Source organism: Martinezella lusitana (assembly GCF_900094565.1).
Lineage (GTDB): Bacteria > Pseudomonadota > Alphaproteobacteria > Rhizobiales > Rhizobiaceae > Rhizobium > Rhizobium lusitanum.
Window position 1 is genome coordinate 57,078 of record NZ_FMAF01000022.1, and the last position, 43,785, is coordinate 100,862.

The 43,785-nt window shown below is 61.6% G+C and carries 42 protein-coding genes (1 of these 42 cut by a window edge); 24 read left to right on the forward strand and 18 right to left on the reverse strand.

All coding sequences use genetic code 11. The annotated features are described in order from the left end of the window. Nucleotides 1-242: the final stretch of an endonuclease/exonuclease/phosphatase family protein gene (locus GA0061101_RS28750; protein WP_092576299.1), read on the forward strand. The gene continues 700 nt to the left of window position 1, outside the view; 242 of the gene's 942 nt are visible here — the last part of the coding sequence; the start codon falls outside the window, past its left edge; the stop codon is at nt 240-242. Between the two features lie 47 nt (nt 243-289). Here GA0061101_RS28750 and GA0061101_RS28755 read toward each other — a convergent pair whose 3' ends face one another. Together GA0061101_RS28755 and GA0061101_RS28760 are read right to left on the reverse strand one after the other, a co-directional pair. Continuing rightward, complete coding sequence (locus tag GA0061101_RS28755; RefSeq protein WP_047562682.1) at nt 290-2,152, reverse strand: ABC transporter ATP-binding protein; 1,863 nt, start codon at nt 2,150-2,152, stop codon at nt 290-292. 145 nt (nt 2,153-2,297) lie between these two features. Next, entirely contained in the window at nt 2,298-4,151 is a 1,854-nt protein-coding gene (locus GA0061101_RS28760) for an ABC transporter ATP-binding protein (RefSeq protein WP_092576302.1), read from the reverse strand. Between the two features lie 390 nt (nt 4,152-4,541). Here GA0061101_RS28760 and GA0061101_RS28765 point away from each other — a divergent pair, with 390 nt between their 5' ends. From GA0061101_RS28765 to GA0061101_RS28775, 3 genes are all read left to right on the forward strand, one after another. Further along, nucleotides 4,542-5,015, forward strand: coding sequence for a tRNA (cytidine(34)-2'-O)-methyltransferase (locus GA0061101_RS28765; protein WP_092576339.1), 474 nt, complete (start codon nt 4,542-4,544; stop codon nt 5,013-5,015). Nucleotides 5,016-5,115: 100 nt separating this feature from the next. Further along, nucleotides 5,116-6,255, forward strand: coding sequence for a hypothetical protein (locus GA0061101_RS28770; protein ID WP_047562677.1), 1,140 nt, complete (start codon nt 5,116-5,118; stop codon nt 6,253-6,255). A gap of 205 nt (nt 6,256-6,460) precedes the next feature. After that, nucleotides 6,461-8,104, forward strand: a complete 1,644-nt coding sequence (locus GA0061101_RS28775; protein ID WP_037194734.1) for a Na/Pi cotransporter family protein — start codon at nt 6,461-6,463, stop codon at nt 8,102-8,104. A gap of 49 nt (nt 8,105-8,153) precedes the next feature. Here GA0061101_RS28775 and GA0061101_RS28780 read toward each other — a convergent pair whose 3' ends face one another. After that, on the reverse strand, nt 8,154-8,414 hold the full coding sequence (locus GA0061101_RS28780; RefSeq protein ID WP_047562966.1) for a hypothetical protein: 261 nt from the start codon (nt 8,412-8,414) through the stop codon (nt 8,154-8,156). Nucleotides 8,415-8,583: 169 nt separating this feature from the next. Between GA0061101_RS28780 and hemF the strand changes: the two genes are divergently transcribed. The 3 genes from hemF (at nt 8,584) to GA0061101_RS28795 (ending at nt 10,186) form a co-directional block, all read left to right on the forward strand. Beyond that, the gene (hemF, locus tag GA0061101_RS28785) at nt 8,584-9,495 is read left to right on the forward strand and encodes an oxygen-dependent coproporphyrinogen oxidase (RefSeq protein ID WP_037194736.1); all 912 of its coding nucleotides are present in this window, start codon (nt 8,584-8,586) and stop codon (nt 9,493-9,495) included. Nucleotides 9,496-9,588: 93 nt separating this feature from the next. Beyond that, nucleotides 9,589-9,867, forward strand: a complete 279-nt coding sequence (locus GA0061101_RS28790; protein WP_047562675.1) for a hypothetical protein — start codon at nt 9,589-9,591, stop codon at nt 9,865-9,867. A 133-nt stretch (nt 9,868-10,000) separates the two neighbouring features. Next, nucleotides 10,001-10,186 (forward strand): DUF1059 domain-containing protein, encoded by a 186-nt coding sequence (locus GA0061101_RS28795; RefSeq protein ID WP_034504051.1) that lies wholly within the window; start codon nt 10,001-10,003, stop codon nt 10,184-10,186. 17 nt (nt 10,187-10,203) lie between these two features. On the opposite strand, the gene GA0061101_RS28800 is transcribed toward GA0061101_RS28795, so the two are convergent. The 3 genes from GA0061101_RS28800 to GA0061101_RS28810 are packed head-to-tail and all read right to left on the reverse strand — an operon-like array spanning nt 10,204 to nt 12,712. Continuing rightward, complete coding sequence (locus GA0061101_RS28800) at nt 10,204-11,460, reverse strand: CCA tRNA nucleotidyltransferase (protein WP_092576306.1); 1,257 nt, start codon at nt 11,458-11,460, stop codon at nt 10,204-10,206. Beyond that, nucleotides 11,457-12,092, reverse strand: coding sequence for a CoA pyrophosphatase (locus GA0061101_RS28805; RefSeq protein ID WP_037194745.1), 636 nt, complete (start codon nt 12,090-12,092; stop codon nt 11,457-11,459). The genes GA0061101_RS28800 and GA0061101_RS28805 overlap by 4 nt, the downstream gene beginning before the upstream one ends. Further along, a complete protein-coding gene (locus tag GA0061101_RS28810) occupies nt 12,089-12,712 on the reverse strand; it encodes a DUF1285 domain-containing protein (RefSeq protein ID WP_047638656.1) in 624 nt (207 codons plus the stop codon). The genes GA0061101_RS28805 and GA0061101_RS28810 overlap by 4 nt, the downstream gene beginning before the upstream one ends. Nucleotides 12,713-12,880: 168 nt before the next feature. On the opposite strand from GA0061101_RS28810, the gene GA0061101_RS28815 reads away from it, so the two are divergent. The 5 genes from GA0061101_RS28815 to GA0061101_RS28835 are packed head-to-tail and all read left to right on the forward strand — an operon-like array spanning nt 12,881 to nt 20,162. Continuing rightward, complete coding sequence (locus GA0061101_RS28815; protein ID WP_037194750.1) at nt 12,881-13,894, forward strand: AAA family ATPase; 1,014 nt, start codon at nt 12,881-12,883, stop codon at nt 13,892-13,894. A gap of 26 nt (nt 13,895-13,920) precedes the next feature. Next, nucleotides 13,921-14,841 carry a DUF58 domain-containing protein gene (locus tag GA0061101_RS28820; RefSeq protein ID WP_037194752.1) on the forward strand — a complete coding sequence of 307 codons (921 nt, stop codon included), beginning with the start codon at nt 13,921-13,923 and terminating at the stop codon, nt 14,839-14,841. Beyond that, the gene (locus GA0061101_RS28825) at nt 14,838-17,657 is read left to right on the forward strand and encodes a DUF4159 domain-containing protein (RefSeq protein WP_092576310.1); all 2,820 of its coding nucleotides are present in this window, start codon (nt 14,838-14,840) and stop codon (nt 17,655-17,657) included. The genes GA0061101_RS28820 and GA0061101_RS28825 overlap by 4 nt, the downstream gene beginning before the upstream one ends. Nucleotide 17,658: 1 nt before the next feature. After that, nucleotides 17,659-19,731: a membrane protein gene (locus GA0061101_RS28830; protein ID WP_037194756.1), complete on the forward strand. Its 2,073-nt coding sequence runs from the start codon at nt 17,659-17,661 to the stop codon at nt 19,729-19,731. Between the two features lie 5 nt (nt 19,732-19,736). Continuing rightward, the gene (locus GA0061101_RS28835; RefSeq protein WP_092576341.1) at nt 19,737-20,162 is read left to right on the forward strand and encodes a GNAT family N-acetyltransferase; all 426 of its coding nucleotides are present in this window, start codon (nt 19,737-19,739) and stop codon (nt 20,160-20,162) included. A 39-nt stretch (nt 20,163-20,201) separates the two neighbouring features. Here the strand turns inward: GA0061101_RS28835 and GA0061101_RS28840 are convergent, their stop codons facing one another. Both GA0061101_RS28840 and GA0061101_RS28845 read right to left on the reverse strand, forming a co-directional pair. Further along, the gene (locus GA0061101_RS28840; RefSeq protein WP_092576312.1) at nt 20,202-22,193 is read right to left on the reverse strand and encodes a PhoX family protein; all 1,992 of its coding nucleotides are present in this window, start codon (nt 22,191-22,193) and stop codon (nt 20,202-20,204) included. A gap of 143 nt (nt 22,194-22,336) precedes the next feature. Further along, nucleotides 22,337-22,909: a GNAT family N-acetyltransferase gene (locus GA0061101_RS28845; RefSeq protein WP_092576315.1), complete on the reverse strand. Its 573-nt coding sequence runs from the start codon at nt 22,907-22,909 to the stop codon at nt 22,337-22,339. A 347-nt stretch (nt 22,910-23,256) separates the two neighbouring features. Between GA0061101_RS28845 and GA0061101_RS28850 the strand changes: the two genes are divergently transcribed. Next, nucleotides 23,257-24,246 carry a glutathione S-transferase family protein gene (locus GA0061101_RS28850; RefSeq protein WP_047562661.1) on the forward strand — a complete coding sequence of 330 codons (990 nt, stop codon included), beginning with the start codon at nt 23,257-23,259 and terminating at the stop codon, nt 24,244-24,246. A gap of 48 nt (nt 24,247-24,294) precedes the next feature. Here GA0061101_RS28850 and GA0061101_RS28855 read toward each other — a convergent pair whose 3' ends face one another. Continuing rightward, the gene (locus GA0061101_RS28855) at nt 24,295-24,786 is read right to left on the reverse strand and encodes an NUDIX domain-containing protein (RefSeq protein WP_092576318.1); all 492 of its coding nucleotides are present in this window, start codon (nt 24,784-24,786) and stop codon (nt 24,295-24,297) included. Between the two features lie 71 nt (nt 24,787-24,857). Here GA0061101_RS28855 and GA0061101_RS28860 point away from each other — a divergent pair, with 71 nt between their 5' ends. The 6 genes from GA0061101_RS28860 to GA0061101_RS28885 all read left to right on the forward strand — a co-directional run bounded on the left by GA0061101_RS28860 (nt 24,858) and on the right by GA0061101_RS28885 (nt 30,431). Next, entirely contained in the window at nt 24,858-25,778 is a 921-nt protein-coding gene (locus GA0061101_RS28860) for a metallophosphoesterase family protein (RefSeq protein ID WP_245297596.1), read from the forward strand. A 92-nt stretch (nt 25,779-25,870) separates the two neighbouring features. Then, nucleotides 25,871-26,437 carry a tetratricopeptide repeat protein gene (locus GA0061101_RS28865; RefSeq protein WP_047562658.1) on the forward strand — a complete coding sequence of 189 codons (567 nt, stop codon included), beginning with the start codon at nt 25,871-25,873 and terminating at the stop codon, nt 26,435-26,437. Between the two features lie 214 nt (nt 26,438-26,651). Further along, the gene (locus GA0061101_RS28870) at nt 26,652-27,167 is read left to right on the forward strand and encodes an RNA polymerase sigma factor (RefSeq protein WP_047562657.1); all 516 of its coding nucleotides are present in this window, start codon (nt 26,652-26,654) and stop codon (nt 27,165-27,167) included. Nucleotides 27,168-27,188: 21 nt separating this feature from the next. Next, a complete protein-coding gene (locus tag GA0061101_RS28875) occupies nt 27,189-28,013 on the forward strand; it encodes an anti-sigma factor family protein (protein WP_051963390.1) in 825 nt (274 codons plus the stop codon). 99 nt (nt 28,014-28,112) lie between these two features. Next, nucleotides 28,113-28,316, forward strand: a complete 204-nt coding sequence (locus GA0061101_RS28880) for a hypothetical protein (RefSeq protein WP_037194776.1) — start codon at nt 28,113-28,115, stop codon at nt 28,314-28,316. 270 nt (nt 28,317-28,586) lie between these two features. Continuing rightward, a complete protein-coding gene (locus GA0061101_RS28885; protein ID WP_092576323.1) occupies nt 28,587-30,431 on the forward strand; it encodes an ABC transporter ATP-binding protein in 1,845 nt (614 codons plus the stop codon). A gap of 62 nt (nt 30,432-30,493) precedes the next feature. Here the strand turns inward: GA0061101_RS28885 and leuA are convergent, their stop codons facing one another. Beyond that, the gene (gene leuA, locus GA0061101_RS28890) at nt 30,494-32,206 is read right to left on the reverse strand and encodes a 2-isopropylmalate synthase (protein ID WP_037194779.1); all 1,713 of its coding nucleotides are present in this window, start codon (nt 32,204-32,206) and stop codon (nt 30,494-30,496) included. 327 nt (nt 32,207-32,533) lie between these two features. Further along, entirely contained in the window at nt 32,534-33,718 is a 1,185-nt protein-coding gene (locus tag GA0061101_RS28895) for a benzoate/H(+) symporter BenE family transporter (RefSeq protein ID WP_037194780.1), read from the reverse strand. Between the two features lie 239 nt (nt 33,719-33,957). Here GA0061101_RS28895 and GA0061101_RS28900 point away from each other — a divergent pair, with 239 nt between their 5' ends. Genes GA0061101_RS28900 through GA0061101_RS28910 form a run of 3 tightly spaced genes read left to right on the forward strand, consistent with a single transcriptional unit; the run spans nt 33,958 to nt 36,299 of the window. Next, entirely contained in the window at nt 33,958-34,743 is a 786-nt protein-coding gene (locus GA0061101_RS28900; protein ID WP_092576326.1) for a DeoR/GlpR family DNA-binding transcription regulator, read from the forward strand. A gap of 22 nt (nt 34,744-34,765) precedes the next feature. Next, nucleotides 34,766-35,950 (forward strand): MFS transporter, encoded by a 1,185-nt coding sequence (locus GA0061101_RS28905; RefSeq protein WP_047638667.1) that lies wholly within the window; start codon nt 34,766-34,768, stop codon nt 35,948-35,950. Then, nucleotides 35,916-36,299: a glyoxalase/bleomycin resistance/extradiol dioxygenase family protein gene (locus GA0061101_RS28910; protein ID WP_047638668.1), complete on the forward strand. Its 384-nt coding sequence runs from the start codon at nt 35,916-35,918 to the stop codon at nt 36,297-36,299. The genes GA0061101_RS28905 and GA0061101_RS28910 overlap by 35 nt, the downstream gene beginning before the upstream one ends. 297 nt (nt 36,300-36,596) lie before the next feature. Here the strand turns inward: GA0061101_RS28910 and greA are convergent, their stop codons facing one another. From greA to GA0061101_RS28925, 3 genes are all read right to left on the reverse strand, one after another. Continuing rightward, nucleotides 36,597-37,079 (reverse strand): transcription elongation factor GreA, encoded by a 483-nt coding sequence (gene greA / locus GA0061101_RS28915; protein WP_037194784.1) that lies wholly within the window; start codon nt 37,077-37,079, stop codon nt 36,597-36,599. Nucleotides 37,080-37,254: 175 nt separating this feature from the next. Next, complete coding sequence (locus GA0061101_RS28920; protein WP_092576328.1) at nt 37,255-38,217, reverse strand: MYG1 family protein; 963 nt, start codon at nt 38,215-38,217, stop codon at nt 37,255-37,257. 263 nt (nt 38,218-38,480) lie between these two features. Further along, the gene (locus GA0061101_RS28925) at nt 38,481-39,068 is read right to left on the reverse strand and encodes an ATP-dependent Clp protease proteolytic subunit (RefSeq protein ID WP_037194786.1); all 588 of its coding nucleotides are present in this window, start codon (nt 39,066-39,068) and stop codon (nt 38,481-38,483) included. A 230-nt stretch (nt 39,069-39,298) separates the two neighbouring features. On the opposite strand from GA0061101_RS28925, the gene GA0061101_RS28930 reads away from it, so the two are divergent. Beyond that, nucleotides 39,299-40,111 (forward strand): DUF2076 domain-containing protein, encoded by an 813-nt coding sequence (locus GA0061101_RS28930; RefSeq protein WP_037195391.1) that lies wholly within the window; start codon nt 39,299-39,301, stop codon nt 40,109-40,111. Between the two features lie 55 nt (nt 40,112-40,166). On the opposite strand, the gene queF is transcribed toward GA0061101_RS28930, so the two are convergent. Together queF and GA0061101_RS28940 are read right to left on the reverse strand one after the other, a co-directional pair. After that, the gene (gene queF, locus GA0061101_RS28935; protein WP_037194787.1) at nt 40,167-40,631 is read right to left on the reverse strand and encodes a preQ(1) synthase; all 465 of its coding nucleotides are present in this window, start codon (nt 40,629-40,631) and stop codon (nt 40,167-40,169) included. Nucleotide 40,632: 1 nt separating this feature from the next. Further along, entirely contained in the window at nt 40,633-41,547 is a 915-nt protein-coding gene (locus tag GA0061101_RS28940; protein WP_092576331.1) for a cation diffusion facilitator family transporter, read from the reverse strand. A gap of 388 nt (nt 41,548-41,935) precedes the next feature. Between GA0061101_RS28940 and bluB the strand changes: the two genes are divergently transcribed. Next, nucleotides 41,936-42,682 carry a 5,6-dimethylbenzimidazole synthase gene (gene bluB, locus GA0061101_RS28945; protein ID WP_245297597.1) on the forward strand — a complete coding sequence of 249 codons (747 nt, stop codon included), beginning with the start codon at nt 41,936-41,938 and terminating at the stop codon, nt 42,680-42,682. Between the two features lie 30 nt (nt 42,683-42,712). On the opposite strand, the gene GA0061101_RS28950 is transcribed toward bluB, so the two are convergent. Both GA0061101_RS28950 and GA0061101_RS28955 read right to left on the reverse strand, forming a co-directional pair. Further along, the gene (locus tag GA0061101_RS28950; protein WP_092576333.1) at nt 42,713-43,348 is read right to left on the reverse strand and encodes a bleomycin resistance protein; all 636 of its coding nucleotides are present in this window, start codon (nt 43,346-43,348) and stop codon (nt 42,713-42,715) included. Nucleotides 43,349-43,434: 86 nt separating this feature from the next. Next, nucleotides 43,435-43,785, reverse strand: a 351-nt coding sequence (locus GA0061101_RS28955) for a transposase (RefSeq protein ID WP_208865040.1), incomplete at its 5' end; no start/stop codon positions are given.

The following is a 43,785-nucleotide window of genomic DNA, read 5'->3' on the forward strand; positions in this document are numbered from 1 at the left end:
TGGCCGGCGATTTCAACGCGTCGGTCATCGTGCCCGATATGCGGGACTTCCTGGCGGCAACCGGCCTGCGCCACGCCTTCCCGGAACCGGCCACATGGCCGATCGAGGCCGGCGCCTACGGCATCACGATCGACCATGTGTTCGCGCGCGCTCCGCTGCGGCTGGTATCGGTAAAGCAGATACCCGACGCCATGGGCTCGAACCATTTCGGCGTGATGACGGAGTTCGGCATTTCCAAATAGTGGCTTGATATCGCAGGTTCTTGGCGGAGATGCGCGCGGAGGAGAGGCTATTCGGCGTCGGTCGCTATGAAGCCACCGGATTGACGTGCCCAGAGCTCGGAATAGAGGCCGCGGCGGGCGATCAGCTCGTCATGGGTCCCCTCCTCGATGATCTTGCCCTTGTCGACCACGATCAGCCGGTCGAGCTTGGCAATGGTCGATAGCCGATGGGCGATCGCCAACACGGTCTTGCCCTTCATCAGCGTGTCGAGATTGGATTGCAGCGCGGCCTCGGCCTCAGAATCCAGCGCCGACGTCGCTTCATCGAGCACCAGGATCGGCGCGTCCTTCAGCATGACGCGCGCGATCGCGATACGCTGGCGCTGGCCGCCCGAAAGCTTGACGCCGCGCTCGCCGACATGGGCCGCATAGGCGGCGCGCCCCTTTTGATCTTCGAGATCGATGATGAACCTGTCCGCCTCCGCCTGGCGTGCCGCCTCCACCATCCGCTCGTCGCCGGCATCCGGACGACCGAAAAGAATGTTGTCGCGAATGGAGCGGTTCAGAAGGGCGGTATCCTGAGTCACCATACCGATCGCACCGCGCAGCGACTCCTGTCGCACGCGGGCTATGTCCTGGCCGTCGATCAGGATGCGGCCGCCTTCAAGGTCATAGAAGCGCAGCAGCAGATTGACGAGCGTCGTCTTGCCCGCCCCCGAGCGGCCGACAATGCCGACCTTCTCGCCCGCGCGCACGCAGAGGGAGAAATTGTCGATGATGCCGCCGCCGCGCCCGTAGTGGAAGGTCACGTTCTCGAAGCGGATTTCGGGGCCGCTGATCGTCAGGTCCTTGGCGCCTGCCTGGTCGACCAGGCCGATCGGCTCGGAGATCATCTCGGCCGAATTCTGGATCGTACCGAGATTGCGCATGATGGCGTTGAACTGCGCCATCATGCGGCCGAAGAGCATGTTCAGCCGCAGCACCATGCTGAGCGTGAAAGCAACGCCGCCGGTCGAGATCGCGCCGGACAACCAGAGATGCACGGCAAGCGCGCCGATGGTGGTGATCATCACGCCCGACAGCAGGGCGAGCGAGGAACGTACACCCGTCAACAGCCGCGTGAAAGGCATGACGGCGGCCTGGAAACGATCGAAGCCGTTGCGGATATAATCGTCGTTCTGCTCCTCACGTCCGAAGAGCTTTAGCGTCTGGATATTGGCATAGGCGTCGACCATGCGGCCGTTCAGCATCGAGGATGCCTCCGCCGCGTTGCGGGCGTGCCGCCGGATGCGCGGCACGAAGTGGCGGGCCAGCAGCGAGAAGATGCCGATCCACACCGTAATCACCAGCGCCAGCCGCCAGTCGAGCCTGCCGACCAGCGCAATGGTGGAAGCGGCATAGATGATGATGAACCAGACCACTTGCAGCAGCGACACGACAAGATCGCCTGTCGCCTGGCCCGCCGACCAGACCTTGGTGACGACACGCCCGGAAAAATCGTTCTGGAAGAATTCGACCGATTGCCTGGCCACGTGCCGATAGGCCTGCCAGCGCACGAGATTGAGAAAGCCGGGCACGACGACCTGCTCCTCCACAAGCGCACCAAGGCTGACGACCACGAAGCGGACCACCAGAACGACGAAGACCATGCCGAGGAGCACTCCCCCATGGCCGGCGAGCAGTCCGCTCCATCCTTCGCCCGGGTTCACCCTGTCGAGAATGTCGACCAGATGGCCGACGAACCAGAACAGCGCCGCCTCGAGCATCGCCACGGCACCGCCGAGCGCCGCCATCGCCAGGAACGGGCCTTTCGCCTGGCTGACATAGTACCAGATGAACGCCCCGAGCGACCGCGGCGGACGAAGATCGCCGCTGCGGTAGTAGGGATCAATCCACGTCTCGAACAGACGGTACACGGAACGGATGAGCATGCGAGCGATATAGGGAATTTCTGAGAGCTCGCAAAGTAAAGGGGGCCATAGCGAAGGTTACATTTTTGTTAGGATTGGATGCGGCGGGCTCACCACGAATGAGGCGCCAACAGAAAGGGCGGCCGAAGCCGCCCTTTCCTCATGCTTACTCCGCTGCCGCCTCGGCCTCTTCGTGGTCCGCAAGGAAACCACCGGACTGGCGGCTCCAGAGCTCGGCATAGATGCCGCCGTTCTGGACCAGCTCCTGATGTGTGCCCATCTCGATGTTCCGACCCTTGTCGAGGACGATGAGACGGTCCATCTCGGTCAGCGTCGACAGGCGATGCGCAATGGCGATCACCGTCTTGCCATGCATCAGCGCGAAGAGGTTTTCCTGGATCGCCGCTTCCACTTCGGAATCGAGCGCCGAGGTCGCCTCGTCAAGCACCAGGATCGGCGCGTCCTTCAGGAAGACGCGGGCGATCGCGATGCGCTGCCGCTGGCCGCCGGAGAGCTTGACGCCGCGCTCGCCGACCTGCGCATCCAGCCCTTTGCGGCCCTGCATGTCGACCAGACCTTCGATGAACTCCCAGGCATTGGCGCGTTTTGCCGCCTGGGTCACCTCTTCGTCGGTCGCATCCGGGCGGCTGTAGGCGATGTTGTCGCGGATCGAGCGGTGCAACAACGACGTATCCTGCGTCACTACGCCGATCATCGAACGAAGGCTGTCCTGCGTCACCCCGGCTATGTCGTGGCCGTCGATGGTGATGCGACCGCTCTCCAGATCGTAGAAGCGGAGCAGCAAGTTCATCAGCGTCGTCTTGCCGGCGCCTGAGCGACCGACGAGCCCGATCTTTTCGCCGGCCCGAATGTCCAGGGTCAGATCCTCGATGACACCCTTCGCTTTGCCATAGTGGAAGCGAATGTGGTCGAAGCGGATTGCGCCCTGCTTGGCTGAGATCGGCGAAGCCGTCGGCTGATCGACGATGTCATGCGGCTTCGTCATCATCTCCATGCCGTCATAGACCGTGCCGATATTCTCGAAGAGCGCCGAAACTTCCCACATCACCCACTGCGACATGCCGTTGACGCGCATGGCAAGGCCGATAGCAATGGCGATCGAGCCGACCGAGATCGAACCGCTGAGCCAGAACCAGATCGACAGCGCCGAAACGATGAACAGCGCCACGCAGTTGTTGATGTAGACGGCGGCATGGAACATCGTCACCTTGCGCATCTGCTGGTGCACGGTGCCCAGGAATTCCTCCATGCCAGCCCTGGCGTACTTCTCCTCCCGACCCGCGTGCGAAAACAGCTTCACCGTCGCGATGTTGGTATAGCTGTCGACGACACGACCCGTCATAGTCGAGCGCGCATCGGCCTGCTGTGCGGCGATCTTGCGCAGCACCGGTACGAAATAGGCGACAATGGCGACATAGACGCCGAGCCAAAGCAGGATCGGGAACATCAGCCGCCAATCCGCCATCGCGATCACGAGGATCATCGACAGGAAGTACGTGACCACATAGACGAAGACGTCGAGGATCTTCATCACCGTTTCGCGCACGGCAAGCGAGGTCTGCATCACCTTGGTGGCGACTCGGCCTGCGAACTCGTTGGCGAAAAAAGTCATGCTGTGGCGCAGCAGGAAGCGATGCATCTGCCAGCGCGCGATCATCGGATAGTTGCCGAGCAGGACCTGGTGCATGATGAAGCTGTCGAGCACCGCCGCAAACGGCAGGCCGATCAGCACCATCGCCCCCATCCAGAAAAGCTTGTGCCATTCCGTTTGCAGGAAGGTCGTCCTATCGGCCTTGGTCAGCCAATCGACGATATCGCCAAGAAACTGGAACAGCGCCACCTCCCCGATCGCGATCAGCATCGTGAGGATGCTCATGGCGATCAACCAGGGTGCTGCCGGCTTGGTATAGTGCCAGCAAAAGGCAAAGAGACCGCGCGGCGGAGCGTCCGGCACCTCGCTCGGAAAGGGGTTTAGTCGCTGTTCGAACCAGCCAAACATTGAAATGCTCCAAAGACTCGACCTTTTGACCATCCGCTGCGCCTAAAGGTGCAGACTGATATGGTGACCGGACGATGAAAGAACGAGGCCATATTGGCCGCGCAACGAAACGAAAAGGGGGACCTGCGAAAGTGCGCCTTGAAGCGCCCTAATCAGAACCGTGGGTTCACGGCACGGAGGCGCATCATTACAAAGGTGATATCCATCTGTGCCTCCTATCTCGCTGGTTGTAGAGCGAGTATCTTTTAGCGCGCATTTCCTGTTTTGAAAAGTGAAATATGCCTGAAAAATGGGCTGAAACCTTCAATTGTGCTGATGGAAGACATCACAAAAATCGAGGTATCGCGGAAAATCGAAGACAAATCCGCGTGATTTCGCTAGTTGCAGGCCATGACCACGCTTCGCATCGCCCTCTACCAGCCCGACATTCCCGGCAATACCGGCACGATCCTGCGTCTGGCCGCTTGCCTTGGCCTTAGCGTCGACATCATCGAACCGGCGGGCTTCGACATTTCGGACCGCAACCTGAAGCGCGCCGGCATGGATTACCTGGCAGCCGTGACCCTGACCAGGCACGTGAACTGGGACCGCTTCGAGGCGTGGCGTTTGGAAAGCGGGCGGCGGCTGGTGCTCGCCTCCACCAAAGCGGCCGAACGACATACCGACTTCGCCTTCCGCAGCGACGATATTCTCCTCTTCGGCCGTGAGAGCGCAGGCGTGCCCGAGCATGTGCACGACAAGGCCGATGGCCGCATTTTGATCCCGATGGTCGAAGGCCAGCGCTCCATCAATGTCGCCATGTCGGCGGCCATGATAGCAGGCGAAGCGCTGCGGCAGACGCAATGGACGCCGATCCCGCGCTAGGCCTGAATGTCGTGCCCGAATAGGCGTTGGCACGTCGGATAAAGTGTGAGAAGCTTTGCCCTGGAATGCTCTAACTCAGGCAACCTTGGCGAGGTGACCCATGTTCCAGACGGCATTCACTCTCTCCCTCATCCAGTTCGCGCGCATCTTGAGCCTCCCCGAGCGGCTTCAGCGCTCCCCCCTTCGCAATCTCGCTCTCGAGGGCCTTCGCCAACGGAATGTCGCACTCGACGCCCTGTTTTACGACATCAAGGTGATCACGCCGGAAGAAGCCTTCTACATCAGCGACTCGCTCGCCGCCCAGGGTGCGATCATGATCGTCCCGCCAAGCGATGGTGCGCCGATTATCCTTTGCGAGACGGTGGACGAATTCGTCCTGCGCGGCGGCGATAAGGTGCGGGCACTCGCCGTCGCCGGCATCGGCGGCTCCGCGTTGGGTGCGGCCGCCTTCGCCCGAAACGTGGCGGACGCAATCCAGGGGCCGGTCGCCGTTGTCGTCTCCGGCTACGGCATCGCCGATGTCATCACCGAGGCTTTCGGCGGACTTTTTTTCTTCGGACATCTGAGGGGCCTGCGACCGATGCTGGAAACGTTGGACGACCTTGCCGGACGTCCCAAAGTCGGAGCATATGGCGACGGAGCGGCCGCCCGCACCAGCCTCGATACCAGAACCGTGCGGGCGCTTCTTGCTGATCCCCGCCTCTCCTTCCGCCTGCTGGTCGGCCACTCCAAGGGCAATCTCGTGCTTTCCGCCGCCCTGCATGATCTTTGCAAAGAGGACGAGATACGGGTCGCCGACCTGGCCGAAACTATGAAGATCGTGACGATAGGCGCACGCATCGCCATGCCGCCGGCCTTCACCGACGTCGTCGATGTCATGGGCGAATGGGACTGGTTCGGCGAAATCAATTCCCGGCCGTTCATCGACGCCGATCGACACATTCCCCATGCCTGGCATCATACGAATACGGATTTGGGCGGCCATTTGCCTGTGACATCAACGCTCAAGGAAATCCTGGCGATCTCGCCGATAGCAGCGGATGCGCGGGCCGAGGAAAGCAGCGCGGAAGCATCGCCGTTGGCGAACGAGACAATCGTTGCCTTGTCCTCTGCTCGTCCCGGACCGCGACCCGCAACAATCGAAAAGGTCAAAAAGGCCTTCTCGGTAAGCACATTGCCAAGCACGCCGCACAGTGAACCCGGCTCTTCCGAAGATTTGCAACCGCCCAAGCCACATTGAAGCGGACGCTGCGCAAATACTGACCCCATATGTCGCAAGTGATGATGGACTAAGGTCTCCGCAAGCGTATAATGCTTAGCCGGCGATTAAAATTGCCTCTTCTCATCCGATACGCCTGCATGCTGAAATACATGCCTTTTCAGTATGTTATTATGCTTTCGGATTTATCTAGCAAATGGCGGCATGAGGAAGAATAAGAAGAAAATTGGAATCTACCATTGTCATGATCAATCTGTTCGGGGCCGTTGCTCTCCTGCTCTTCGGCCTTGCACAGGTGAAGGATGGCGTGTCGCGCGCCTTCGGAGCCAAGCTCAGAACAGGCCTTGCCAAGGGCACGCGCAGCGGCGGACGCTCATTCCTATCCGGCTTCCTGGCGACAATTGCTCTGCAGAGCTCCACAGCGACGGCGCTGATGATTGCCTCCTTCGTCGAGCGCGATCTCGTCCTGCCGAGCATGGCACAGATCGTCCTGCTTGGCGCCAATGTCGGCACGGCGGTCACGGCATGGATCGTCGCGACCGGCATCGAATGGCTGTCCCCTCTTATCCTTCTCATAGGCATCGTACTCTATCGCCGCTCGTCGACCTCCAAGCAGGGCGCTGGAGCGGCGCTCATCGGTATCGGGCTGATGTTGCTTTCGTTGCAATTGCTGAGCCTTGCTACCGCGCCGATGCGGCAATCGCCGGCGCTTGGTGCCTTCATCGGCCTGCTTGACGGCGCGCTGCCAGTGGCGCTCATCTTCTCGGCTGTCCTGGCCTTTGTGTCCTCGTCCAGCCTTGCCGTCGTCGTGCTGATCCTGTCGCTTGCGTCAGCAGGCATATTGTCCCCAGCATTGACGGTGGTGCTCGTGCTCGGTGCCAATCTCGGCGGCGCGATCCCGCCGGTCATGGCGACATTGTCAGGCCCGGCGACCGCGCGGCGCGTCACCCTCGGCAACCTGATCGTGCGCGCGATCGGCTGCCTCATCGCGCTGCCGCTCGCAGGCTATATCGGCGACTGGATGCAAAACCTCCATTTCTCGCCGGCCAAACTGCCCGTGGATGTGCATCTGCTTTTCAATATCGCCCTTGCCGTCTGCGCCTGGCCCTTCTCGCGCCTGCTGTCAAAGGTGATGCTCCGGCTTGTGCCGGATGATCCGCGGGCCGACGACGGGCCGAATTTTCTCGATCAGCAGGCCCTCACCACGCCTGTCGTCGCACTCGCAAGCGCCACGCGCGAGGTGCTCGGCGTCGGGGATCTCGTCGAACGCATGCTGATCCGCACGGAAAATGCCTTCAACGACAACGACCTGTCGCCGTTGAAGGAAGTCCCGATTCTGGAGAAGCGCGTCGATCGGATCCAGCAGGAGGTGAAGATCTACCTGTCGAAGCTCGGCCGCGACGGGCTGGATGCCGAGAACGGCAGGCGCTCCATCGTCATCATCGACTATGCCATCAATCTCGAGCATATAGGCGACATCATCGAGAAGGGCCTTGCCGAGCAGGTGGCGAAGAAGATCGGCAAGGGGCTGACCTTCTCGGAGGACGGGTACCGCGAGCTGCGAAGCCTCTTCAGCCTGACAATCGACAACCTGCGCATCGCCCAGACCATCCTCGTGACCCGCGACTCCAATCTCGCCAGGCAACTGATGGAGGTGAAGGTCGACGTCCGCCGGCTGGAGAAACAGTCCTCCGAGCGCCACCTCGAAAGACTGCGCGACGGCCGCGTCGACAGCCTGCAGACCAGCTCGCTGCATCTCGACATGCTGCGCGATCTGAAGCGCATCAATGCTCACATCGTTTCGGTGGCACATCCGATCCTGGACGAGAGCGGGTTGCTGATCGAAAGCCGGTTGCGGAGTACACAATAAGACCGCGCAGGCTCATTGCCTGCCATCGCAAGCCGCAATTTCGTCCGACTCAATCCGCCGACGGCAAACGCCGCATGGTGAATTCGATGCGGTCGCCCTCGATTTGACGCCAGCTTTCAACTTCGGTCCAATAGGCGGCTTTGGGGAATTCATCGAACCATTCGCGCGCCTTGGCGCGTGCGTCAGGGCGACTGAGACAAAAGGTCTCGCGAACGAAATCGCTCTTTCTGCCGGTTGGATGCTCCTGCCGGTGGCGGAATATTCGGTTTCTCAGCCCATCAAGGGGCGGCGGTCCGGGTATCTTCATGATAAAACCTCGCCAATGGGAGGGAACATAGTACCGCATCGGGAAATTTGCGAGTCGATTTTCCTGCGACGCTGCTGCACTGGCTGCGCCGCAGTGTTGCTGTTATTCAAAATCACGATACATACGGTGCGAATCGCGGGCCGCCAGCTGCCTGCGCCGTCGGAGAGCATGCATGGAACGACCCAATCTTCCCAAAGGACTACCCGAAGATATTGAAGCAAAGAAAGAGGCGGCGCGAACCTGGTTCGAGAGCCTGCGCGACGCGATCTGCGCCGAGTTCGAGCAGTTGGAGAACGAGCTTGCCGGCCCCCTTTCCGACCAGGAGCCGGGACGCTTCGTCGCCAAGGACTGGCAGCGGGAAAAGGGCCAGGGCGGTGGCGGCCGCATGTCGATGATGGAAGGCCGCGTCTTCGAAAAGGTCGGCGTCCACACCTCGACCGTCCATGGCGAATTTTCTCCCGATTTCCGCAGCCAGATACCGGGCGCCGAGGAAGACCCGCGCTTCTGGGCGTCTGGCCTGTCGCTGATCGCCCACCCGGTCAATCCGAACGTGCCGGCCGTGCATATGAATACCCGTATGGTGGTCACGACCAGTCACTGGTTCGGCGGCGGCGCCGATCTGACGCCGGTGCTCGACCGTCGTCGCACGCAGGAAGACCCCGACAGCGTCCTCTTTCATCGCGCCATGCAGATCGTCTGCGACCGGCATGCCATCGCTGACTATCAGCGTTACAAGAGCTGGTGCGACGAATATTTCTTCCTGAAACACCGCAACGAGGCACGCGGAATCGGCGGCATCTTCTTCGACTGGCTGCATTCCGAGGAAGAAGCGGGCGGCTGGAATGCCGATTTCGCCTTTACCCGCGACGTCGGACGGGCCTTCTCCATGGTCTACCCGCGGATCGTCCGCTCGAATTTCAACGAGACATGGTCCGAGGAGGATCGCGACGAGCAATTAATTCGTCGCGGACGCTATGTGGAGTTCAATTTGCTGTACGATCGGGGTACAATATTCGGGCTGAAAACAGGCGGCAACGTCGAGTCGATTTTATCATCTCTGCCGCCGGTGGTGCGTTGGCCTTAGGGCGTTCAACACAAAATGATCAGACAGAACCCTGAAATTGCCCGAGGGAGTGCCTAGGTGACGTAATGCTCGTTTCAATCGGAGGAGGTTGTAATGGCAGTACTGAATCAAGTCACGGAAGTTTCAAAAGAACAGAAGCTTTCGCGCGCGGTCGATAGTCCGGAATTCGTCATCCGGCTGGCTGAGGATATGCGGATCCGCAGCGGATCCGATTTGCCGCTGTCCTGCTTCATCGAGCAGGTGAGGATGCAGCTCGCACGCAAGTCGCCGAGCGAAATCGCTCGCATGACCGCCGATCGTTCGACCAGACAAGCGCCCATACCGAAATATCAGTCTTCGGACTGCTTCAGATCCTGGGCGATGCCGGATTGAAGTCCACAAGCACGCGTCCGGCAAGCAAAGAGCCTTGCCGGACGCGAGAAACCTTTTCCAGCCCGTTGCGTTTTAACCCTAATGCCCTTCGGCATTGAGGAATGTCCAAGCGTTGAAATATGAGGAGGAAGATATGCGCCTGTTCGAATGTGGTACGCTGGTGCCCGGCTGCACCTGGCACACTCGCGCCAAGGACGATGCCGAGGTGGTTCGCCGCGCCGTCGAGCACATGCGTGACGCGCATGGCGAAACAATCGTCCGGGAAAACATGGTCGATAACATCAAGGCACGCATTCGCGACGAGGCGAACGCGGCCTGATCCGCCGGCTTGGGCTGTCAGGCGCTCGCCAAATCCTTGAGCCGGGCGAGAAGTTTGGCCCGGCTCATCGCGAAGTTCCCATCGAGCCATTCCTGCTCGAGCTTGCCGAGAACCTCCCCGACCCGGGGGCCGGCGGCAATGCCTGCGGCAAGCGCATCCGCGCCGCCGAGCGGGAAAGCCGGCCGCTTCCATTTCGTCGTTCGCTCCAGCAATTTGCTAAGCCGCGCAGCGCGCGCCATCTCCTCGAAATCGCCCTCCGCCTTGCCCCGCGCGATAGCAAGCGCAAGCTTCAGTCGCGCGACAACGCCCGATGCATCATGGCGATAGAGCAAGCGATCGAAGGCCGCTTCCGACATGTCGTCCTTGATCGCGGGCATGTTTGCCCAGGCCTGCAGACAGGCCGCCTCGGCCTTAGACATGCGCAGCCGCTCGGCGAGCTTGGCAAGTCTCGCCGCATCCGGCGGCACGATGGCGGCAAGCCGCAACAAGGGATCGGACGGCCAGCGGAGCGCCTGTTCGGTGGTTACGAGCGCCGGAATGGCATCGATCCCCCATTTCTCCGTTTCCGGCAGAACCTCGGTCAATATCCCCACCTGGCGCATCCAGAGCAGCGCCCGGCCCGGATCCTTGGCTGCGAGCAGCTTCTTCATCTCCGACCAGACACGCTCGGCCGACAGCGCGGCGATCTTGGACCGGGCCGCCGCGCAGGCGCGCAGTCCGTCCGCATCCGGCCGGCCGCTGCCGTAGTGCGCGAAGAAACGGAAGAAGCGCAATATGCGCAGATGATCTTCGGCAATCCGCGCCGCGGCATCGCCGATGAAGCGGATATTGCGACGCTCGAGATCGGCAAGCCCGCCCACCAGATCGAGCACCTCGCCATCGACCGAGGCATAGAGAGCGTTGATCGTCAGGTCCCGCCGCTCGGCATCGGCCTGCCAGTCCTCGCTGAAGGCGACGCGGGCGCGGCGTCCATCCGTCTCAACATCTCGCCGCAAGGTCGTGATCTCAAACGGTTTTCCGTCGATGACCAGGGTGACCGTGCCATGAGCGATGCCGGTTGGCACCGCCTTGATGCCCGCCGCAGCCGCTCTTTCGACAACGGCCTCCGGCAGCAATGTCGTGGCGATATCGATATCGGCGACCGGAAGCCCCATGAGGCTGTTGCGCACGGCGCCGCCGACGACGCGGCCCTCGCCGCCATCGGCATTCAGCAGCGATAGCGCCCGCTGCAGCGCCTCATCCCGGAACCAGGCTTCACCGGCAACGGACGTCATGAATAGAGCCTTTCGTAAAGCGTGCGGACGATGCCCGCGGTAATGCCCCAGATCATGCGCTGCCCATAGGGCATGCGATAGAAATGACGCTCGATCCCCTGCCACAGCATGGTATCCGTCGCGTGGTGGCTGGGATCCATCAGGAAAGACAGCGGCACCTCGAAGGCATCCTCGACCTCGGTCGGATTGAGAGCCAGATCGAAGCCGGGCTTCACTACGGCAAGGATAGGCGTGATGCGGAAGCCGGTCGCTGCAAGATAATGCGGAAGCCGCGCGACGGGCTCTATGAAGATATCGGCAAGCCCGATCTCCTCTCCCGCCTCGCGCACGGCGGCCATTTCCGGTGAAGCGTCTTCGGGATCGACCGCACCGCCCGGAAAGGCGATCTGGCCGGAATGCTTGCGCAAGGTCGACGTCCGCAGCGTGAAGATCACCTTGGCGTCGTCGCCGGTGTCGACAACAGGCACGAGCACCGCCGCATCCCGCAGCTTCAGGCCCTCGACCTGCAATATCGTTTCGGGATTGAGGAGATGATCGCCGTGATCGCGCCAGGCAAGCTCAATGGGGCCACCGCTCTGATTGAGGGCACGCCGCCGAAATTCATCCGCGGAATAAAGGGGGAATTCGCTCATCGCGTCAGCGCATCCAATTCGGCAACCGGCATCACGGGAAAGATAGAGCTGCCGGAGCGCACGCAGAAGATCTCCCGGCCGGCGATTTCGACGGGCTCGCCGAGTTCCACGAGATCATACATGACCGCGCGCGTCACCAGGGCTTCCAACCGACCGCGAACATGCAAATAGGGTTTCAGTTCGTCGTTCTCGCCGCGGATGACGAAACGGATCGGATGCTCCCTGCCCGCCTCGACGACATCACCGACATTGGTGCGGAAAGTCAGCACGCGTCTGCCATCGCGCTCGTTCACGCTCATCTCGACGGCGACGAACGGCGCGTCGACGACGCGGATCCCGACCTTTTCCACAGGCGTGACGAGGTAGGTCTTCTCGTCCTCGTCCTTGCGCAGCACTGTGGAAAACAGGCGCACCAACGGCGCGCGGCCGATGGGCGTGCCCAGATAATACCAGGTGCCGTCGGCCCTGATTTCCATGTCGATATCGCCGCAAAACGGCGGATCCCAGCGATCGACGGGCGGTAGGCCCTTCTTGCGGCCGCCGCTGTCGCCGGCGGCGCGCGAAATCAGCGCCGCGAGACTCGCCGCATCACCGGTCGCCTTGATTTCCTCGGTTGCCATTCTTCCGTCCCGGTTCGCCGTTAGTCACGAATACGACAGTTTCTCACGAGATAGTCATTCGAAACGTGCTTGTCAGCCGTCTTCGTGGCGATAAGTTGTATTGGTTATGAAGCAAATGTGTAAGGTCTGCGAATCGCGCGCGCCGTTTTTCTGCCATTGGAGATGCAAATGGGCATGATCAAATCGACCGAAACGAGCCTCGACGAGCAGGCGATCATTGCATCGGCCGAGAAGGCGCTGAGCGATATCGCCAACATACGCGAAGAGGTATCGAAGGTCATTTTCGGCCAGGAAAGCGTCGTGGAGAATACGCTGCTTGGCGTGCTCGGGGGCGGTCACGCCCTGCTTGTCGGCGTGCCGGGCCTTGCAAAGACCAAGCTCGTGACCACGCTTGGCGCCGTCCTCGGCCTTGCCTCCAGCCGCGTGCAGTTCACGCCCGACCTGATGCCGTCGGATATTCTCGGCTCCGAAGTCATGGATCAGGACGAAAGCGGTCGCCGCTCCTTCCGTTTCGTGAAAGGCCCGGTCTTCGCGCAGCTGCTGATGGCAGACGAGATCAACCGCGCCTCGCCGCGCACGCAATCGGCGCTGCTGCAATCGATGCAGGAGTATCACATCACCATCGCTGGCCAGCGGTATGACCTGCCCGCGCCCTTCCATGTGCTGGCAACGCAGAATCCGCTGGAACAGGAAGGCACCTATCCGCTTCCGGAAGCCCAGCTCGACCGCTTCCTGCTGCAGGTCGATGTGGACTATCCGGAACTCGCAGATGAGCGCCGTATCCTGCTCGAAACCACCGGCGTCAGCGAAGCGACGCCGCAGGCCGTCATCGATGCCGCGCGCCTGCTGGAGATTCAGCAATTGATCCGCCAGATGCCCGTCAGCGACGGCGTCGTCGACGCGATCCTGTCCCTGGTGCGCTCCGCCCGACCCGGCCAGGGCAACGCCTCGACCGACAAGCACGTCGCCTGGGGCCCTGGCCCTCGCGCCGGCCAGGCGATGATGCTCTGCGCCCGCGCCCGTGCACTTTATGAAGGCCGGCTTGCGCCGTCGATCGACGATGTGCATGCGCTGGCCGAGCCCGTGCTCGAACATCGCATGGCGCTGACCTTTGCCGCCCGCGCCGAGGGCATGTCCGTGCGCGATGTCATCGCAGGGCTGGTAAAGCAGTCGAGAACCTAAGCTGGGTGTCGAGGAGAGTATAGCGCGTGGCATCCATCGGACAGATCGTCAGACCGACTTCAGGCAACGATGCCCTCTCCCGTGCCCGCAGTCGCGCCGCCCTCGTGCCGGATTGCCTCGTCGAAGCCAAGCGCATCGCCAACACGGTCATTGCCGGATGGCACGGCCGTCGCAAGCGCGGCATCGGCGAGAATTTCTGGCAGTTCCGCCCCTATAGTGAAGGCGAAAGCCTTTCGCGCATCGACTGGCGCCGCTCGGCGCGCGACGATCACACCTATATACGCGATCACGAATGGGAAGCCGCGCATACGATCTGGCTCTGGGCCGATCTGTCGCCTTCGATGATGTACAAATCGACCTATGGCCATGCTTCCAAGGAAAGCCGCGCGTTGGTGCTGATGCTGGCGCTCGCCGAAATCCTCTCCCGTTCCGGTGAACGCATCGGCTGCCCCGGCATCATGGAACCGGTCTCGACCCGCAATGCCGCCGAGCGGCTGGCAGCGGCCCTGATGCACACGCCGCTCGAAGGCGGCCTGCCGCAGACGGCGATGATCCGTGGCTGGAGTGATATCGTATTGATCGGCGATTTCCTGGATGATGCCGATAGTGTCATGAGCCGGATCGGGCCTCTGGCGCGCCGGGGGTTGCGTGGTCATGTCGTCGAAGTCGCGGATCCCGCCGAGGAAATCTTCCCCTATAGCGGCCGCACCGAATTCAGCGACCCCGAAACGGGCTCGAAGCTGATCGCCGGGCGCGCGGAAAACCTGCGTGACGATTATCAGCGCGCCTACCTCGCGCGCCGCGAAAGTCTCGGCCAGTCGCTGCGCCATCTCGGCTGGACCTTCCTGAGCCATCGCACCGACCGGTTGGCATCGGAAGCGCTTGTCGCCGTGCATATGTATCTTTCCGGCATGCCGGCCAAGGTGGCGTCGGGAGGGCAGCCATGAGCGGTCTTTCCTTCGCCTTCGCCTCGCCCGCCATCCTCGCGGCATTGATCCTGCTTCCCGCGATCTGGTGGCTCCTGCGCCTCACGCCGCCGCAACCGCGCGCGGAAGTCTTCCCGCCGCTGCGCATTCTCGCGACGATTCTCAAGCGCGAGGAAACGCCGGCGCGCAGCCCCTGGTGGCTGACGCTGCTGCGCATGCTGCTGGCCGCCCTCGTCATTCTCGCCATCGCCAACCCGATGTTCAATCCGCGTACCAACACGCTGTCAGGCAGCGGGCCGCTGGTGTTGATGATCGACAATAGCTGGGCAAGCGTCTCGGACTGGGAGCGTCGTGTTCGAACCGCGGACGCGCTGATCGACGATGCCGACGCCAAGGGCATTCCCGTCTCGATCGTCTTCACCGCCGAACAAGGCAATGACGCTACGCCCGGCGCTGCGTCAGCGGCCCGCGACAAGCTGCATGCGATGAATCCAAGGCCGCTGGTCCCCGACCGCCAACGTGCCGCTGACGCCGTGAAGGCAGCACTCAACGGCAAACCCGGCACGATCGCCTTCATCTCCGACGGCATCGAGAGCAAGGACAAGGACGATATCGTCAGCCGGCTCGCCGCCTTGCAGCCGAGCGAACTACGGCTGATCGAAGGTGACGGCAGCGATATTCTGGCGATCACCGGTGCGGCCAATGCCTCCAAAGACATGACCGTGACAGCGACGCGGCTGAACGGCGCCAACCCGCTGCGCCTGGGGCTCACGGCGCAGGACAGCCAGGGTCGGCCGATCGCCGCCGGTTCGCTGACCTTTGCCGGCGGCCAGACGGTCGCCACCGGCTCCATCGCCGCTCCCTTCGAAATGCGCAACGATTTTGCCCGTATCGGCATCGACCGGAATGCCAGCGCCGGCAGCGTCTATCTGCTCGACGATGGCTTCCGCCGCCGCCGCGTGGCGCTCCTCTCCGGGCAGGCCGCCGACGAATTCCAGCCGATCCTGTCGCCGCTCTACTACATCCAGCGCGCCCTGCAGCCTTATGCCGACCTGATCCAGCCCAATAGCGCCGATCTGGCGAAATCGATCCCCGAATTGCTGGCCGGCAATCCATCGGTGATCATCATGGCCGATGTCGGCCGCCTGCCGCAAGAAAGCTATGCGCCCCTGCAGCGCTGGATTCAGAATGGCGGAACGCTCGTGCGTTTTGCCGGTCCGCGCCTTGCTGCAGCGCCTGCCGATGATCCACTCGTGCCCGTGACGCTCCGGCAAGGCGAGCGTACTTTCGGCGGCGCACTCTCCTGGGCCGAGCCGCAGCCGCTCGCGGACTTCCCCTCATTCGGCCCCTTCGCCGGCATGTCGAAGACGATCAATGTGTTGGTCAAACGGCAGGTTCTGGCCGAGCCGACGCCGGATCTTGCCGAACGCACCTGGGCGAGCCTTGCAGACGGAACGCCACTGGTCACCGAGAAGCAGATGCAGGCCGGCCGCATCGTACTGTTCCACGTCAGCGCCGAACCGCAATGGTCCGACCTGCCCATCTCGGGCGACTTCGTCGAGATGCTGCGGCGCATCGTCCAGCTGTCGCGCTCCGGCGGCGTCACGTCGACGCAAGGCGCCGCCAAGGCAACCGAGACCATGCCGCCATATCGGCTCCTGACCGCCAAGGGCGTGCTGACCAGCGAGATCGGCAGCGCCCGGCCGCTCGAACCGAACAGCAAGGAAACGGCCATCGCCAATTTCGACAATCCGCCGGGCCTCTACGGCTCCGAGGAGGGCTTTACCGCGCTTAACGTCCTGCCTCGTGGCGCCGAGCTCAAGCCGCTGGACGCGTCGGCTGCCGGTACGGTGGCACGGGAAGGCTTGATCGGCGGCGAGGCATGGTCGGCTAAGCCGATCCTCTTCACCCTCGCCTTCCTCGTCCTTTTGGCCGACAGCCTGATCGTGCTCTTCATGAATGGCGCCTTTCCTCGCCTGGGCAGGTCGACGAAGACCATCGCCGGCGGTGCAGCGATGCTGATGCTGGCCGTCTCGGTCGCGACCTTCCTGCATCCGGCGAGTGCCTTGGCCGACGATTCCAAACCCGGCGACGACACCATCTATTCGCGGCTCGACAAGACGCATCTTGCCTATGTCGTCACGGGCGAATCCGACGTAGATCATGTTTCCGAGCGCGGCCTCGCCGGCCTTTCGGACTACCTCACATATCGCACGACATTGGAGCCAGGCCCGCCGGTGGGGCTGGACCCCGCCAAGGATGAGCTCGCCTTCTATCCGCTCATCTACTGGCCGATATCGGCGACGGCGCCGATGCCGTCCAACGACGCTATCAACCGCATCGATGCCTATATGCGCAATGGCGGCACCGTGCTCTTCGACACGCGTGACGCCCTCGACACCATGGGCGACACGTCGACGCCGAGCCCGAACGGCCAGCGGCTGCAGCAGATCCTCGCCAATCTCGACATTCCGCCCCTCGAGCCGGTGCCTGCGGGTCATGTGCTGACCAAGTCCTTCTACCTGCTGTCAAGCTTCCCCGGCCGCTATGCCGACAGCCCGCTCTGGATCGAGGCGCGTCAGGATACGCGCCGAGACGGCAATGCCGTGGCTTCCTCGGATGGCGTGACGCCGATCATGATCACGGGCAACGACTTCGCCGGCGCGTGGGCAGTGGACGACAACGGCGCGCCGCTGTTGCCGACCGTGCCCCCCGACGAGACCCAGCGCGAATATGCCTACCGTACCGGCGTCAACATCATGATGTACATGCTGACCGGAAACTATAAGTCCGATCAGGTGCACATCCCGGATATCCTGCAACGGTTGGGGCAGTAAGATGAATATCGGTTTTGCCCCGTTCCTGCCCTGGCCCGTGCTATCAGCGCTCGCGGTATTGACGCTCGCCATCGCGGCGCTTGCGATCTACCGGCGCCTGCGTGGGAGCTGGATCCGCGCGCTCGCCGCCTTCGCCCTGCTGGCAGCACTCGCCAACCCCGTGCTGATGCAGGAAGACCGCGATCAGCTCACCACCATCGTTCCCGTCGTCGTCGACCGCAGCCTGAGCCAGGACACGCCGGAGCGCGCCAAGATGACCGACGATGCCCTGGCGATGCTCAAGGATCGTCTGGCGCAGTTTCCGCGCATAGAGCCCCGCATCGTCGAGGCGCGCGATCCAGCAGAATCGGATTCGCCATCGACGCGGCTTTTCGCGGCCCTCTCCTCGGCGATCGCGGACGTGCCACCTGCCAGGATCGGCGGCGCGATCTTCCTGACCGACGGTCAGATCCACGACATTCCCGGCGTGAACCAGCAGCTCGGTTTCGATGCGCCCATCCACGGGCTGATCACCGGCAAGCCGAACGAATTCGATCGCCGCATCGAAATCGTGCGCGCGCCCCGCTTCGGCATCGTCAACGACGAACAGCAGCTTGTCCTGCGTGTCGTCGACGATGGCAAAAGCCCGGGCGGCACCGCTGCCGTGACCGCAAAGATGAATGGCGACGAGATCGCGACGCTGCAGGCAACGCCGGGCCAGGATACGCCCTTCAGCTTCAAGGTGCCGCGCGCCGGCAACAATGTCCTCGAATTCTCCGTGGCCGAAGTGCCGGGCGAGGTCACACCCATCAACAACCGCACGGTCCAGCTGATCGAGGGCATTCGCCAGAACATGCGCGTGCTGCTCGTCTCCGGCGAGCCGCATGCCGGTGAACGCGCGTGGCGCAACCTGTTGAAATCGGACGCCTCCGTCGACCTCGTGCACTTCACCATTCTTCGCCCGCCGGATAAGCAGGACGGCACGCCGATCAACGAACTGTCGCTGATCGCCTTCCCGACGCGCGAACTCTTCGTCGACAAGATCAGCTCTTTCGACCTGATCATCTTCGACCGTTACCAGGACCGTCAGAACGTCCTGCCGACGATCTATTATGACTACATGGCGCAGTACGTCGAAAACGGCGGTGCGTTGCTCGTCGCAGCCGGCCCCGAACACGCAGCCGGCAATTCGATCGCGCTCACCCCGCTTGCCTCGGTGCTGCCGGCAGAGCCGACCGGCCAGATGATCGAGAAGCCCTTCTATCCGCGCCTTTCGGAGCAGGGTCGCAAGCATCCGGTAACGCGCGGCCTCGACGGATCCGACACCGAGCCGCCGCATTGGGGCCGCTGGTTCCGCAGCGTCGATGTCGAAAAGCCGCAGGGACAGACCGTGATGGTCGGCGCCGACAACAGCCCGTTGCTGGTGCTCAACCGTGTCGGTCAGGGCCGTGTCGCCATGCTGCTCTCCGATGAGGGCTGGCTCTGGGCACGCGGCTTCGAAGGCGGCGGCCCGCATGTGTCGCTCTACCGACGCATTGCCCACTGGCTGCTGAAGGAGCCGGCGCTGGAAGAAGAAGCACTGACGGCAAACGCCGCCGGCCGTACGCTGGAGGTGACTCGCCAGACCGTCGGCGACGACCCCGGCCCGGCCACGATCAAATCGCCCTCCGGCAAGACGCAGACATTGCAACTGAAGCGGACGCAGCCGGGCCTCTATCAGGCCGAGAAGCACATGGACGAGATTGGGCTTTACCAGATCGCCAATGGCAGTCTCTCGACGCTCGTCCATATCGGCGCGATCGACGCTCCTGAGTTCAAGGCAATGATCTCGACCACCGAGACTCTGAAGCCTTTGGCGCAAAAGACCAAGGGTCTCGTCACCCGTATCGCCGGCGCCAATGGTGGCGTCACGGTTCCACAGGTCCTGCCTGTTCGCGGTGCCGTCCGTGTTGCCGACGGCCAGCGCCTGACCATCCGCATGACCGACGAAACCGTGCTGAAGGGGATCAATTCCCTGCCCCTGTTCGCAGGCTTTGCCGGTCTTGCCGCCCTGCTCTTTGCCTTCTCCGCCACCTGGTGGCGCGAAGGACGGTGAATGCGATGACGCACCTCGATGTGACCGATACCCCCTCCGAAAGCGAACTTGCTGCAATCAGCGAGGGTCTGACCGCCTTTAACGCTGTCGATGTCGGCCCCTCCAAACGCCGCCCGCTCGCCGTGCTGATCCGCGACGAAAGCGGCAAGACTATCGGCGGCATTTCGGGCTACACGGCCTGGGGCTGGTTGTTCACTGCATGGCTGTTCGTGCCGGAAACGCTGCGCGGTCAGGGCATGGCCGGAAAGCTCCTCGAAGCGGCGGAAGCGGAAGCAATGGCCCGCGGCTGCCAAGGCGCTTGGATCGACACCTTCAATCCGCAGGCGCTGCGCGCCTATCAACGGCAGGGCTATGTCATCTTCGGCGAATTGCCGGAATTTCCCACCGGCCGTAGCCGTTTCTTCCTGCAGAAAAAGCTATCGCCCCGCTGATGGCAGCGGGGCGACGGTTTTCGCTTCTATTGCAAAACCTTAGACGGCGATCTTGCCGCCGCCAGCCTTGGTGATGGCCACGACAGCCGGACGGACAGGCATGTCCGGCTTGAAGTCCGGCCAGCGCGTCGACAGGTCCTCGTAATAGGACGGACGGCCGTGACCGGACCAGTCATCGCCACCATCGCCCGGGTGCTGCACGGCAACGAGGGCCGTCTGGTCATCCGGCAGGAAAAGCGGGCCGCAAAGTTCGGCACCGACAGGCACGCGATAGAACAACTTCGAGGTCGCACGCGCAGCGCCTTCCGTATCGACGGCCCAGAGACCATCGGTACGGCCGGTCGCCTTGTTGCTGTTGCCGTCGGTCGCCACCCAGAGACGGCCGGCAGCGTCGATCGAACAGTTGTCCGGCATGCCGAACCAGCCGTTCTTCGTCGTGTCGGTGGAGAAGGATGCGCCGACAGCGGCGACGGAAGGATCGCCGCACTTCAGCAGCACTTCCCACTTGCCTGACGTCGCCGAGAATTCGCCACCGTCCTCGCTGATTTCGATGATGTGACCAAAGGCGTTGTCGGCGCGTGGGTTGGCGGTATTCACCTGTTCCGCCTTGCGCTTGGTATTGTTGGTCAGCATCACATAGACCTTGCCGTTGACGGCATTGGGTTCGATGTCCTCCGGGCGGTCCATCTTCGTCGCCCCGAGCAGATCACCGGCGCGGCGGGTTTCGATCAGCACGTCGGCCTGGCTCGTAAAGCCATTTTCCGTCGTCAGCGGACCCTGTCCGAACGTCAGCGGCAGCCATTGCAGCGCGCCGTCGTCGGCGAACTTGGCGACATAGAGCGTGCCGTTGTCGAGCAAGTCGAGGTTGGCGGCGCGGTCAGCCTCGTTATAGGCAGCAGCGGTCACGAACTTGTAGACATAGTCGAAGCGTTCGTCATCGCCGAGATAGAAGACCACGCGGCCATCCTTCGAGATGATGTTGGCAGCGCCCTCGTGCTTGAAGCGTCCGAGCGCCGTGCGCTTCTTCGGTACCGACTGCGGATCAAAGGCGTCGACTTCGACGATCCAGCCAAAGCGGTTGGGCTCGTTCGGTTCCTTGCCGAGGTCGAAGCGGTCGTGGAAGTTCGCCCACTCATATCCGCCTTCCGGCACGCCGTAGCGCTTGTAGTTGGCGGCCTCCTTGTGGCCCTCGGGCAGCTTGCCGGAGAAATAGCCGTGGAAATTTTCCTCGGCCATGATGTAGGTGCCCCAGGGCGTTACGCCGCCGGCACAGTTGTTGAGCGTACCGATCACCTTCTTGCCGCTGGCGTCTGCCACCGTCTTCAGCCGCTCGTCGCCCGCTGCCGGGCCGGTGAGCTGCATCTCGGTCATGGTCGTGATGCGACGGTTGTACTTGCCATCAGGCACGACCTGCCATTTGCCGTCGATCTTGCGGATCTCGACGATGGTGCCGCCATGGGCTGCCATTTCGATATCCACCTGCTCCTTGCTCAGCGGTGCCTGCTTGATCTTGCCGTCCGCAACGGTCACCAGGCCCGGAAACATCAGGTGTGGGTTTGTGTATTCGTGATTGACGACCAGTAGGCCGTGCTCGGACGAGCCGCCGAGCGGGATATAGCCGACATAGTCGTTGTTGTAGCCGAACTGGCGGCGCTGTGCTTCTGCCGTCTGGTTCTTCGGATCGAAGGCAGGTGAGTCAGCGAAAACCGCATCGCCCCAGCGCAGCAGGACATTCGCATCATAACCTTCAGCGACATGATGATCGGCATCGACACCGGCTTCGATCTCCTTGAAAATGAAGGCGGAACCGCCGGCTGCGCGTGCCTTTTCAGCGCTCATCAAAGCAACGGGCCCCACCGTTGCAGCGATGGCGGAAACGGCGAGCGACCCTTGCAGGAAGCCACGGCGCGAAAAACGACGACTGATGATTTCCCCCATCGTCGGATTGTCGGTGCAGTTTTGTCCCTCCCCGTCGGCTTCTTCGAGCTGACTGGTCGGGAATATGTCTTTCTGTGTGAGATTTCCTGTCATTGCTTTACCCCCAAAGTTTAGCAATCGCCCGGAATAGGGCGAGGAAAACTCTTAGGTTGGCTATATGACAGGTCGATGAAAAATGACCGGGCGTCGGAATGCGAGAGCCACGGGCTTAGGTACAACTGTGGATGATACGGCCGCTAGACCGCAATTGCGGTCAGCGGCACCATCTCATTCGCATCTTCGTCTTCGGCAACAACGGCCGGAACGGAACCGTCACGCCAGACGATCGAACCATGCAGCCGCTCATGCGTGTCGGCGGCAATCGGCACGACCAGAACGCGGTTGGCATCGACCGGACCCGGAAACGTCAGGGCGTTATAAGCGACCTTTTCGAAGCCGAGCGGGTCGTAGTAGGGCGGGTCGCCGACAAGGATGACCGCTTCCGACCCCTTGCGTTTGGCAGCCTCGACCGCAATCCGCACGAGTTCGCGGCCGATACCCTGGTTCTTGTGCGAGGGCCGGACCGCGAGCGGCCCAAGCAGATGCCCCTTGACCGAGCCGGCAAGCACCGGCGTCATGCGCACGGAGGCGATCGTTTCTCCGTCGTCGGCGCAGATGAAGGACAGCGTGCGATCATGCGGCCCCTGCTCGCGAATCCGTGCAGCGGCACGGGTGAACCGGCCGGGACCGAATGCTTCTTCGTTGATGAGTTCGATGACAGCGTCGTGCGACGCATCCTCAGTGAGGTAGACCAGATCGTGCTTGTACATTAGACCAAGGAAACCATATAAACAGACGGAATTGTTCTCGAAGGCGCTCATCGAGCGTTCGGGATCATCGGCGTCGTCGCAGGCTTCTGGTGACTTTCATGACAAGCGGTCCTCAAAGTGTGACAAGCCCGATAGCAGGAAATATCCGGCGCGTCCAATGTAAAATGCGGGCCGCTGCTTGTTGACGCTGATCGTGTCTGCACGATGATGTGACCCAAGTGGAACGCCTCCGATGCCTGCCGATCATGCCAGCAACGCAGTGTTCATCGTTTATCGTCTCGAAATTCGGTCGGCATGCCGTATCTTCGAGGTTAAGTTCGCAGCAGCATTTCCGAAAGGACAGAACAATGGGCATGTTGGTTGACGGCGTCTGGCACGACGTCTGGTACGACACCAAGGAGACAAAGGGCCATTTCAAGCGGGCCGCATCGCAGTTCCGTAACTGGATCACCCCGGACGGCACACCCGGCCCGACTGGAACCGGAGGCTTCAAGGCCGAGGCCGGACGCTACCATCTCTACGTTTCGCTTGCCTGCCCCTGGGCGCACCGCACCCTGATCTTCCGCAGGCTGAAGAAGCTCGAGGATCTGATCCCGGTCTCGATCGTCGATCCGTTGATGCTGGAAAACGGCTGGGAATTCAAAGGGAAAGACGGAGGGACGCTCGATCCCCTTTTCGGCGCCAAGGCGCTTTGGGAAATCTACGTCAAGGCCGATCCGCACTATTCCGGTCGTGTGACGGTCCCCGTTCTCTGGGACAAGCGAACTGGCACGATCGTCAACAATGAGTCAGCCGAAATCATCCGCATGTTCAACAGCGCCTTCGATGCGTTGACCGGATCAAGGGAGGATTTCTATCCCGCAGACCTGCGATCGGACATCGATGCGCTGAACGAGATCGTCTACGACACTGTCAACAACGGCGTCTACAAGGCCGGCTTCGCGACAGCGCAGGAGGCCTACGAGGAAAACGCCCGTCGCCTCTTCGAGACGCTCGATATGCTCGACAAGCGGCTATCGACGAAGCGCTACCTGTTCGGAGATCGGCTGACGGAGGCCGACTGGCGGCTGTTCACCACACTCGTTCGCTTCGACGCCGTCTATGTCGGCCATTTCAAATGCAACATCCGCCGCATTGCCGACTATGCGAACCTCTCGGCATATCTGCGCGATCTTTATCAGGTTGCCGGCGTGGCCGAAACGGTGAACCTCGCCCATATCAAGAACCACTACTATCGCAGCCACAAGACGATTAACCCGACGGGCATCGTGCCCATCGGCCCGGACCTTGATTTCGATCGCCCGCATGGCCGGGAGGGATTGGCAAAGGCTGCCTGAGTTGGAACTGGACAGGCCTCGCCGTGGCCGTCGATGGCGAGGCTGATGTCACCAATAGTTCGAGGGAGGCTCCGCCCCCTCCAGTTCCTTCAGCCGCCTATAGGTCGCCTTGGTCGCGCCCTTGGGAAGTGCGTCGAGAGGAAAGAAGCCGCTTTCGACGATTTCGCGATCCGGCTTGCGCAGCGCGGTCTGCGTTACCTCAACACGGTAGAAGACGACATGGTCGCGTCTGCTGGTGCGGTTGTTGAAATAGACGTGGAAGAGCTGCGGCCTGCCCGATATCACCAGATTGCCTTCCTCCCGCAGCTCCTTCGCAAGCGCCTGCTCCACCGTCTCATGGCGTTCGACACCACCGCCGGGCATGTGCCATCCGGCGATGTAGGAATGCCGCACCAGGAAAATTCGCCCTTCGCCGTCGAAGCAGGCCGCGCGCACGCCGAGCGTCATGCTGCGGGTCAGCGCGAAATAGGTATGCAGCGCAAAGCCGAGCAGCCGCACGCCCAGCCCGCGCTTTTCGTCGCGAGAGATGTCGTCGCTCATGCCTGAACTCCGACGCTTCGTCGATCCGTAATCAGACAGGGGATGTATTTGTTTTGACAATAGAGTGGGCTATGTCTCATCCCATGTTCAAGCTCGCGCATATTTCCGATATTCACCTAGGTCCCCTGCCACGCCTTTCGATCAGAGAACTCGCCTCCAAACGCATTACCGGATTTGTGAACTGGCATCGGAACCGGCGCAAGCACCTTTTTGGCGGTACGCTCGATCTCCTTCTTGACGACATCAAGGCGAAGCAAGTCGATCATCTTGCCGTGACGGGCGATCTCGTCAACCTTGCGAGCGGCATCGAGATCCAAACGGCGGCGGCATGGCTGAAGACGGTCGGCGACCCGCTCGACACCTCGGTCGTTCCCGGCAATCACGATGCCTATGTGCCAGGGTCATATGAGAAAGCCATGCGCGCCTGGTATCCCTATGTCAGGGGTGATCGCGCGCCGGCAGAATGGCCGCAAGACCAGCATATCTTCCCGTATCTGCGCGTTCGCGATCAGGTTGCGCTGATCGGCTGCTCCACAGCCTTCGCCACGCCTCCCTTCGCCGCCAGCGGCTTTTACTCCGCCCGCCAGGCGCGCGAAACGGTGAACTTGCTTCGCGCCGCCGGCGATGCCGGGCTCTTTCGCGTCGTCATGATCCATCACCCGCCGATCCGCGGCGCGACCAGCTTCTACAAGCGCATGATCGGTATTCGCCGCTTTGCGGCCGCCATCTCGACGGGCGGCGCCGAACTGGTCCTTCACGGCCATACGCACCTCAACACCGTGCATTGGCTGCGCGGACACACCGGCCCGGTGCCGGTCGTCGGCATCGCTTCGGCCTCGCAGGGCGCCGGCGGATTGAAGCCGCGCGCCGCCTACAATCTCTTCACCATTGCCGGTCGCCCCGGCGCCTGGGAACTGAAGGCCGAACGCTACAGCCTCGATGCCAGAGGCGAGGGTGTCGAGGCCGAAGGCGTCGATATTCTGGCGCTATGATCTCGTGTTTTGTGTCCACCGACCGCGTCGTTTCGGTAGCGTTTTTGAAGATACGGAGCTACAATCGAACTATCGGATTCCCGGAGGATAGCATGGGTTTTAAGGTCGCCAAGAAGAGCTCCGCAATGATGGCGCTTACGGCCGGATTTTTGCTCACCGCCAGCCTGCACGCCTTCGCCGCCGGCACGGAAAACGACGAAACGGCGCCACCACCGAAGAGCAAGACCACGACCGAGTGCACAGACGGCAAGGTGTGGGACAAGGACAAGAAGGAATGCGTGAAGCCGAAGGAAAGCGGCTTCAACGATGATCAGTTGTTCCAGGCTGCGCGCGAATTCGCCTATGCCGGCCAGTACGACAACGCCATCACTGTCCTGAAGCTCGCCAAGAATCAGGACGATCCCCGCATCCTCAATTATCTCGGCTATTCCAACCGCAAGGCCGGTCGTATGGAGCTCGGCATGAGCTACTACCGCAAGGCCCTGCAACGCGACGAAAACTATATTCTTGCGCGCTCTTATATGGGACAAGCCCTCCTCGCGCAGGGCGATGTCCAGGGCGCGCGTGTGCAGCTTGTCGAAATCCGTGACCGTGGCGGTGAAAATACCTGGGCATATCGCTCGCTGCTGCAATCGCTGAAGGGCCAGGTCACCTATTAGGGCATGCGGGGGCGCGGGGCCTTGACGGCACGGCACTCGAACGACGGCAGGCAAGTGCGCGAGCAATTTTTGAAGACTTGCGAAACGGCATAGAAATGGTTCATACCAACACAGGACGATCATTCCGCTCGCATGACCTTTCACAAGGGAAAGGCCGTCATTTGCGGAAAGGCATCGCCAGTGTGACAACCTCCAACACCTCTCTGGAACGACCATGCCCACGCCGGTAGCAGCCATCGACATCAGACGCGATCTGGTCGGCCTTCTCCCGAAGCTTCGCCGCTTCGCGGTGACGCTCACCGGCGATTTGACCGATGCGGACGAACTCGTCCAGAGCGTCTGTCAGCGCGGCATCGCTAAATTCCATCTTTGGAACGGTGGCGGCAAATTGGAAAGCTGGCTCTATACGATGGCCCGACACCAATGGGTCGACGAAGCCCGGCGCCACAAGCTGCGCCCCGCCGTCAAAGGCAGTGCCCTGGAACAGGGCGAGCCGGCGGCATCGGCTACGCATACCAATCCGGTGGAAGACGGAGAAGCGCACCGTTTGGTCACATCTTTGCCCGAAGGACTTGCCAGTGTCTTCCTGCTGGTCGAAGTCGAAGGGCATAACTACAAGCAGGCGGCCGATATTCTCGGCATTCCCTTGTCGGCAGTGACATCGCGGCTCTCCAGCGCCCGTCTCTATCTTGCCTCCCAAGGCCACAGCCGCTCGTCTCGAAGGTTTTAAGCATTGCAGGACATGAAGAAAATGCCGCTCGAAGTTCGTTTGTCCGCCTTCATGGATGGCGAGACGAGCCGCGAAGAGAAGGACGAGCTGGAAAAGCTCATTGCTTCCGATCCTGACGCGCGGCGGATTTTCGATGAACTGAAGCACGGCTCCGATGTCGGCCGCAAGGCTTTCGACGAAGTGTTGAAGGAACCGGTGCCGCTGGCACTTGTGCGGTCCATCAAGAGTGCGCAGCCTCCTAAGACGCGCGACCCCTCCCCCCGTCTTGCCCGGCCATCCCTGAAACTTGCCCCGACCGGCAGGCAGTCGCTTGCGGCCGCCCTCATCCTGTTCGCGCTCGGCGGCGGCATCGGCTATTTCTTCGGCATGCAGCCACCGGGCATGCCAGCAGCCGCGCCGCCCACTCCGGCGCAGACATCGACGCGCAACTGGCTGGATGACATTGCCGCCTACCATCGCATCTATTCGCGCCAGCCGCACCATATGGTCGAACTGCAAGCGAGCGAGCTGGATGAGATCGGCAAGTGGCTGTCGAGCACGGTGGGCGTCAAGTTCAATTTTCCGGATCTTGCCGCCGACGGCCTCGTGTTCCAGGGCGCACGCATGTTCGTTGCCGGCGGCAAGCCTGTCGGCCAGCTGATCTACAAGAACCTGGATGGTGACGTCGTCGCCATCTGCTTCACCAAGATCGACGGTGCGTCGAATGACGACAATTTCGACGAGACCATCAAGGACGATGTCAGCATCGTATCCTGGCATCGCAATGGCGTGACCTATGCAGTCGTCGGCCCCTCGTCGGATGCGATGCTCGACCAGATTGCCAACAGGGTATCCTCGGAAATCTAAAAAGCATTCTCTCGCTTTGCAGCTTGCGGCTGCCAGCCAGCCGATGGATAATGGGTGGCGGTCAATCGCATTGGATTATATTCTCGCTGGAGTTTCACCATGTCCGACATTCTGCTGACCATCCCGGAAATCGACAGTCGAATTGCGGCAATAAGGGAAAATCTGCGCGAGCTGATCGAGCAAGCCACCGCCTTTTCCGGCGCGGCGGACGAAGAACGGACGTCGGATCGCATCGCCGAACAGGAAGAAGAGCTCGAGCGGTTGACGAAACAGCGCGACGTCCTTGCCCAGCAAAAATCCTGAGCGCGCCACAAGCGCGTGTCGTTACTCGGCATCGGCTTTGACACCTCTGAAATCATGGTCCGTTCTGTGCTGCCGGCGCATTGCTTGGCTGCAGCGCAATTTCTGCTGACATTGGCGCCGATACACGCTATAGAGGCAGCAGCGACCATGAGGAGAGCACTTTGATGAAAACCCACGGCACAGGAAACCACCGCTGAAAAGCAGTGCCGTGAAGGACTGCTTGTTCGGTCCGCCCATCAGATTGCTATTTCCCGCCCTCGGAGGGCACTCATGTTTCGTCGCTTTGAAGAGTTCGTCGATCCGTTCCAGGATTATGGCGAGCTGAAGCCATCGTCGCAGACGTGGCGGTATCTCATCACCAACCTTCGCCCTTTCCGAACTGTCATGGCCATGAGTCTGGCCTTGACCGTCATAGGCGCTGCCATCGAAATCTGGCTCATCGGCTATACCAGCCAGCTTGTGGATAATCTGGCAGCAGCCAGGCGGGATGAACTCTGGGCATCGCAAGGCACCGGGCTGCTGGCCGCCGCCGCGCTGGTGTTGATCGGCCGGCCGCTTGCGGGCTATCTCAGAGAGAGCCTTGACGACATCGCATTCAGGCCGAATGCCGAGACGCTGTTCCGCTGGCGCGCGCATCGTCATGTGCTCAGGCAATCAGTCGGCTGGTTCCGCCAGGATTTCTCCGGGCGCATCGCCAGCCAGGTGCGCGACATCGGTACGTCGGCGACCGGTGCTGCCTATGCCGTGCTGCATACCCTGTCCTTCGTCTCGATCTATGTCGCCGGCTCGTTCTGGCTGATGGCCTCGATCGATCCGCGCCTGATCTGGCCGCTGATCGTATGGCTCTGCTGCTATCTTGGCATGATGGCCTTCGTCATCCCACGGTTGCGCCACGCATCGGAGAACTTCCAGGGAACCAATGCCGCTCTTGCGGGCATGACGGTCGACACCTACGCCAATATCGACCTCATAAAGCTCTTTGCCGACGCGCAAACGGAGGATCGTGAAGCCCTGCAGCGCTTTGCCACCGCGCGAGAAACCTTCGTTCGCGTGCAGAAACTCGAGGTCACGGTCAATTCGAGCATGCTGTTCCTCGGCAGTTTCCTGATCGTCGCATTGGTCGGCTATGCCGTGATCCTATGGCAGTCGGGCGGCGCGGCGCTCGGCCTGATCGCGGCCTCGCTTGCCCTGAGCTTCCGCATCACCGGCATGGCGGAATGGATGCTGGATGCCGTTTCCTCTCTGTTTGCCCATTTTGGCGCGATGCGGCAATCGCTGCTGACCGTGGCGCAGCCTCTCTCGATCGAGGATGCGCCCGGCGCGCACCTGCTTGCTATCGATCGCGGAGAGATCGCCTTCAAGCAGGTCACCCATCATTACGGCAAGGGTGATGGCGGTCTGGACGGCGTTTTCCTGCGGATTGCGGCGGGCCAGAAGATCGGCCTTGTCGGCCGCTCGGGCACGGGCAAATCCACCCTCGTCAACCTGCTGCTGCGTTTCTTCGACCCGGAGTCCGGCTCCATCGAAATAGACGGCCAGGATATCCGCCGCGTGACGCAGGAAAGCCTGCGCCGGCAGATCGCCATGGTAAGCCAGGAGGCCACTCTTCTCCACCGCTCCATTCGCGACAACATCGCCCACGGCAATGCCGGCGTTTCAGAGGCCGCGATTGTCATGGCCGCCGAAAATGCCGCCGCCGACGGTTTCATAGCCAGCCTGCGGGACCATGAAGGGCGGACCGGCTATGACGCCCATGCCGGCGAGCGCGGCGTCCAGCTTTCAGGCGGCCAAAGGCAGCGCATAGCGATCGCCCGCGCCATTCTGAAGGATGCGCCGATCCTGATCCTGGACGAGGCGACGGCGGCGCTGGATTCGGAAGTGGAAGCCGCCATCCAGGACACGCTCTACGGCATCATGGAGGGCAAGACGGTCATCGCCATCGCCCACCGATTGTCGACCATCGCGCGGATGGACCGCATTGTCGTCCTCGACGGCGGCCGTATCGTCGAGGATGGCACCCACGCGCAGTTGCTCGCCCGCAACGGCATCTATGCCGCGCTCTGGGCACACCAATCCGGCGGCTTCATCGAAGCCGACGATCCGGCAGCGAGCTGATACGCAACAAAAAATCCCCTCGGCGTGACCGAGGGGATTTTAACAGAAGGCGGCTGATGGCCTCAGCCTTTCGCCGTCTTGATATCGAGCACGCGGTTTGCCGCCGAGACGATCGCTTCCAGGGAGGCAGCGACGATGTTGGTGTTTATGCCGGCACCGAAGAGCTTGCCGCCCGGATAGGAAATCTCGACATAGGAGATCGCCGAGGCGTTGGAGCCATGCTGCAGCGAATGCTCTGAATAATCTTCGACGGACATCGGAACGCCGAGATAGATCGAGAGCGCGTTGATGAAGCCGTCGATCGGGCCGTTGCCATGCCCTTCGATACGCTTCACCTCGCCATTGTCGGTAATCTCGGCGGCGACGATGCGCTGACCCTTGCGCTCGGGATCGGCGAAGGTGTGATGATCGACGAAGCGAAGGCGGGCACCCGGCTGCGTTACGTAGCGCTCGATGAAATGCTCGTAGATACGCTTGGATGGCAATTCCTTGCCTTCCTCATCGGTGATGCGCTGGATCTCTTCGCGATATTCCACCTGCAGATTGCGCGGCAGGTTCAAACCGTAGTCCTGCTGCATGATATAGGCGATGCCGCCCTTGCCGGATTGCGAGTTGATGCGGATGATCGCCTCATAGGTGCGGCCGACATCCTGCGGGTCGATCGGCAGATAGGGCACTTCCCAGACCGGATGGTTGGCGACCTTGGCAGCTTTCATGCCCTTGTTGATCGCATCCTGGTGCGAGCCGGAAAAGGCGGTGTAGACCAATTCGCCGACGTAAGGGTGACGCTCGCCGATCGCCATCTGGTTGGAATATTCGAAGACTTCCTTCATGCGCTCGATGTTGGAGCAATCCAGCTCCGGATCGACGCCTTGCGTGAACATGTTCAACGCCATGGTGACGACATCGACGTTGCCGGTGCGCTCGCCATTGCCGAACAGAGTGCCTTCGACGCGGTCGGCGCCGGCCATCAAGGCCAGCTCGGCAGCGGCGATGCCCGTGCCGCGGTCATTGTGCGGGTGCAGAGAGATGATCAGGTTTTCGCGATTGTCGAGATTGCGGCACATCCATTCGATCTGGTCGGCATAGATGTTCGGCGTCGCCATTTCCACAGTCGACGGCAGGTTGATGATCAGCTTGTTATCCGGCGTCGGCTTCATCACGCCGATCACCGCGTTGCAGATCTCCAGCGCCACGTCCAGCTCGGTGCCGGTGAAGCTTTCCGGCGAATATTCGAAGCGATAGCCGCCGCCGGCCTTGGCCGCCATGTCGCTGATCATCTTCGCCGCATCGACGGCGATCTGCTTGATGCCCTGCACGTCCTTGGCAAACACCACGCGGCGCTGCAATTCGCTGGTGGAATTGTAGAAATGGACGATCGGCTTGTTGGCGCCTTCGAGAGCCTCAAAAGTGCGGGTGATCAATTCCGGGCGGCACTGCACCAGTACCTGCAGCGATACGTCGTCAGGTACGTTGCCCTGCTCGATGCACCAGCGAGCAAAATCGAAGTCGGTCTGCGAGGCCGAGGGGAAACCGATCTCGATTTCCTTGAAGCCCATGTCCAGCAGCAGCTGGAACATGCGCGCCTTGCGGTCGTGGCCCATCGGATCGACCAGCGCCTGATTGCCGTCGCGCAGGTCGACGGAACACCAGATCGGCGCCTTGGTGATGACCTTGGACGGCCATGTCCGGTCGGGAATGTTGATCTGGGGATAGGCGCGGTATTTCACCGTTGCTTCGGGCATGCCTTTGGGGGAATGGCTGTTTGCGTCCATGGTTTCGTCTCTTCCTTTCCCGTCATTTATCCCGCGTCTTAGCCGATCGGATGCGGCTTGGCGATGACAAATGCGGACCCCTCGCGGGTGTACTGTCGATTTTAGGGTAAGTCGCGAGGAGCGATGGCCAGCGGGCTTTTCGGCCGCCGGGCGCTCCTCAAAGGACCCGGCAACCGCGCGTAAGGCCGAGGAGGAGAAGCGATGTCAGGGCGCGCGTATTGTCACGCAGGGCGAAGCGCCCACGTGCAATCTGTTCGGAAATCTTTGCGCCAGTCAACTTCATGGTCGCGCTTATAGCCGCGCGACAACAAAGAAGCAACCCCCTGCTCACTTCTTCAGCAGCTGCACGCCGCGCGACAGCGCCATCATCAATCCGCCGGCAAGCAGGCCCCAGAAGGCGCCGGAAATTCCGCCGAAGGAAACACCCGATGCCGTCACCAGAAATGTAATCGCGGCAGCCTCGCGCGATTCCGCCCGCTGGAAAGCATTGAGAGCTGAGTTCGACAGCGCGCCGACCAGCGCCAAGCCGGCGACCGCCTCAATCAGGATCTGCGGTGCCAGCGCCACGAAAGCGGTGACGGCACTGGCGAGCAATCCCAGGATAATATAGCCGATCCCGGCAACGATCGCAGCCCAGTAACGCCGCTTGGGATCCGCATGCGCATCCTGGCCGGCGCACATGGCGGCCGTGATCGCCGCAAGATTGACCGCATGGCCGCCGAAGGGCACGGCCAACAGCGAAAACACACCGGTGATCGCAAATAGCGGGCCCGGCTTGGGATCGTAGTGATGGACCTTCAGCACCGCGATGCCGGGGATATTCTGCGACGCCATGGTCACGATGAATAGCGGCAGCGCGATGGAGACGAGGCCGGCGATGGTGAAGACCGGTTTCACCAGTTCCACAGTCGGCAACAGCGAATGCTCGAGCGAAGCGAATGCGCCATCCGGTATTTTCACGCCGAAGGCCAGCACCAGGGCGAAGGCGGCAAGTGCCGCCGGCACTGCCCACAACCGCTTGAAGGAGCCGACAATGATCCAGGCAAGGATAATCGGCAGGCCAAATGCGGGATTGAAGGCAATCGCCTTCACCGGCGCAAAACACAGGCCAAGCAGCACGCCCGAAAGCATAGCGTTGGCCAGCGGCGCGGGGATGGAAGCCACCGCACGGCCGAACGGCCGGAACAGCCCGGCAATGACGATCAGGACACCGCAGATGAAGAAAGCCCCGACCGCCGCTGGAAAGCCGCCCTCGATCGCACCGGCGCTCGCAAGCAGCGCCGCGCCGGGCGTCGACCAGGCAATGCTGATGGGCAATCTGGTCACTGCGCTCAGCACGATGGCGCAAAGACCCATTGCAACCGAAAGAGCCATCAGGCCGGACGCCGCCTGCGCATCCGTCGCGCCGACGACCTGCAGACCGTGGAAAACAACGGCAAAGGAACTGGCAAAGCCGACAAAGGCCGTGAGGCACCCCATGAACAGGCTTTGGATGGAGAAATCTTTGAGCATGGCGGCGAAGACTCAGGGCGGAAAAGACGATTGAACTCACATGGAGCATCACAAGCAGCGGGCGTGCAAGTGCAGTTCCCGGGCAAAGTGGCAACGATGACAGCAAGACCGGCCATCGGCGAACGGTGCCGAAGTGGACAATGCAACTTGCCGGCCATCGACACATGATCATCGCAGATCATCAAACATGCACAAACATGCAGATTGACTCTCTCGTTTCTGCACGTTAATGCAAATTCATGAGAAATTCACTTCCCTTGTCCCGCCGCGACGTCATAGAAGCACGGCTTGCGGACGGACGGCAGATCGTCGCCGCATCGCTTGCGGCCGAGTTCAACGTTTCCGAGGATGCCGTGCGCCGGGATCTGAGGGCGCTTGCCGCCGAGGGCAAATGCCGGCGCGTCTATGGCGGTGCGCTTCCTCTCCTGACGCCCTCGCAGCCCATCTCTGCGCGGATCGGGCAGACATCCGATCGAAAAAGGGCGCTGGCGCGAGCAGCCGCCAGCATGATCGAACCGGGCGAGTTTGTATTTCTCGACAGCGGCAGCACGAACCTTGCGATCGTTGACTTGCTGCCGAAGAACAGCGAACTGACGATTGCCACAAACTCCATCGACATAGCGGCTGCCATCATGAACCGTGGCGACTTCGAGCTCATCCTCATCGGCGGCGTGGTCAATGCCATCGTCGGAGGCAGCGTCGACGCGACGGCGGTCGCAGCCATCGAGAACATGAATATCGATCGCTGCTTCGTGGGTGCCTGCGCGGTTTCGGCGAGAAACGGCATCAGCGTGCATGAACACGCGGACGCCATTTTCAAACGGACGCTCATCAAACGCAGCGCGTCGCGCATCGCCATAGCAACGTCAGAAAAGTTTCACGAGCGTGCGGCGCATCGCATCGGCGGTGCCGCCGATATCGATTGGCTGATTGTCGAAGACGACCTGCCAGCTGGCGACGTGGAAGCCGCGGTCGAAGCTGGTTTCGCTCTCGTGAAGCCGAACGACATCACTTCATCGTCCTGATCTCGAAAGACGGGGAATCATCATGCAATCCGCTGATCGGCCGGAAACTCGGCTGGCAACACGACTGGCTTTTTTGATCGCGGGATTTGGTCTCGCTTGTTGGGCTCCCCTCGTCCCCTTCGCCAAGGCTCGGCTCGGGGTCGATGACGGTGTGCTGGGCATATTGCTGCTTTGCCTAGGCCTCGGCTCGGTCGCCGCGATGCTTGCCACCGGCATGTTGAGCGCACGCTACGGCAGCAAACCCATCATTATTGCGGGCGGATTGGGGCTCGCGCTCACCTTGCCGATCCTCACCATAGCCAGCACGCCATTCACGCTGGGCATCACCCTCGCCGTGTTTGGCGCATCGCTCGGATCACTCGACGTCGCGATGAACATTCACGCTGTCGAGGTGGAAAAAGGCGCAGGCCGGCCTCTGATGTCGGGCTTTCATGCTCTTTTTAGCATTGGTGGCTTTATCGGCTCGTTGCTGGTGACGTTGTTGCTATCCGTTCACGCCGGCCCTCTGGTCGCAACATTGCTATCTTCTGCCCTGATGGTACTCGCCATGGTCGTCGCATGGCCCCGGCTGCTCAGGACCGTTCCGTCGGAGGATGCGCCGCTCTTCGCCATTCCCCGCAGCTTTGTTTTGCTGCTTGCCGTCCTCGCCGCCATTACCTTCCTCGTCGAAGGCGCCATTCTCGATTGGAGCGCCCTGCTGCTCACCACGCAAGGCAGGGTCGAGGCCAGCCATGGCGGCCTCGGCTACATGCTGTTTGCGATTGCCATGACAGCAGGGCGCCTGGCCGGCGATACCATCACGGCGAAGCTCGGCGACAGGGCGATCATGCTATGGGGCGGCCTCGTCGCGGTGGCCGGGTTCGTCGTTCTGCTGCTGAGCCCGATCGCGATCCTTGCCATGAGCGGCTTTCTGCTGATCGGGCTTGGCGCCTCCAACATCGTGCCGGTGCTCTTCCGCAAGGGAGGGACGCAGACGGTCATGCCGGCGGGGCTGGCTGTCGCCGCCATCACCATGTGCGGATATGCGGGCGTGTTGATCGGGCCTGCCAGTGTGGGCTTCGTCGCGAATCATGTCGGCTTGCCCGGCTCCTTCTGGATGCTCGCCATATTGCTGTGCGCCGCACCTCTATGCGCCGGCATCGTTACCCGCCCCCAGGGCCAGGAGGAAGCAAATGCGCATCGCTCATACCGCTCTGTGGACACGTGATATCGACGCCGCAGCGGCGTTCTGGATGAAGTACTTCGGAGCGACCGTCGGCGAGCCCTATCACAGCCAGCGCCGCCCCGGCTTCATTTCCCGCTTCGTGCATCTGCCTGCGGGGCTCGACCAGGTCGAACTGATGACCGGCCCATGGCTTCCAGCCGATACGCATGACGAACGCGTCGGTTGGGACCATATCGCAATATCGCTGGGCGACCGGGCGGCCGTCGATGCGCTGGCCGAGCGATGCAAGACGGATGGCTGCCTGAAATCCGGGCCCCGGACAACGGGCGACGGTTTCTACGAGGCGGTTATTACCATGCCGGACGGAACTCCGATCGAGATCACGACGTAGAAAGCATGCAGGCCGGACGACGCTCGTCATCCGATTTTTTCGAATTCGCCGCCCCCGGAAACGTTGCACCCTCCCAAGCGGCGAACGCTGGCGGCGGCCGATCCCGCCGCCAGTACTTTCTTCTGGTCAAGGACATCCCGGTTGTGAAACCACTTTCACCAACAGTGCATGCCGGCAAATCCTCAGCTCATAACCCTTAATGATGCGCTCTCCGGCTGACCGGCGACTTCAGAGAGTCATAAACTGTTCGAGAATGTCGTCGAGCCGTCGCTTTCGCACGGCGGCCAGTTGGGCGCTCTACGAGATGGCAGTGATCTCAAGCTCTTGATCACCCACGCTGACGACATCTCCGACAGCCTTGCCGATCAGAAGCCTTGCCACCGGGGATACGAAGGAAATCGAACCGGCCTTGGGGTCCGCTTCATCCTCTCCGACGATGCGATAGGTCTGCACGCGCCCATCGTCACGGCTGAAGGTCACCGTGCTCCCGAAGGCGACGGTGTCAATCGAAGTCGGGTCAGGGACAAGCTGAGCCGTGCGAACTCTTGCCGCAAAGTAACGCAGATCGCGCAAGGGGCTTGCTGCCTGCCGGCGACGTTCGTTCACGTCTTCGATTGTGCTCGAAGCATCGTAAGCCTCGCGCGCTTGCTGGAGCTGCAACTCCAGAGCCTTCAACCCCGCTTCCGTCACAAGATTCGGATGCGCCGAAATTGGGCGATCAGGTATCAGGGTTTCCGAAGCGGTTTCGAAACTCTCTTCCTTGGTGAAGGCAACAGCCAATCTTGAACTCCCTTCGGGCGCGGCGCGTTCTTGCAGCACATCGGGACGATTGCCGCTGCGCTGTCAGAACCATAAATACACCGACAATGGACGAACCGCCAATCTTGGCCCATCGGTGGCCGATATCGCCCCACGGACTGCGACGTTTCCGGTCGTCCCGGACGACAAGAATAGTTCAGCTTGGAACAAGGCCGGCTTCGGCTGCCGATGCCTGCCCGGTGGAAAGCGCTTCCCTTACTGCCAGCGCGGCCATGGCGAGGGCGGCCTCGCGGGTCGCGGCGGCGGCGATGAAACGGCCATTGTGGCAAAAGCTCGCGCCCTCTACGCCGCAAGCCGCCTCCAGATCACCATTCGTCAGGCCAGCCCAAGCCGCAGGCAGATCGGCCCGCAGCTCAAACCCTTCCTGGGCGCGGCGGATACCGGTCAGGCACCAGTCCTTTTCGCGCGGGTGAACGACAAACAGCAAATGATCCGCGCCCGCCTTCACGATGGCCGGACGGAACGGCATTCCCATCGGGAGTTCCAGAACCCGCCCCTCGCCGGTATCCACGATTGCCTGGTGCACAAGTGCCTCGGCCCGCAATTTTGCAGCACTTTGACCTATCCTTGCCTCAACGAAACTACGTGCGATGGCCAGCGCGGTGTGGAAGCCGCGATCGTCGGCCTCGGGATCGGTCTCGTCGAACACCGGTTTTAAGGTTTCCAGCAGCGCCGGCAGCGTGAGCCCGGCCAGCGGCCCGGCAACGGAGGGGCTGAGCGCGCCATTGTCCACCAGATCGACCGGCAGCACAAAGCTGGCATCGAACGAGGCATGTACGGCATCGATATTTGCTTCAGGAAGACCGAAGGCGGCGAGATAATCACGGCCATAGTGCTTCCAGATCAATCCGAACGAACTGTAGGGTTGGCCATCGTCCCGCAGCGGCGCACCGCGCTGATGGTGATCGTAGATCCGCTCCGCGGCATCATATTTTCCGCCCACATCGTAGATGATGCGGTCGGCGCCGGGTGTGATCCATTCCTGCGCCCTGCTGCGGATCAGGCGAGCCTGCGGGAAGAGCCGGGTCAGGATGACGCTGGACAGCAGCTCGTCGGCATGGAAGCCACCGGAATGGGTGACGAGGAAATCTGGGATCATGCCGGGATGTGCCTTGTTGTTTGCGGAGGATCGTCTTGAGGTTGGCACCAGATAGCCGTTGCTGGACGTCAGCTCAACCCGTCATTCGCTCTTCTGGTGCGTTAGTCGTTCCCTACCTCGAGCGACAATACGGAACGTTTCGAACGGGGTGGATCGGTGTCTGCGTTGGGCAAGGGCAGCCGTGGCAAACAGCTTTCACCGCACAAAAAGCCCTCGCCTGCCTGCCGGCAAACGAGGGCTCTCGATAAGCAAAATCTGCTAGATCAGATTTCCGCCTGCGACGTCACGATGCGCGAGACCAGACCATAGGTCTTGGCTTCTTCGGCGGACAGCCAGTAGTCGCGGTCCGTATCCTTGGCGATCTTTTCGACCGGCTGACCGGTGGCTTCCGAGAAGATCCTGTTCAGGCGCTCGTTCATCTTGATGATCTCGCGCGCCTGGATCTCGATGTCGGAGGCCATGCCGCGCGTGCCGCCGGACGGTTGGTGCAGCAGGAAGCGCGTGTTCGGCAGGCAAACACGGCGCTCCTTGGGAACCGAGACATAGATCAGCGCACCGGCGGAAGCGACCCAACCCGTGCCGATCATCCAGACCTTCGGCTTGATGAACTTGATCATGTCGTGAATGGAATCGCCTGATTCGACGTGGCCGCCGGGCGAATTCACATAGATGCGGATGTCTTCGTCGCTGGCGGCGGCGAGCGCTACGAGCTGCGCGCAGGTCTTCTGCGCCAGTTCCTGCGTGATGCCGCCATAAATGAAGATCGAACGCGACTTGAAAAGATTCGCCTCCGCGTCCTTGCCCAAGGGCAGCTCCGTCTTCTTGTCTTCCTGTTCGTCTTCGTCGTTCATTCAACTCTCCAGCAGATGCGTCGTTCACCGCACATAGTGCGACTCAATCCGTAAAACAATGCCGGAAAAAGACAAGGCGGGAATAGCACCAGGGAACATGGTGTTATGGCTGCGGATTACCGAAATGTAACTTGAAAGGCTTTGAAAAGCCGACATTGGATCCTACGTCAGGTCAGCGCGATGAGGATCGCGTCCCAAATTTGCAGCAACAGATAGCCAAGGAGGCCATCATGTCGCCTGAAGAACGTCAACTGCTCACCTCTCTCTTCGACCGCGTGCGCGCCGCATCCAGCGCTCAACGCGACGCCGATGCAGAGACCTTCATCAACCAGTCGGTTCGCGACCAGCCCTACGCGCCGTATTTCCTGGCGCAGGCCGTTATCATGCAGGAACAGGGCATGAAGGCTGCCGCCGATCGCATCCAGCAGCTCGAAGCGCGCGTGCACGAGCTCGAGCAGCAGGGGGCCGAGAGCCATCCGCAGGGTCAGAGCGGCGGTTTCCTCGGCGGGCTCGGTTCCCTCTTCGGCGGTGGCCAGCCGCCGCGCGCGCCGGCGCCTCAGGCCGGATATCCGCAACAGCAGGGTCGTCTCTATGATGATTATGCCCGCAACGCCCAACCGCAGCCAGGCCCATGGGGCGGCCAGCAGCCGCAGCCATCCGGCCCGTGGAGCCAGCAGGCAGCAGCCCCCTCGGCCGGCGGCAGTTTCCTGCGCGGCGCTCTCGGCACGGCAGCCGGCGTTGCCGGCGGCGTGATGCTGGCGGAATCGCTCTCCAGCCTGTTCAGCCCGCATCTGGGCGGCACTGGCGGCGGTCTCTTCGGTGGAAATTCCGGCAGCGGCCTCTTCGGAGGCACGGCGGCCAATGCAGCCGAACAGCCAGTGCAGGAAACGATCATCAACAACAACTATTTCGGCAATGACGATAATAGCGATCAGAATGATCAGAGTGCCGCCGATTACGCCCAGGACGCCGCGCAGGACGCCCAGGACGACGCCAATGACGATTCGTTCGACAATGGCGGCGACGACAGCTCGTTTGCCTGACACCAGGCTACCGTGAGCTTAAAGAAAAAGCCGCCATCAGACGGCGGCTTTTTGTTCAGCCTCGACCACGATAGGGCTGCACGCCCTGATCCGGCAGCCATACGCCTTCCGGCGGCTTGCCGGTCTGCCAGAAGACGTCAATCGGGATGCCGCCGCGCGGATACCAGTAGGCGCCGATGCGCAACCACTTGGGGTCCAGCAGTTCCACCAGACGCTTGGCGATGTAGATCGAGCAATCCTCGTGGAATGCGCCGTGGTTGCGGAAGGAATGGAGGAAGAGCTTCAACGACTTCGATTCCACCAGCCACTCGTTCGGCACGTAATCGATGACGATATGGGCGAAATCCGGCTGACCCGTCATCGGGCAAAGCGAGGTGAATTCGGGCGCCGTGAAGCGGACGACATAATCCGTGCCGGCATGGCCGGACGGCACTTTTTCGAGAACGGCCGCTTCTGGGTTCGCTGCCGTTTCTGTCTGGCTGCCGAGCATCGACAGGCCGGAAACATCGGTATTGGGCATATCAGGCCTCCTTGATCACTTTGACGCGGATGCCGTGGGCTTTCTCGCCCTCGGGCTCCACATGAATGGTTATTTCGGCGCCCGCATGGATCACCCGTATGGCGTCTTCAAGGCGGTCGCAGATGCGATGCGCGTCACGCACCGGCATGGCGGCGGGTACTACCATATGGAAGTCGACAAAGGTTACGGATCCCGCCCGGCGCGTCTTCAGATCGTGCACGCCAAGCGACCCCTCGGCATTCTTGGCGATCGCATCCTTGATCACGCTCTCCTCCTCCGGCAACACGGCCTTGTCCATCAGCCCGTCGATGGAACTGGAGATGACCATCCAGCCCTGATAGAGAATGTTGATGGCGACAAGAATGGCAAGCACGGGGTCGAAGATCGGCTGACCGGTGCCAAGCGCCAGCAGCAGGCCGATCAGCACGCCGATCGAGGTATAGACGTCGGACATGATGTGCTGCCCGTCCGCCAATAACGCCGGCGAGCGATGTGCTTTGCCCGCGCGGATCAGCGTCAAGGCCCAGACACTGTTGATGACGCCGGCGACGACGTTGATCGCAAGTCCGAGCGCCGGCGCCTGCATCGGCTGCGGATTGCCCAAATGCCCCACCGCTTCCTGCACGATCATCAGCGCCGCAACGATGATCATCGCCCCCTCGGTGACGGCGGAAAGATATTCCGCCTTGTGATGGCCGAAGGGATGATCGTGGTCGGCCGGCTTCTGCGCGTAACGGATGACAAAGAAGGCAATCAAGGCGGCGACGACGTTGACGAGGGACTCCAGGCCGTCGGACAAAAGCGCCACGGAGCCCGTCAGCCACCAGGCCAGCATCTTCAACCCCATGACGCCAAGCGACAGCGGAATGCCCCACAGGGCGAGCCGCCTGATCGTGTCGTTTCCTTGCCCGCTCATACCCTTCTCCGATATCCGCGCGCCATGCATATGCGAATGAATTGCAAAAAACGCGCCGTTGAAATGCAAAACCGCCCGCGCGAGTTTCGCGCAGGCGGTTCATTGACGGGTTATATGATGCAGGACGCCTCATTTGTCAAAGGAGGCGGCACATTTCTCAGCACAATTCCTCCCGAGCGGGCGGTTCAAACGAAGGGCGGAGCATGAGGAGAAATCCACTTGAAACGACGCTTCGCGGCAATTGGAAGCCGATTATATGCTCGCCTGTGAAGAATCGTGCTGGTAGTTTCGCTTGCGATCGCGCACTAAGCTGTGCTTCAGCCCGATATGCGAAGGTGGACGGCATCGACCGACGAACCGCCGCTCCCTCACGAAACCATGGTTGAACATGTCTGCTCTCGACGACCCCACCGACGCCAATCTTGCGCCCTCCATCGCCGATGCTCCGACAGGCGTATCGGATCATCTGATCGCGGCCGGCGCGTTCTCCGAGGGAGAGCGCAACGCAGTCTATCGCGCCATCGAGACCCGACGCGACGTGCGCGACCAGTTCAGGTCCGACCCGCTGCCGGAGGACCTCGTCAGGCGATTGCTGCAGGCGGCCCATTCCGCCCCTTCGGTCGGCTTCATGCAGCCGTGGAACTTCATTCTGATCCGTCAGCCGGAAACGCGCGAACGCGTCTGGCAGGCGTTCCATCAGGCAAACGAGGAAGCCTGCGCAATGTTCGAGGGCGATCGGCGCGCGCAATATCAGCGGCTGAAGCTGGAGGGCATCCGCAAGGCGCCGCTCAGCATCTGCATCACCTGCGATACCACGCGTGGCGGCCCTGTGGTGCTTGGCCGCACGCATAATCCGGCGACGGATGTCTATTCGACCGTCTGCGCCGTCCAGAATCTCTGGCTCGCCGCGCGCGCCGAAGGTGTCGGCGTCGGCTGGGTCAGCATTTTCCACGAAGAGGCCATCAAGACGATTTTGGGCATACCCGAGCACGTCAAGATCGTCGCCTGGTTGTGCGTCGGCTATGTCGACGAACTCTACGACATGCCGGAACTTTCCGTGAAGGGCTGGCGCGACCGGCTGCCGCTCGACAGGCTGATCTTCGAGGAATGCTGGCAGGATGGCGAGGAGCCCTAAGCTCCGTCACCATCACCGATAGTCCGAATATCACGATTTGAATGCCACAAACGAGATCACGTTCCCGTCCGGATCGCGCACGTGAAAATCGGTGCCGCCCCACGCCTGCTTCGCAAGCGGCTGCGCAAACTCCACGCCCTTGGCCTTGAATTCCTCGAACAGTCCCTGGACATTGGAGACCTCGATCGAAGCCAGGATCAGCGCCTTCTCGCGCGCGGCGGCGGCCGAAAAAAATGGCTGATGGACGAGCCGCAAATGCAGGCAGATACCGTCACGCGAAACCGCGCCATAGAAAGGCGGTGCGCCGTGTAGGAAATCCACCAGAAAGCCCAGCCTATCCCCAAAGAAGGCCGCGCTCGCGGTCACGTCCCGCACGAAGAGGATCGGAACCACATTCATCATGACAGGCGGCTCCGGCGAAGCGGTCGGCACCTTGGGCGCATCCACTGCCACGGCTTTCAGCTCGGCCCAGCTCTTGTGGCCTGCTTCGATGGCGACGATTTCCTGCGCCAGTGTCAGCGGTAACTTCATCGCCAAGACCTCGCGGTCGGTCAGCGATTTGAAGCGCTCCAGCGTTCTAACTCTTTCTCCGATGGAATAATCGCCCTCACGGTGCCAGCGCAGCAATAGCTTGGCTTGTTTGCGATAGGTATCAAGGGTCGGCATGGGCACATTCCTGCTGAGGGTTGTCAGCGGGCGGGCTTAGCCCTTTCGGCCCCAATGCCGATGTGCCCCACGGGAACGTGAAAAGACTAGGTGACCGACTCATAAGATCGGAGCCAAATTCGAATTGAGGCTAGCTGGACGGATGCGAGGAAGTTGTCGTCGCGTTTGTCGTATCGGGTTGCGACTGCTCTGAAGTGTTTGAGTTTGTTGAAGAACCGCTCGACCGCGTTGCGCTGTTTGTAGAGCCATGGGCTGAAGACGGGAATATTGACCCTGTTTGGCATAGGGCGAATACATCCCCATGCGCCACGGGTTTTGAGGTTTTGGCGCAACGCGTCGCTGTCGTAGGCACGATCAGCCAGAAGGATATTTCCGGCCCGAACAGTCTCGAACATATCGGCAGCCGAACGTCCATCATGCGCTTGGCCTGGCGTCAG

Coding starts and splice junctions, on each gene's coding strand:
- GA0061101_RS28755 (WP_047562682.1), bottom strand. CDS start 2,152: ATGCTCATCCGTTCCGTGTACCGTCTGTTCGAGACGTGGATTGATCCC.
- GA0061101_RS28760 (WP_092576302.1), bottom strand. CDS start 4,151: ATGTTTGGCTGGTTCGAACAGCGACTAAACCCCTTTCCGAGCGAGGTG.
- GA0061101_RS28765 (WP_092576339.1), top strand. CDS start 4,542: ATGACCACGCTTCGCATCGCCCTCTACCAGCCCGACATTCCCGGCAAT.
- GA0061101_RS28770 (WP_047562677.1), top strand. CDS start 5,116: ATGTTCCAGACGGCATTCACTCTCTCCCTCATCCAGTTCGCGCGCATC.
- hemF (WP_037194736.1), top strand. CDS start 8,584: ATGGAACGACCCAATCTTCCCAAAGGACTACCCGAAGATATTGAAGCA.
- GA0061101_RS28790 (WP_047562675.1), top strand. CDS start 9,589: ATGGCAGTACTGAATCAAGTCACGGAAGTTTCAAAAGAACAGAAGCTT.
- GA0061101_RS28795 (WP_034504051.1), top strand. CDS start 10,001: ATGCGCCTGTTCGAATGTGGTACGCTGGTGCCCGGCTGCACCTGGCAC.
- GA0061101_RS28800 (WP_092576306.1), bottom strand. CDS start 11,460: ATGACGTCCGTTGCCGGTGAAGCCTGGTTCCGGGATGAGGCGCTGCAG.
- GA0061101_RS28805 (WP_037194745.1), bottom strand. CDS start 12,092: ATGAGCGAATTCCCCCTTTATTCCGCGGATGAATTTCGGCGGCGTGCC.
- GA0061101_RS28810 (WP_047638656.1), bottom strand. CDS start 12,712: ATGGCAACCGAGGAAATCAAGGCGACCGGTGATGCGGCGAGTCTCGCG.
- GA0061101_RS28815 (WP_037194750.1), top strand. CDS start 12,881: ATGGGCATGATCAAATCGACCGAAACGAGCCTCGACGAGCAGGCGATC.
- GA0061101_RS28825 (WP_092576310.1), top strand. CDS start 14,838: ATGAGCGGTCTTTCCTTCGCCTTCGCCTCGCCCGCCATCCTCGCGGCA.
- GA0061101_RS28830 (WP_037194756.1), top strand. CDS start 17,659: ATGAATATCGGTTTTGCCCCGTTCCTGCCCTGGCCCGTGCTATCAGCG.
- GA0061101_RS28835 (WP_092576341.1), top strand. CDS start 19,737: ATGACGCACCTCGATGTGACCGATACCCCCTCCGAAAGCGAACTTGCT.
- GA0061101_RS28840 (WP_092576312.1), bottom strand. CDS start 22,193: ATGACAGGAAATCTCACACAGAAAGACATATTCCCGACCAGTCAGCTC.
- GA0061101_RS28845 (WP_092576315.1), bottom strand. CDS start 22,909: ATGTACAAGCACGATCTGGTCTACCTCACTGAGGATGCGTCGCACGAC.
- GA0061101_RS28850 (WP_047562661.1), top strand. CDS start 23,257: ATGGGCATGTTGGTTGACGGCGTCTGGCACGACGTCTGGTACGACACC.
- GA0061101_RS28855 (WP_092576318.1), bottom strand. CDS start 24,786: ATGAGCGACGACATCTCTCGCGACGAAAAGCGCGGGCTGGGCGTGCGG.
- GA0061101_RS28860 (WP_245297596.1), top strand. CDS start 24,858: ATGTCTCATCCCATGTTCAAGCTCGCGCATATTTCCGATATTCACCTA.
- GA0061101_RS28865 (WP_047562658.1), top strand. CDS start 25,871: ATGGGTTTTAAGGTCGCCAAGAAGAGCTCCGCAATGATGGCGCTTACG.
- GA0061101_RS28870 (WP_047562657.1), top strand. CDS start 26,652: ATGCCCACGCCGGTAGCAGCCATCGACATCAGACGCGATCTGGTCGGC.
- GA0061101_RS28875 (WP_051963390.1), top strand. CDS start 27,189: ATGCCGCTCGAAGTTCGTTTGTCCGCCTTCATGGATGGCGAGACGAGC.
- GA0061101_RS28880 (WP_037194776.1), top strand. CDS start 28,113: ATGTCCGACATTCTGCTGACCATCCCGGAAATCGACAGTCGAATTGCG.
- GA0061101_RS28885 (WP_092576323.1), top strand. CDS start 28,587: ATGTTTCGTCGCTTTGAAGAGTTCGTCGATCCGTTCCAGGATTATGGC.
- leuA (WP_037194779.1), bottom strand. CDS start 32,206: ATGGACGCAAACAGCCATTCCCCCAAAGGCATGCCCGAAGCAACGGTG.
- GA0061101_RS28895 (WP_037194780.1), bottom strand. CDS start 33,718: ATGCTCAAAGATTTCTCCATCCAAAGCCTGTTCATGGGGTGCCTCACG.
- GA0061101_RS28900 (WP_092576326.1), top strand. CDS start 33,958: ATGAGAAATTCACTTCCCTTGTCCCGCCGCGACGTCATAGAAGCACGG.
- GA0061101_RS28905 (WP_047638667.1), top strand. CDS start 34,766: ATGCAATCCGCTGATCGGCCGGAAACTCGGCTGGCAACACGACTGGCT.
- GA0061101_RS28910 (WP_047638668.1), top strand. CDS start 35,916: ATGCGCATCGCTCATACCGCTCTGTGGACACGTGATATCGACGCCGCA.
- GA0061101_RS28920 (WP_092576328.1), bottom strand. CDS start 38,217: ATGATCCCAGATTTCCTCGTCACCCATTCCGGTGGCTTCCATGCCGAC.
- GA0061101_RS28925 (WP_037194786.1), bottom strand. CDS start 39,068: ATGAACGACGAAGACGAACAGGAAGACAAGAAGACGGAGCTGCCCTTG.
- GA0061101_RS28930 (WP_037195391.1), top strand. CDS start 39,299: ATGTCGCCTGAAGAACGTCAACTGCTCACCTCTCTCTTCGACCGCGTG.
- queF (WP_037194787.1), bottom strand. CDS start 40,631: ATGCCCAATACCGATGTTTCCGGCCTGTCGATGCTCGGCAGCCAGACA.
- GA0061101_RS28940 (WP_092576331.1), bottom strand. CDS start 41,547: ATGAGCGGGCAAGGAAACGACACGATCAGGCGGCTCGCCCTGTGGGGC.
- bluB (WP_245297597.1), top strand. CDS start 41,936: ATGTCTGCTCTCGACGACCCCACCGACGCCAATCTTGCGCCCTCCATC.
- GA0061101_RS28950 (WP_092576333.1), bottom strand. CDS start 43,348: ATGCCGACCCTTGATACCTATCGCAAACAAGCCAAGCTATTGCTGCGC.